The sequence below is a fragment of the Streptomyces sp. NPDC032126 genome (genome assembly GCF_055580085.1).
Window position 1 is genome coordinate 109,539 of sequence record NZ_JBVIMA010000006.1, and the last position, 57,463, is coordinate 167,001.

Below are 57,463 nucleotides of genomic sequence, written 5' to 3' on the forward strand. Positions count from 1 at the left end.
CCTGGTCTCCGTCTATCCGACGAACGACTGGCACGAGCGCGAGACCTACGACTTCTTCGGAATCGTCTTCGACGGTCACCCGGCCCTGACGCGGATCATGATGCCGGACGACTGGCAGGGCCACCCGCAGCGCAAGGACTACCCCCTCGGCGGCATCCCCGTCGAGTACAAGGGCGCCCAGATCCCGGCTCCGGACCAGCGGAGGTCGTACTCGTGAGCACGTCGCAAGCCTCTCCTCGCGAGACCACGGAAGGCACCGTATATACGGTCACCGGTGGCGACTGGGACGAGATCGTCCAGTCCGCGGCCCGCGCCGACGACGAGCGCATCGTCGTCAACATGGGTCCCCAGCACCCGTCCACCCACGGTGTGCTGCGCCTGATCCTGGAGATCGAGGGCGAGACGGTCACCGAGGCCCGCTGCGGCATCGGCTACCTCCACACCGGCATCGAGAAGAACCTCGAGTTCCGCACGTGGACGCAGGGCACCACCTTCGTCACGCGCATGGACTACCTGACGTCCTTCTTCAACGAGACCGCCTACTGCCTCGCCGTCGAGAAGCTCCTCGGCATCGAGGACCAGATCACCGAGCGCGCCAAGATCATCCGGGTGCTCCTGATGGAGCTGAACCGGCTCTCCTCCCACCTGGTGTGCATCGCCACCGGCGGCATGGAGCTCGGCGCCACCACGATCATGATCTACGGATTCCGTGATCGTGAAATGATTCTCGACATCTACGAGCTGGTCACGGGCCTACGCATGAACCACGCGTACATCCGGCCCGGCGGACTCGCCCAGGACCTGCCGCCCGGCGCGGTGGACCAGATCCGCGAGTTCGTGAAGAAGATGAAGAAGAACCTCCCGGAGTACGACAAGCTCGCCACCGGGAACCCCATCTTCAAGGCCCGCATGCAGGACGTCGGCTATCTCGACCTGGCCGGCTGCATGGCCCTCGGCGCGACCGGCCCCATCCTGCGCGCCGCCGGCCTCCCGCACGACCTGCGCAAGGCCCAGCCCTACTCGGGATACGAGACCTACGACTTCGACATCCCGACCGCCGACACCTGCGACTCCTACGGCCGCTTCCTCATCCGCCTGGAGGAGATGCGCCAGTCGCTGCGGATCATCGAGCAGTGCCTGGACCGGCTCCAGCCCGGCCCGGTCATGGTCGCCGACAAGAAGATCGCCTGGCCCGCCCAGCTCGCCCTGGGACCGGACGGCCTCGGCAACTCCCTCGACCACATCAAGAAGATCATGGGCACCTCCATGGAGGCCCTGATCCACCACTTCAAGCTGGTCACCGAGGGCTTCCGCGTCCCGCCGGGACAGGTGTACGCGGCCGTCGAGTCGCCCAAGGGCGAACTCGGGGTGCATGCCGTCTCCGACGGCGGCACCCGCCCCTACCGGGTCCACTTCCGGGACCCGTCCTTCACCAACCTTCAGGCCATGGCGGCGATGTGCGAGGGCGGCCAGGTCGCCGACGTCATCGTCGCCGTCGCGTCCATCGACCCCGTGATGGGAGGCGTCGACCGGTGACCACCTCTTCTTCGGACCGCGGCGTCAGCCTGGGCATGCCCGAGCTGCCCGCGCCCGCGTATCCGGACGACGTCCGGGCCCGGCTGGAGGGGGACGCGCGCGAGATCGTCGCCCGCTACCCCGACTCCCGCTCCGCGCTCCTGCCGTTGCTGCATCTCGTGCAGTCGGAGGAGGGCCACGTCACGCGCACCGGGATGCAGTTCTGCGCGGACGTGCTCGGCCTGACCACCGCCGAGGTCACCGCGGTCGCCACCTTCTACACCATGTACCGGCGCCGGCCGTCCGGCGACTACCAGGTCGGCGTGTGCACCAACACGCTCTGCGCGGTCATGGGCGGCGACGCGATCTTCGAGGAGCTCCAGGAGTACCTGGGCGTCGGCAACGGCGGGACCACCGACGACGGCAAGATCACGCTGGAGCACATCGAGTGCAACGCGGCCTGCGACTTCGCACCGGTCGTGATGGTCAACTGGGAGTTCTTCGACAACCAGACCGTGCAGAGCGCGAAGCGCCTGGTGGACGACCTGCGCATCGGGCGGACGGTGTCGCCCACGCGCGGCGCGCCGCTGTGCACCTTCAAGGAGACCGCGCGGATCCTGGCCGGCTTCCCCGACGAGCGGGACGGGGCCGTCGAGGCGGGCGGCAGCGCGGGACCGGCGTCACTGGTGGGCCTCCGCCTGGCCAAGGGCGAGAACGCGCCCGCGCGCGTGGTCCATCCGCGCGAGGAGTCCGAGGACGCGCGGACCAAGGGCGAGGCCACCGAGGAGGGGGAGTGATGACCTTGGCACCCGAGCTGAAAGACACCAGCCCCGAGAAGCTGCTCGCGCCCGTGCTGTCGGCCTTCTGGGACGAGGACAGGTCCTGGAGTCTGGACGTCTACCGACGGCACGACGGATACGAGGGACTTCGCAAGGCGCTCGCCATGTCGCCGGACGACGTGATCGCGTACGTCAAGGACTCCGGTCTGCGCGGACGCGGCGGCGCGGGATTCCCGACGGGAATGAAATGGCAGTTCATTCCCCAGGGTGATGGAAAGCCGCACTATCTAGTTGTCAACGCCGACGAGTCGGAGCCCGGAACGTGCAAGGACATTCCGCTCCTCTTCGCGAACCCGCACAGCCTCATCGAGGGCATTGTCATCGCGTGTTACGCCATCAGGTCTTCGCATGCCTTCATCTATCTGCGTGGTGAAGTCGTCCCTGTTCTGCGGCGGTTGCACGAGGCCGTGCGCGAGGCCTACGCGGCGGGCTACCTCGGGGAGAACATCCTGGGCAGCGGGCTCGATCTGACCCTCACCGTGCACGCCGGCGCCGGCGCGTACATCTGCGGTGAGGAGACAGCGCTGCTGGACTCCCTCGAAGGCCGCCGTGGTCAACCGCGGCTGCGTCCCCCCTTTCCTGCGGTGGCGGGCCTCTATGCGTGCCCGACTGTTGTGAACAACGTCGAGTCGATCGCGTCGGTTCCCGCGATTCTGCATCGGGGCAAAGAATGGTTCCGGTCGATGGGAAGCGAGAAGTCGCCGGGCTTCACGCTCTATTCGCTCAGCGGCCATGTCGCCAGCCCCGGGCAGTACGAGGCACCTCTCGGTATCACCCTCCGCCAGCTCCTGGAGATGAGCGGGGGCATGCGCCCCGGACACCGCCTGAAGTTCTGGACGCCGGGCGGCTCCTCGACCCCGATGTTCACCGACGAGCACCTCGACGTCCCTCTTGATTACGAAGGAGTGGGTGCCGCGGGTTCCATGCTCGGCACGAAAGCACTCCAGTGCTTCGACGAGACGACCTGCGTGGTGCGGGCGGTGACCCGCTGGACCGAGTTCTACGCCCACGAGTCCTGCGGCAAGTGCACACCCTGCCGTGAAGGCACCTACTGGCTGGTCCAGTTGCTGCGGGACATCGAGGCCGGCAAGGGACAGATGTCCGACCTCGACAAGCTCGCCGACATCGCCGACAACATCAACGGCAAGTCCTTCTGCGCCCTCGGCGACGGCGCCGCCTCGCCGATCTTCTCCTCGCTCAAGTACTTCCGCGAGGAGTACGAGCAGCACATCACGGGCCGCGGCTGCCCCTTCGACCCGGCCAAGTCGACGGCCTGGGCCGACCAGCACCTGGAGGTGAACGCATGACGGTGACCACCAGCGCTCCCTCCGGGGGCGGCGAGGCGGCGGTCCCGCCGGAAGATCTCGTGACGCTGACGATCGACGGCGCGGAGATCAGCGTGCCCAAGGGCACCCTGGTCATCCGGGCCGCCGAGCAGCTCGGCATCGAGATCCCCCGCTTCTGCGACCACCCGCTCCTCGACCCGGCCGGCGCCTGCCGCCAGTGCATCGTCGAGGTCGAGGGCCAGCGCAAGCCCATGGCGTCCTGCACGATCACCTGTACGGACGGCATGGTGGTGAAGACTCACCTCACCTCGCCGATCGCCGAGAAGGCCCAGCACGGAGTGATGGAGCTGCTGCTCATCAACCACCCGCTGGACTGCCCGGTCTGCGACAAGGGCGGCGAGTGCCCGCTGCAGAACCAGGCGATGTCGCACGGCCAGGCCGAGTCCCGCTTCGAGGGCCGCAAGCGGACCTACGAGAAGCCGGTCCCGATCTCCACCCAGGTGCTGCTCGACCGCGAGCGGTGCGTGCTGTGCGCCCGCTGCACCCGGTTCTCCAACCAGATCGCGGGCGACCCCATGATCGAACTGATCGAGCGGGGCGCCCTGCAGCAGGTCGGCACCGGTGAGGGCGACCCGTTCGAGTCGTACTTCTCCGGCAACACCATCCAGATCTGCCCGGTCGGCGCGCTCACCTCGGCGGCCTACCGGTTCCGCTCCCGCCCCTTCGACCTCGTCTCCTCGCACTCGGTGTGCGAGCACTGCTCCGGCGGCTGCGCGACGCGCACCGACCACCGGCGCGGCAAGGTCATGCGGCGCCTCGCGTCCCCGGACCCCGAGGTGAACGAGGAGTGGATCTGCGACAAGGGACGCTTCGCGTTCCGGTACGCGCAGCAGCGGGACCGCCTTCAGACGCCGCTCGTGCGCAACGCCGAGGGCGAACTGGAGCCGGCCTCCTGGCCCGACGCGCTGCAGATCGCCGCCCAGGGGCTGCTGGCCTCACGCGGGCGGACCGGCGTGCTGACGGGCGGCCGGCTCACCGTCGAGGACGCCTACGCGTACAGCAAGTTCGCGCGCGTGGCGCTCGACACCAACGACATCGACTTCCGCGCGCGCGTGCACAGCAGCGAGGAGGCCGACTTCCTCGCCGCCCGGGTCGCCGGACGCGGCCGTGACCTCGACGGCGCGGGTGTCACGTACACCTCCCTGGAGAAGGCGCCCGCGGTCCTGCTGGTCGGGTTCGAGTCGGAGGAGGAGGCGCCCGGCGTCTTCCTGCGGCTGCGCAAGGCGTGGCGCAAGCACGGCCTGACGGTGTTCTCCCTGGCCACCCACGCCACGCGGGGCCTGGAGAAGGCGGGCGGCACGCTGCTGCCGGCCGCTCCCGGCACCGAGACCAAGTGGCTGGACGCGCTGGCCGCCGGCACCGGCCTGGAGGAGCCGGGCGCGCGGGCCGCCGAGGCCCTGCGCGCCGAAGGCGCCGTCATCGTCGTGGGGGAGCGGCTCGCGGCGGTCGCCGGCGGGCTCACCGCCGCCGTGCGGGCCGCGACCGCGACCGGCGCGGAGCTGGTGTGGATTCCGCGCCGGGCCGGGGAGCGCGGCGCGATCGAGGCCGGGGCGCTGCCCTCGCTGCTGCCGGGCGGGCGTCCGGCGACCGATCCCCGCGCGCGTGAGGAGGTCGCCGCCGCCTGGGGCGTCGCCGAACTCCCGCACCGCTACGGCCGTGACACCGGCCAGATCGTCGAGGCCGCCGCGGGCGGGGAACTCCAGGCGCTGGTCGTGGCCGGCGTCGAGATCGCCGACCTGCCCGATCCGGCACGCGCGCGTACGGCACTGGACGAGGTGGGTTTCCTGGTCTCGCTGGAGCTGCGGCCCAGTGAGGTCACCCGGCACGCAGACGTGGTCCTGCCCGTGGCCGCCGTCGCCGAGAAGGCCGGCGCCTTCCTCAACTGGGAGGGCAGGGTGCGTTTCTTCGACGCCGCCCTCAAGCCCGACCAGATGACCCGGACGCTCGCGCCGAGCGACGCGCGCGTGCTGCAGATGCTGGCCGACGCCATGGACGTGCACCTCGGTCTGCCCGATCTGCGCACCACGCGCGCGGAGCTCGACCGGCTCGGCGGCTGGGACGGCCCGCGCGCCACCGACCCCTTCGAGACCGCCGCGACGTTGCCGCGGCCCGCCGTCGGGGAGGCCGTGCTCGCCGGGCACCGGCTGCTGCTCGACCAGGGTGTTCTGCAGGAGGGCGACGAGGCGCTCGCCGGGACGCGGCACGCGGCACGCGCACGCGTGTCGGCCGCCACGGCCGCCGAGGCCGGCGTCAAGGACGGCGATGTGCTCGCCGTGACCGGCCCCTCCGGGGCGGTCGAACTGCCGCTCCAGGTCACCGAGATGCCCGACCGGGTCGTCTGGCTCCCGCTGAACTCCGCCGGCGGGGGCGTCCCCTCCGACACCGGCGCGCGGCCGGGGTCCCTCGTCCGCATCGGCCCGGCCACCCCGGCCGCCGAAGCCCCCCAGGAGGTGGAGGCATGAGCCCGTACCTCGCCGCTGAAGACCTCTCCATGTTCGGCCACGACCCGTGGTGGCTGGTGGTCGTCAAGGCGGTCTTCTGCTTCGCCTTCCTGATGCTGACCGTGCTGTTCTCCATCGTGTGGGAGCGCAAGGTCGTCGCCTGGATGCAGTTGCGCATCGGCCCCAACCGGCACGGCCCCTGGGGCATGCTCCAGTCGCTCGCCGACGGCGTGAAGCTGATGCTCAAGGAAGACGTCATCGTCAAGCGCGCGGACAAGGTGGTGTACATCCTCGCGCCGATCGTCGCGGCCATCCCGGCGTTCATGGCGATCGCGGTGATCCCCTTCGGCCCGGCCGACAACCAGATCTCGATCTTCGGCCACCGCACCACGATGCAGCTCACCGACCTGCCGATCGCGATGCTCTACATCCTCGCGGTCGCCTCGGTCGGCATCTACGGCATCGTGCTCGCGGGCTGGAGCTCCGGATCCACGTACCCGCTGCTCGGCGGCCTGCGCTCCTGCGCACAGATGATCTCGTACGAGATCGCCATGGGCGCCGCGTTCGCCTCGGTGTTCCTCTACTCCGGGTCGATGTCGACGTCGACGATCGTCGAACAGCAGCAGGACCGCTGGTACATCCTCCTGCTGCCGGTCTCCTTCATCCTGTACATCGTCACGATGGTCGGCGAGACCAACCGCGCCCCCTTCGACATGCCGGAGTCCGAGGGCGACCTGGTCGGCGGCTTCAACACCGAGTACTCGTCGATCAAGTTCGCGCTGTTCATGCTCGCCGAGTACGTCAACATGGTGACCGTCTCGGCCGTGTCGACCACGCTGTTCCTCGGCGGCTGGCGGGCCCCGTGGCCGATCAGCTCCTTCTGGGAGGGCGCGAACCACGGCTGGTGGCCGATGCTCTGGTTCACCGTCAAGGTGCAGCTGCTGCTGTTCTTCTTCATCTGGCTGCGCGGCACCCTGCCCCGCGTCCGCTACGACCAGCTGATGAAGCTCGGCTGGAAGGTCCTCATCCCGGTGTCGGTGACCTGGCTGATGCTCGTCGCGACCGTGCGGACCCTGCGCAACGAGGACTACGACTTCGCCGACATCGCCCTCTACGTCGGCGGCGGCGTCCTCGCCCTCCTGCTGCTCTCCTTCGCCGCCGACATGTTCCGCGACAAGGGGCAGCAGCCCGAGCAGGTCGCCGAACAGCCCGTCGGATTCGACCCGTTGGCGGGCGGATTCCCCGTGCCGCCGCTGCCCGGACAGGAGCTGCCGCCGGTGCCCAGGCGCCGCCCGCGCCGGGAGCGGGAGCTCATTGTCAGTGGTGGGCCCGATACTCAGAGTGACGGATCGCTGGATGGAAAGGAGGCGTCCGATGGCTGAGGAGCCCAAGGAGACCAAGCCTGGTTTCATGAACCCGGTGGCCGGCTTCGGCGTGACCTTCAAGGCCATGTTCAAGAAGCGGCTGACCGAGCAGTACCCGGAGCAGAAGAAGACCACGGCTCCGCGGTTCCACGGACGGCACCAGCTCAACCGGCACCCGGACGGCCTGGAGAAGTGCGTCGGCTGCGAGCTGTGCGCCTGGGCCTGCCCCGCCGACGCCATCTACGTCGAGGGCGCGGACAACACGGACGAGGAGCGCTACTCCCCGGGCGAGCGGTACGGGCGGGTGTACCAGATCAACTACGCCCGCTGCATCCTGTGCGGCCTGTGCATCGAGGCGTGCCCCACGCGCGCGCTGACGATGACCAACGAGTTCGAACTGGCCGACTCCAGCCGCGCCAACCTCATCTACACCAAGGAGCAGCTGCTCGCCGGGCTCGACGAGGGCATGGTCGACACGCCCCACGCGATCTACCCGGGCATGGACGAGCAGGACTACTACCGGGGTCTGGTGACGGAGGCCGCGCCCGGCACCGAGCGCCAGGTCGCCGTCTCCAAGGGCGAACAGCCCTCCGCGGAGGAGCCGTCCGCAGAGGAGGTGGAGGCATGAGCGCGCAGCTCGCCGCCTACTCCACCTCCACCGGCGAGGCGTTCCAGTTCTGGGTGCTCGGCACGGTCGCGGTGATCGGCGCCCTGGCCACCGTCTTCATGAAGAAGGCCGTGCACAGCGCGCTCAGCCTGGCCGGCACCATGATCGTCCTGGCGGTGTTCTACCTCGCCAACGGCGCCTACTTCCTGGGCATCGTGCAGATCGTCGTCTACACCGGCGCGATCATGATGCTGTTCCTGTTCGTGGTGATGCTGGTCGGCGTGACCGCGGCGGACTCGCTGAAGGAGACCATCAAGGGCCAGCGCTGGCTGGCCCTCCTGTGCGGGCTCGGCTTCGGCATCCTGCTGTTCGCGGGCATCGGCAACGCCTCGCTGACGGAGTTCGACGGCCTCGGCCAGGCCAACTCCGGCGGCAACGTGGAGGGCCTCGCCCGCCTCATCTTCACCAAGTACGTGTTCGCCTTCGAAATCACCGGCGCCCTGCTGATCACGGCCGCCGTCGGCGCCATGGTGCTCACCCACCGGGAGCGCACCGAGCGCGCCAAGACCCAGCGCGAGCTGTCCGAGCAGCGCGTGCGCGAGGGCAAGCACGTCCCGCCGCTCCCGGCCCCGGGCGTGTACGCGCGGCACAACGCCGTCGACATCGCCGGCCTGCTGCCCGACGGCACCCCGTCGGAGCTCACGGTCAGCAAGACGCTGCGCGACCGCGGCCAGATCCGGGACGTGTCCGCCGAGGCCCTCGGCGACCTCAAGGCGCTGCAACAGCGCGCCGAGGAGCGCCTGGAGCGGGCCGAGATCGAGCCGCCGACCTTCAAGCGGACCGAGGAGGCGTCGAAGTGAACCCGGTCAACTACCTGTATCTCGCCGCCCTGTTGTTCACCATCGGCGCGACCGGCGTCCTGATCCGGCGCAACGCGATCGTCGTGTTCATGTGCGTCGAGCTCATGCTCAACGCGTGCAACCTCGCGTTCGTCGCCTTCTCCCGGATGCACGGCAATCTCGACGGCCAGGTCATCGCCTTCTTCACGATGGTCGTCGCCGCCGCGGAGGTCGTGGTCGGACTCGCGATCATCGTGTCGGTGTTCCGCGCCCGCCACTCGGCCTCGGTCGACGACGCCAGCCTGATGAAGCTGTAAGGGGTCGGAAGAATCGTGGAGAACCTCATCGCGCTGCTCATCGCGGCGCCCCTGCTCGGAGCGGCCGTCCTTCTGGTCGGCGGCCGTCGGCTCGACGCCGTCGGCCACTGGATCGGCACGCTCCTGTCGGCCGTCTCCTTCGTGTTCGGCCTGATCCTCTTCGCCGACCTGCTCGGCAAGAACAGCGATGACCGCACGCTCACCCAGCACCTGTTCAGCTGGGTCCCGGTCGAGGGCTTCCAGGCGGACGTCGCCTTCCGCCTCGACCAGCTGTCGATGACGTTCGTGCTGCTGATCACGGGCGTCGGCTCGCTGATCCATCTGTACTCGGTCGGGTACATGGAGCACGACGAGCGGCGCCGCCGCTTCTTCGGCTATCTGAACCTGTTCCTCGCGGCGATGCTGATCCTCGTCCTCGCCGACAACTACCTGCTGCTGTACGTCGGCTGGGAGGGCGTCGGTCTCGCCTCCTACCTGCTGATCGGCTTCTGGCAGCACAAGCCCAGCGCGGCCACCGCGGCGAAGAAGGCCTTCCTGGTCAACCGCGTCGGCGACATGGGCCTGTCGATCGCGATCATGCTGATGTTCACGACGTTCGGGACGTTCGCCTTCGGCCCGCTGCTCGGCTCCCACGAGGACGCGGGCCTCGCGGGCGACGCGAGCGAGGGCAAGCTGACCGCGATCGCCCTGATGCTGCTGCTCGCCGCCTGCGGCAAGTCCGCCCAGGTGCCGCTGCAGTCCTGGCTCGGGGACGCCATGGAGGGCCCGACCCCGGTCTCGGCCCTCATCCACGCGGCGACCATGGTGACCGCGGGCGTGTATCTGATCGTCCGCTCCGGCGCGATCTTCAACGCGGCTCCGGACGCGCAGCTGGTCGTCACCGTCGTCGGAGCGGTCACGCTCCTGTTCGGTGCGATCGTCGGTTGCGCGAAGGACGACATCAAGAAGGCGCTGGCCGGCTCGACCATGTCGCAGATCGGCTACATGGTGCTGGCGGCGGGCCTCGGCCCCATCGGCTACGTCTTCGCGATCATGCACCTGGTGACGCACGGCTTCTTCAAGGCCGGCCTGTTCCTCGGCGCCGGTTCGGTCATGCACGGCATGAACGACGAGGTCGACATGAGGAAGTACGGCGGCCTCAGGAGGTACATGCCGGTCACCTTCGTCACCTTCGGCCTCGGCTACCTCGCGATCATCGGCTTCCCGGGCCTGTCCGGCTTCTTCTCCAAGGACAAGATCATCGAGGCGGCCTTCGCCAAGGGCGGCACCGAGGGCTGGATCCTCGGCGGGTGCGCCCTGCTGGGCGCGGCGATCACCGCGTACTACATGACGCGCGTGATGCTGATGACGTTCTTCGGCGAGGAGCGCTGGCGGCACCAGCCGACCGCCTCCCCGGCCGAGCCCGGCGTGGAGCCCGCCGCCGAGACCCGGGGTGCCCACGCGGAGCCCCACCCGCACGAGTCGCCCAAGGTCATGACGATCCCGATGATCGCCCTCGCCTTCGGATCGGTGTTCGCCGGCGGCTTCTTCAGCATCGGCGACCGCTTCCTGAACTGGCTGGAGCCCGTGACCGGCCACGCGGAGGGCGACTCGCCGGTCAGCGCCCTCACGGTCACCCTCGCCACCATGGCGGTCCTGGTCGTCGGCGTGGCGATCGCGTACGCGCAGTACGGCCGCCGCCCGGTCCCGGTCGTCGCCCCGCGCGGTTCGCTGCTCACCCGCGCCGCCCGGCGCGACCTGCTCCAGGACGACTTCAACCACATCGTCCTGGTGCGCGGCGGCGAGCACCTCACGCGCTCCCTGGTCTACGTCGACCACACCCTGGTCGACGGTGTCGTCAACGGCACGGCGGCCTCGGTCGGCGGCCTGTCCGGACGGATGCGCAGGCTGCAGAACGGCTTCGCGCGCTCGTACGCGGTCTCGATGTTCGGCGGTGCGGCGCTCCTGATCGCCGCGACCCTGCTGATGAGGGCGGTCTGATACCGATGTCCTTTCCTCTGTTGACAGCGACAGCGGCGCTCCCGGCCGTCGGGGCGATCGCCACGGCCGCCGTGCCAGCGCAGCGGCGCAACGCCGCCAAGGCGCTCGCGCTGCTCTTCTCGCTCGGCACACTCGCCCTGGCGATCGCGGTCCTGGTCCGCTTCGACCCGGACGGCGCGCGCTACCAGCTCACCGAATCCCACTCCTGGATCAAGGAGTTCGGCGTCAGGTACGAGCTGGGGGTGGACGGCATCGCGGTGGCGCTGGTCGCGCTCACCGCCGTCCTGATCCCGTTCATCATCCTGGCGGGCTGGCACGACGCCGACCCGCTGGAGACCGGCAGCAAGCGGTGGCGGCCCACCCAGGGCTTCTTCGCGCTGATCCTGGGCGTCGAGGCGATGGTGATCCTCTCCTTCGAGGCCACCGACGTCTTCCTCTTCTACATCTTCTTCGAAGCCATGCTCATCCCGATGTACTTCCTCATCGGTGGCTTCGGGGACCGCGCCCACGAGCACGGCGAAAAGGCGGCGTCCACGCAACGGTCGTACGCCGCCGTGAAGTTCCTGCTCTACAACCTGGTCGGCGGTCTGATCATGCTGGCCGCGGTGATCGGCCTGTACGTGGTCGCGGGCAACTTCAGCCTCCAGGAGATCGCCGAGGCGCGGGCCAACGGCTCGCTCCACATGGCGACCAGCACCGAACGCTGGCTGTTCCTCGGCTTCTTCTTCGCCTTCGCGGTGAAGGCGCCGCTGTGGCCGCTGCACACCTGGCTGCCCAACGCGATGCAGGAGGCCACCGCCCCGGTCGCCGTCCTGATCACCGCGGTCGTCGACAAGGTGGGCACCTTCGCGATGCTCCGCTTCTGCCTCCAGCTGTTCCCGGAGGCGTCGAAGTGGGCGACGCCGGTCATCCTCGTCCTCGCCCTGATCAGCATCGTCTACGGCGCGCTGCTCGCGGTCGGCCAGCGCGACATCAAGCGGCTGGTGGCGTACGCGTCGATCTCGCACTTCGGCTTCATCATCCTGGGCATCTTCGCGATGACCAGCCAGGGCCAGTCGGGCGCGACGCTGTACATGGTCAACCACGGGATCTCGACGGCCGCGCTGATGCTCGTCGCCGGCTTCCTGATCTCGCGGCGCGGCTCGCGGCTCATCGCGGACTACGGCGGGGTGCAGAAGGTCGCCCCGGTGCTCGCCGGCACCTTCCTGATCGGCGGTCTGGCGACCCTGTCGCTGCCGGGCCTCGCGCCCTTCGTCAGTGAGTTCCTGGTCCTGGTCGGCACCTTCTCGCGCTATCCGGCGGTCGGGATCATCGCGACCTTCGGCATCGTGCTCGCCGCGCTCTACACCCTCGTCCTCTACCAGCGGACGATGACGGGCCCGGTGAAACCGGAGGTGTCCGCGATGCCCGACCTCAGGGCGCGGGAACTCCTGGTCGTCGCCCCGCTGGTCGTACTGCTGATCTTCCTGGGCGTCTACCCGAAGCCCGTCACGGACATCGTCAACCCGGCGGTCAAACAGACCCTGTCCGACGTACAGAAGAAGGACCCCCGGCCCGAGGTGGAGGCGGCCAAGTGAGCGCAACAGCCGTCCACAGCCTGTGGACAACAGCGGCGACCGCCGCCGATCCGGTCGCGAAGATCGACGCGCCGAAGATCGAATACGGACAATTGTCGCCCACCCTGATCGTCGTGGGCGCGGCGGTCGTCGGCGTACTGATCGAGGCGTTCGTGCCGCGCAAGCACCGCTACCACGCCCAGGTGTTCGTGTCCGTCGTCGCGCTGGTGGCCGCGTTCGCCGCGGTCGTCGCCCTCGCGGCCGACGGATACGGCACCACCAAGGCACGCATCGCTGCGATGGGCGCCATCGCGGTCGACGGGCCGGCGCTCTTCCTTCAGGGCACGATCCTCCTGGCCGCGCTGGTCGGCCTGTTCACCTTCGCCGAGCGGCGCCTCGACCCCGTGGCGCACGGCAACCGCGTCGACTCCTTCGCCGCGCAGGCCGCGTCCGTGCCCGGCAGCGACAGCGAGAAGGCCGCCGTCAAGGCGGGCTTCACCACCACCGAGGTCTTCCCGCTGCTGCTGTTCGCGGTCGCGGGCATGCTGGTCTTCCCCTCGGCGAACGACCTGCTGACGCTGTTCATCGCCCTGGAGGTCTTCTCACTGCCGCTGTACCTGCTGTGCGCGCTGGCCCGCCGCAAGCGGCTGATGTCGCAGGAAGCCGCGGTCAAGTACTTCCTGCTCGGCGCGTTCGCCTCGGCGTTCACCCTGTTCGGCATCGCCCTGCTGTACGGCTACGCGGGCTCGGTGTCGTACGCGACGATCTCCCAGGTCGTCGACGGCACGATCACCACCGTCGACCCGGCGCTCGCCGACACCATGGGCAACGACGCGCTGCTGCTGATCGGCGCCGCGATGCTCGGCATGGGCCTGCTGTTCAAGGTGGGCGCGGTGCCCTTCCACATGTGGACACCGGACGTCTACCAGGGCGCGCCGACCCCGGTCACCGGCTTCATGGCCGCCGCGACCAAGGTGGCCGCCTTCGGCGCGCTGCTGCGCGTGCTGTACGTCGTCCTGCCCGGCCTGCGCTGGGACTGGCGGCCGGTCATGTGGGGCGTCGCCATCGTCACCATGCTGGGCGGTGCGATCGTCGCCATCACGCAGACCGACATCAAGCGGCTGCTGGCGTACTCGTCGATCGCGCACGCGGGCTTCATCCTCGCGGGTGTCATCGCGACCACGCCCGACGGCATCTCCTCCGTGCTGTTCTACCTGGCCGCGTACTCGTTCGTGACGATCGGGGCGTTCGCGGTGGTCACGCTCGTCCGCGACGCGGGCGGTGAGGCGACGCACCTGTCGAAGTGGGCCGGCCTCGGCCGGCGCTCCCCGCTGGTGGCGGCCGTGTTCGCGGTGTTCCTGCTGGCCTTCGCCGGCATTCCGCTGACGTCCGGCTTCACCGGGAAGTTCGCCGTGTTCAAGGCGGCCGCGGACGGCGGCGCCGCGCCGCTGGTCGTGGTCGGTGTGATCTCGTCGGCGATCGCCGCGTTCTTCTACATCCGCGTCATCGTGCTGATGTTCTTCAGCGAGCCGACGCCCGAGGGGCCCACCGTCGCCGTGCCGTCGCCGATGACGATGATGGCGATCGGGGTCGGCGTCGCGGTCACGCTGGTGCTGGGTGTGGCGCCGCAGTACTTCCTCGACCTGGCTGATCAGGCGGGGGTGTTCGTGCGCTGAGCGCTTGAGCGCGGCGAGCGGGTGCGCTGGGCCCCGGTTCCCTGATGGGAGCCGGGGCCCTTCGCGTGCGGTCAGCCGATCGAGTCGAACAGGTCGTCGTCGGCCGGGGGTGTCGTTCCCGGGCACGTCACGGTGGGGTTCCAGGGCTTGAACGGGCCGGCGGGGTTGTCCTGGTAGATCCACGCGTGCAGGTCGTAGTGGACCCCCGACGGCCATCGGCTCGTACTGGTACCTGCCCGTCGCCGTGTACGTCTTGACGAGCTGCGCCCGGATGAGGGCGCCATGCGCCGCGGTCCATCGGACCGACCGCCGTCAAGCCGGCTCCGCCGAGTCACCCCATCGGGTCTGTGGATAACTCCGGCGGTGTCACCGCTGAGCCCTATCGTGGAGGCAGTGGTCGAGGGACGACGTCGGGGGCGAGGCGATGGGTGGGATGGGCGGGATCGGCGAGATGGCAAGGGTGACCGAGGCGGAAGCGACGGCCGGCAGCGAGGCGGCGGCCGCGCTGCACCGGGTCTTCGGGTACGAGACCTTCCGTGGCGAGCAGGAAGCGATCATCGAGCATGTGGTGGCCGGCGGGGACGCGGTCGTCCTCATGCCGACCGGCGGCGGCAAGTCGCTGTGCTACCAGATCCCGGCCCTGGTCAGACCCGGCACGGGCGTCGTGGTCTCCCCGCTGATCGCTCTGATGCAGGACCAGGTGGACGCGCTGAGGGCGCTCGGCGTGCGCGCCGGTTTCGTCAACTCCACCCAGGACTTCGACGAGCGGCGCACGGTCGAGGCCGAGTTCCTGGCCGGCGAGCTGGACCTGCTCTATCTCGCTCCGGAGCGCCTGCGCCTGGACTCCACCCTGGACCTGCTCTCCCGGGGCAAGATCTCCGTCTTCGCGATCGACGAGGCGCACTGTGTCTCCCAGTGGGGTCACGACTTCCGCCCGGACTACCTCGCGCTCTCCCTGCTCGGCGAGCGCTGGCCGGACGTCCCGCGCATCGCGCTCACGGCGACGGCCACGCGTGCGACGCACGAGGAGATCACCCAGCGGCTCCACATGCCGGCCGCCCGGCACTTCGTCGCCAGCTTCGACCGGCCGAACATCCAGTACCGGATCGTGCCGAAGGCCGACCCCAAGAAGCAGCTGCTGAGCTTCCTGCGCGAGGAGCACGCGGGCGACGCGGGCATCGTCTACTGCCTGTCGCGCAAGTCCGTCGAGGCCACGGCCGAGTTCCTCACCCGCAACGGCATCGAGGCGGTGCCCTACCACGCCGGCCTGGACGCGGGCACGCGCGCGGCGCACCAGTCCCGGTTCCTGCGGGAGGAGGGCCTGGTCGTGGTGGCGACCATCGCCTTCGGGATGGGCATCGACAAGCCGGACGTGCGCTTCGTCGCCCACCTCGACCTGCCCAAGTCGGTCGAGGGCTACTACCAGGAGACGGGCCGCGCCGGCCGCGACGGACTGGCCTCCACGGCCTGGATGGCGTACGGCCTCAACGACGTCATACAGCAGCGCAAGCTGATCCAGTCCGGCGAGGGCGACGAGGCGTTCCGCCGCCGGGCCCAGGCCCACCTGGACGCGATGCTGGCGCTGTGCGAGACGGCCCGCTGCCGCCGGGGCCAGCTCCTCGTCTACTTCGGTCAGGATGCCGATCCGGTGGGCTGCGGCAACTGCGACACCTGCCTGACACCGCCGGAGACCTGGGACGGCACGATCGCGGCGCAGAAGGTGCTGTCCACGGTGGTGCGGCTCCAGCGGGAGCGCGGGCAGAAGTTCGGCGCCGTGCAGATCATCGACATCCTGCTGGGCAAGCGCACCGGCAAGGTCATCCAGTTCGACCACGATCAGCTGTCCGTGTTCGGCATCGGCCAGGAGCTGACCGAGGGCGAATGGCGCGGTGTCGTACGGCAGTTGCTCGCCCAGGGGCTGCTCGCGGTCGAGGGGGAGTACGGCACGCTGGTGCTGACCGAGGCCAGTGGGACGGTGCTGCGGCGGGAGCGGGAGGTGCCGCTGCGCAAGGAGCCGAAGAAGGCGGCGACCTCGCGGTCGGCGTCGGGTTCGGCGGGGTCCTCGGGCTCCGGGCGGGGCAAGGCCAAGGCCGTGGCGGCCGAGCTGCCGGAGGCGTTGGTGCCCGCGTTCGAGGCGCTGCGGGCGTGGCGGGCCGAACGGGCCCGGGAGCAGGGCGTTCCGGCGTACGTCATCTTCCACGACGCCACCCTCCGGGAGATCGTCACCGCGTGGCCGACGTCCGTGAGACAGCTGGGCGGCATCAGCGGCGTCGGCGAGAAGAAGCTGGCGACGTACGGCGAGGGCGTCATCGCGGCCCTGGCCGAACTGGGCGACGCGCCGGGCTCGGCCTCGGGGGGTGTCGACGGGCCCCCTTCCGGTTCGGGTTCCGGTGGCGGGGCGGACGACGACTGGCCGGAGATGGACAGGGAGCCCGAGCCGGACGACTGGATATAGGCGCCGGGAGCGGCCGTGGTGCCGCGTGCGCCCTGAGCGCCGTCCCCAGGGCGAGGTGTCGCTAGGACAGCGCCGTCAGTCCCGGGGCGAACGTGATCAGCAGGGGGAGCAGCGGGACCAGGGCGGCCACCGCTGTGGTCAGCGCGCGGTGTCTGCGGGGCAGGCGGGGCGGGGGCTGGAGGAGGCGGTCCACGCGTTCGCCCAGGAGGCGGTGGCTGGAGGCGCAGGACAGGACGCCTCGGTGTTGGTTCAGTTCGATCAGGGCCAGGGCCGTCGTGAGGTGACCGCAGCGGCGGGAGGCCGTGTCGTCGGCGGCGAGTTCGACCAGGCGGTGGGTCTGATCGCAGAAGTGGGCGAAGAGCGGGACACGCGGGAAGCCCGTCGCCAGGGCGGTCGACAGATGCAGCAGCCAGTCGTGGCGGGCGCGGGCGTGACCGCGCTCATGGGTCAGGACGGCGTCGAGCTGATGGGAGGTGAGGCGGTGCAGGGCACCGGTAGTGACGATGAGCTGAGGCGGGCTGCCGGGCATCCACCAGGCGTCCGGATACTCGTCCTCCAGGACGAGCAGGGGACCGCGCCCGGATCCCAGGCCGGCCGGCAGGTCGGGGGCGCGTTCCCGTAGGTGGGCGCGGGCCTGGACGCGGCGACGGCGGGCCTCGACCAGCTCGCGGGCGAGCATCGCGGTGGTCCACGCGGCCCCGCAGGCCAGCAGCACGGTGAGGGCGGCCGCCCAGACGGGGGCCGTGGACAGGTCGTACGCCTCGGCCACTCCGGGCGGCGCGGGGGCGAACACCCGGGAGCGGACGGTGTGGAAGACGGCGGCCGCACCGAGGGTCAGGGCCGTCAGACAGCACAGCAGGACCGTGGCGACCAGGCACTGCCACACCCACAGGGCGAGCACGGGGTCCCGTTCCGGCCAGGTGGCGCGGGTCAGGGCGCGTGGGGCCGGCACGGCGGCCGTCAGGGCGACGGTGCTCAGCAGGAGCAGGCAGAAGGTCATGCCGGGGGCTCCGGATCCTGTTCGGAGAGGCGGAGGTGTCGTCTGGTGCTCGGGGTGGTGCGGCGGCTTGGGGTGGTGCTCGGTGGCGCGGTCGGCTTGGGGTGGTGATCGGGCGGTGCGATCGACTCGAGGTGGTGCTCGGGTGGTGCTCGGCTGGTGCGGGGCGGCGGGCTCTGCGGGATCGTGCCCGCCGCCAGTATGACGGCGTGGGGCGTGGGCGTCAGCCTGCGGTGACGCGGCCGGTGACCTCGCCCAGGCCGACGCGCCGTCCGTCCGGGCCCGGCGCCCAGGCGGAGAGGGTCACCACGTCGCCGTCCTCCAGGAACGTCCGCTTGCCGTCGGGGAGTTCGAGGGGGTCGCGGCCGTTCCAGGTCAGCTCCAGCAGGGAGCCGCGCTCGCGCTCGGCGGGGCCGCTCACCGTGCCGGAGCCGTAGAGGTCGCCGGTGCGCAGGGACGCGCCGTTGACCGTCATGTGGGCGAGTTGCTGGGCGGCGGTCCAGTACATGGTGGAGAACGGGGGCTCGGAGATCACATGACCGTTGATCGAGATCGAGATGCGCAGGTCGTAGCCGGCGGGTTCGGTGCCCGCGTCGTCCAAGTAGGGCAGCAGGGGGTGCGTGCGCTGCGGCGGTGCGGTGCGGGCCTCCTCCAGCGCCTCCAGCGGGGTGATCCAGGCGGACACCGAGGTGGCGAAGGACTTGCCGAGGAAGGGGCCGAGGGGGACGTACTCCCAGGCCTGGATGTCGCGGGCGGACCAGTCGTTGAGCAGGCAGAGGCCGAAGACGTGGTCGCGGTAGCCGTCGAGGCCCACGGGGCTGCCCATGGGGGAGGGCACGCCGACGACGAAGCCGACCTCGGCCTCGATGTCGAGCCGGACCGAGGGGCCGAAGACCGGGGCGGGGTCCGTGGGGGCCTTGCGCTGCCCGGCGGGACGGACGACATCGGTCCCCGAGACCACGACCGTGCCGGAGCGGCCGTGGTAACCGATCGGCAGATGCTTCCAGTTGGGCGTCAGGGAGTCGGCCGCGTCGGGGCGGAACATCTGGCCGACGTTCCGGGCGTGGTTCTCGGAGGCGTAGAAGTCGACGTAGTCGGCGACCTCGAAGGGCAGGTGCAGGGTCACCGAGGACAGGGGGCGCAGCAGCGGGGTGACCGCCTCGCGGTGCGCCGGGTCCGTGACCGCCTCGGTGAGGGTGCGCCGTACCTCCGACCAGGTGGTGCGGCCCGCCGCGAGCAGCGGGTTGAGGGTGGGGCGGGCGAGCAGGGGGGCGTGGGGCGAGCCGAGCGCGCGTGCGGCGGCGCCCGCGTCGAGGACGTGGTCGCCGAGCCGTACGCCGACGGTGCGCTCCTCGGGGGCGTCCGGGAGCGAGTAGACGCCGTACGGAAGGTTGTGCGGGCCGAAGGGGTCGCCCTCGGGGAGGTCGAACGGGGGCATCGGGTGCTGCCTCGCTTTCATGTTCGCCATGTGGTGCTCGCGGGTGCTCCGCGGGTGCGGAGAGCCGGGCCACACGTTACGGCCGAGGGTGCGCGGGAGGCACGAGGTGGGAGGGGTGAGCCCGCCGACATCGCACCTCGCACGGCGTCCCGGGCCTCGTCCTGGATCCCGCCCGGCCCACAGCTCTCCGCGACCACGCGGGTACGGGAAGTTATCCACAGGCCGGTGCGCAATCTTGACGGAGCGGTGCGAACGGGGAGACTCTGGGCGGGTGCCGGAGGGTCTCGGGGAGGGGGCTCTCGCACGGCACGTCTTGGGGGGCGGATGGCCATTGGGGAGGCCGGCCTCGGGTCCGCGCGGCGTGGCGCACAGCTGAACCGGCTGGAAGCGACCATGCGCGGCAGACTCGGCCGGGAATGCGTGTACGTGCCGTCGTGCCGGTTCGGGCTGTTCGTGGCCCTGCGCCACTGGTGCCCGCCCGGCGGACGGGTGCTGATGTCGCCGGTCAACGACGACGTGATCTTCTTCGTGGTGCTCGCGGCGGGCCTCAGGCCCGTGCAGGCGCCGCTCGACCCGCTGGACGCGTCCATCGACATCGATGCCGTGCCCGACGAGGTGTGGGGTTCGCTGTCGGCGGTCCTGACGGCGAACCTCTACGGCAACCCGGACGACGCGTCGCGGCTGCGGGAGCGGTGCGACGCGCTGGGCATCCCGCTGTTCGAGGACGCGGCGCACGCCGTCGGCAGCCGGAGCGGCGGCCGGCCGGTCGGGGCCTGGGGGGACGCCTCCGTCTTCAGCCTGTCCAAGCATGTCGGGGCGAAGGCCGGGGGATTCCTGTCCTGCGCCGATCCGGGACTGCGCGAGGCCCTGGAGAAGACCTGCGCGGATCTGCTGCTGCCGGGCCGGCTCACCGCTGAACTCGCCTACGCCGTCCGGCCGTACGCCGAGGCGGCGGTGCGGGGGCTGGGGCTGCGGCGGGCGGCCTGGGCGACGCTGAGGCTGCTCGGCCGGATGGAGCGCGAGGGGATCCGGATGCCGCTGCGCCCCGGGGAGCTGGCCCGCGCGGTCGACGCGGCGCCGGATCTCACGGCACACGACGCGTGGGTGCGGGTCGACATGCACGACTACCGGCTGCGGTCCGGAGGGCTGCGACTGGGCCGGGTCCAGCGCCGACTCGACCGGCTCGACGAGGTGCTGGCCGCCTGCCGGGAGGGCACCGAGCTGCTGTTGTCGACGCGGTGGGCGCGGCCCGCCCGGGAGGGGGGCCAACCGCTCTTCCGGGTGCCGCTGTTCGTCGCGGACCGGGACGCGGCGAGGGCGGCGCTGGCCCGGCGGGGCATCGTCGTCGGGTATCTGTACGACCCGCCGCTGGACGACTACGCGGGCGCGAGGTTCACCGATGTGTCGCCCCGTCCCGAGGGGGCGCGCTGGTTCGCACGGCACGCGCTGCCCGTGGATCCGCTGCGCGCCCGTGAGGTGGTGCGGGTGCTGGAGGAGTCCGGGGCGCGGCCGGCCGAGGCACCGGGAGGGCTGGAGCCGCCCCGTGGCTGACACCAGGGCCGGGACATCGGCCGAGATCGAGGTGCCGGAGCCCATGGGGCCCGGCGGGCCGGCCGGGGGCCGGGAGGGGACGGGGTCCGGCGCGGGGGCGCCGGCCGCCGACTCGCTGTTCAGGAACGCGTACTTCCTGATGCTCAGCACCGCTGTCTCCGCCGTGCTCGGCCTGGGCTTCTGGCTCGTGGCCGCCCGCTACTACTCGGAGGAGGCCGTCGGACAGGGCTCGGCCGCGATCGCCGCGATGAGGCTGCTGGCCAGCATCACGGCGACCACGATGATCGGCGCCGTCGTCCGGTTCGTGCCGCGCGCGGGACGGGCGACGGGGTCGCTGGTGTGGCGGGCGTACGCGGCGAGTTCGGTGGTCGTGACCGTCGCGGCCGTGGTCTTCCTGCTCACGCTCGGCCTGTGGGGCGACTCGTACGCGCCACTGGGGACGCCGGCGGCGGGGGCGGCGTTCGTCGCGGCATGCGTGGCGTGGGCGCTGCTCACCCTCCAGGACGGGGTGCTGACCGGGCTGCGCAGATCCGGGTGGGTGCCGCTGGGCAACGCGGTGTTCTCGATCGGCAAGCTGATCCTGCTGGTGGTCTTCGCGACGGCGCTGCCGGTGCTCGGGATCTTCGTGTCCTGGGCGGTCGCGATCGCCTTCTCGACGGTGCCGCTGGGCTGGCTGATCTTCCGGCGGCTCATTCCCCGCCAGGAGGCCGCCGACCGGCACCTGGAGCCGCCCCGTCTGCGGGAGATGGGCCGCTTCCTCGCCGGGGACTCCCTGGGCGCGCTGTTCAGCCTGGCGATGATCAACCTGCTGCCGGTGATGGTCGCGGTGCGCTTCAGCGCGGCCGAGAACGGCTACTTCTACGTGGCGTACACCGTCGGCGGCACGATGGAGTTCATGGCCATCAACATGGCCTCCTCGCTCACCGCGCACGCCTCGCACGATCCGCGCCATCTCGTCGACGGGGTGCGCGGGGCGCTGCGGCGGATGACGCTGCTGCTGGTGCCGGTGGTCGCGGTGCTGGTGCTGTTCGCGCCGCGGATCCTCATGCCGTTCGACGAGAACTACGCCGAACACGGCACCACCGTGCTGCGGCTGCTCGCCGCCGGGGCGCTGCCGAGGGTCGTGGTCGAGCTGTACATCGGCGTGTTGCGCGTACAGGGGCGCACGGGGGTGCTCGCGGCGCTCCAGGGCGCGATGTGCGCCCTCGTCCTGGGCAGCGCGGCCGCGCTGTTCGCCCCGGCCGGGATCGCGGGCGCGGGCTGGGCGGTGCTGCTCAGCATGACGCTGATCGCGGCCGTGTCGGTGGTGGGGCTGCGGCGCGCGTTGCGTCCGGAGGACGCCCGGCCCGGAAGCACCGGCAGGAGGCCGCCTCGCGTCGGGTCCTCGGTAGCCGCCGAGGCGGGCCCCACGCCAACGTCCAGGTCCGCGCCACCGTCCCCGTCCACGGACATGGACACCGGCACGGCCGCCGGGGCCGCCCCCACTCCCGGCTACGGCACCCGGTGGGCACGGCTGAACGCCACCGCCGGGTATGGCACCACGTGGGCCGGGCGGGCGGCGCACGATCAGGGGGAGTTCGACGAGGACACCGTCGCGCTGTTCATCGGGCGCCCGGGATACGAGCGGGAGGCGCTGGAGGCCGACACGCTCGCGATGATCGTACGGCGGCAACGGCCGGCGTCCGACGGGCCGTTGGACAGGCGCGGATCAGGGGGCGGCTTCGGGGGCGGAACGAGCGAACCGGAGCCGGAGTACGCGGCGCGCGGGCTGTGGTCCGAGGCGGGGCAGCGCCGGCTGCGCGGGGGACTGTGGTGGCTGCTCGCCGCCTCGGTCGCCGTGTTCGCGGTGACGACGCGCCATCTGCCCTGGCTCGGGGACGGGCCCGCGATCGGCGCGGGCGGGCTGCTCGGCGGGCGCGAGATGCTCGACGCGCTGCCCGTCGGGGCGCTGGGCGCGGTGGTCGTGCTGCTCGTGCTGTACGCCGCGTCGGTGACGCTGTGTCTGCGCCAGGAGCCGTGGCTGCCCGGGACCGCGCTGGGGGCCGCCGTGCTCGCCCTGTACGCGATACCGGTCGCGCTCGGGCGGGAACCGGATCCGGTGGGTGGGACGTTCTATAGGGAAACGGCCCGTTTCCTCGCGCAGGCGGCGGGCATCGACGGGCCCGGGCCGCTGCTGCGTTGGGCGCCGCCGGTCTTCCAGTTGCTGTTGCTTGTCGTGCTGTGGCAGTTGCTCGGGCTCAGGGGCGGGCGGTTGCCGTGGGCGGCGCGCTGGGGGCTCGTGTATCTCGCCGCGGTGGGGGGCTGGGCGTGGCGGGAGGCGCTCGCGCCGGTCGCGTTGCCCGCGCTCGCGCTGCTGTTCATGACCGTTCTGCTGCTGTCGCTGCGCCGCGCCGAGCCGACCGTGCGTGACCTGGACGAAAAGGGCCGATCGAGCGCCTGATCAAGCTTTCGAGAACCGAAACGTCGGGGGGAACCGTCGTGCGTCCACCAACCACACCGAGGGGCAGACCAGAACCGGAACGAGGACCTGTCCCCGGGGTGAGCGAAGGGGAGCCGGAGCCGGAGCGGCGGCAGCACAAGCCGACGCCGGGGGTGGCCGAGTCGACGGTGGTCGGCGAGGAGCCCGAGGACGCCGTGCCCGTGCCGGTGCACCGGGCGCCGGTGCTCGGGGTGCCGCCGCCGGTCACCGGGTCGCCCGCCGAACGGCGGTCGGGGGACGCGACGTTGGAGCTGTCCAAGGGGGCAGGGTCGGGGAATCCGGCGGAAGCGGGGCCCGGGGCCGCCGCTCCCGTCGGAGCGCGGGGGGCCGCTCTCGCCGCCGCGCCCTCCGCCCAGCCCTCCCCCACACCCTCCGCTACACCCGCCCCCACGCCCTCTCACGCACCCATCACCACCCCCTCCGAGGCCTCCGCCGCTGTCTCGGGGCCCTCCCTCGCCGAGTCGGTGTCGCCGGGGCGGGCCGGGGTCGACATGGGCGACCTCGCCGATCTGCCCGTCGTGCGGCCCTGGTGGGGGATCGGGGCGTGGCCGGGGTCCGCGCTGGTCGCGGCGCTCGCACTGTGGGGCGTCGCCGTCACGCACACCGACATCGACGGGCTGGGCGACTTCGGGTTGGTCGGGGCGCTGCACCCGGCCTTCTGGGCGGGGCTCGTCCTGCTCACGGCGGGGTTCTGGTTCACCGTCAGCAACCCCCGGCGGCACGCGGCGTGGGCGCCGGCGTATGTGCTCGGGCTGCTCGTCATGGAGCGCGCCACCCAGGCGGTGCTCTATCCGGAGCCGCTGTACGCGTGGGCGTGGAAGCACGACGCCGTCATCGACCACCTGCTGACGGCCGGCCACCTCCAGAGCGAGGACGTCCTCGGGGACATGGCCGTCTACGACCAGTGGCCCGGGTTCTTCGCCGCCCAGGCCGCCCTGGTGAAGCTGTTCGGCGTGGACTCCGCCGACCGGTTCATGGCCTGGTGGCCGCTCGTCTCCAGCCTGATGCTGCTGCTCCCGCTGCTGCTGATCTACCGCACCTTCACCGAGGACCGGCGGCTCGTCTGGACCGCCGTCTGGATCTTCTACATCGCCAACTGGGTCGGCCAGGACTACTTCTCACCGCAGTCCGTCGCCTTCGCCCTGCACCTCGGTGTGCTCGCGGTCGTGCTGCGGCGCTACCGGACCGGTGGAGCGGGCGGCGCTCCGCAGCGGCAGGCCGTGTGGACCGTGCTGCTCACCCTGATGGTCGTGGCGATCGTGGTCTCGCACCAGCTCACGCCCGCCATGCTGCTCGTCTCCCTCGCCGCGCTCTTCCTCACCCGCCGCTACCGCGACAAGGTCCCGCTGATCACCACCGCCGTGATCTTCGTCGCGTGGTGTGCGACCGCCGCCCTGCCGTTCCTGTCGGCGACCATGCCGGACATGCTGCGCTCGGTCGGCGACATCGGCGGCAACGTCGCCACCGGGTACGACGCCACGCCGACCGGCACCGGCGCGGTGACGACGTCCTGGGTGGCGCGGCTGCTGTCGGCCTCCGCCCTGCTCCTCGCCGTCGTCGGTGCCCTGCGCCAGCCGGTGCTGCGGCACCGCGCGACGCCGCTGCTCCTGCTCGCGGCCGCACCGCTGCCGATGTTCGCCGCCAGCAGCTACGGCAGCGAGATGATCTTCCGGGTGCTGATGTTCATGCTGCCGGGGGCCTGCTTCTTCGCCGCCGCCGCGCTCCTGCCGCAGGTGCGCACCTTGGCCGCGTTGGAGGCGGACGCGGAGGCCGCCGGCGTACGCACGACTCCGGCGGGTGCGGCGGCGCTGTCCCGTCGCTTCACGTGGCTGCCGCTGCTCGCCCTTGTCGCCGGCACGCTCGCCTTCGTGCCGAGCTACTCCGGCAAGGACCGCATCAGCTACTTCCCGCCCGCCGAGGTCGATCTGGTCCAGGGGGTGTTCGACCGGGCGCCCGACGGCTCGCTGGTCGTGGCGGCCGACCGGAACTACCCGCTGGCGTTCGCCGACTACTGGCGGGTGGACCACTACTGGTTCCTCGACGACTCCCGCGCCCACGTCGACCTCATCCTCAAGGACCCCGCGCGCACCCTCGCGTCGGACATGTCCGCCGTCGAGTCGCCGGGCCGGGCCTATCTCGTGCTGACGCAGGGGCAGTACGCCAACGCGGAGATGAACGGGCTGCTCACCAAGGCGCAGCTCGACCGCGTCCAGCGGTCGGTCGCCGGGTCACCGCTGTTCGAGGTCGTGGCGCGCAACGGCGCCGGTACGGCCTATGCGCTCAAGGAGCGGAAGGAGGCGGGCCGGTGACCCCCATGACGCCGCAGGAGCTCGTGATCCGCATGCTGCCCCCGGTCGGTGGCTGGCTGGCCCTCGCCTCGGTCGCGCTGCCGGACGGCTCCCCGCTGCGCGGCACCGCGGTCGCGCTCTTCCTGGCGGCCGGGCCGGGCGCGGCCCTGATCAGAATCTGCGGGCCCGCGCTCGGCGCGCGGCCCGCGGAGGGACCCGTCGAACGCCGGGATCCCGGCTTCGAACACCGCTCCGACCTGCTGGAGCGGCTGATGCTGATGATCTTCCTGAGCGTGGCCGTCGTCCTCGTCGTCTCGACGGCGTACATCGCCACGCATGCCTTCAGCGCGCAGCGCGTCCTGCTGACACTCACGCTGCTGACCACCGTCGCGGCGTTCTGCCCGCGGCTGCGCGCCTCTCCGCCCAGGACAGCGAAGGGTACTGCCCCGTGAGGTCGTTCCACCGTGTGTTCTACCGGTTGTTCCACCCTTTACCACCCCTGCTCAGGCGCCGGCGGACGCTGGTCGTCGGTGCCCTGGCCGTGTGCGCGGTGCTGACGGCCGTACTGCTCCTGCGTGACTCCGCGACGGACGATTCCGCTGACGGGCCCGGGCGGACGTCCGGTTCGCGGTTCGCGCCGCAGGGCGGGCGGTGTGCGCCGACGGCGCTGCTGGAACCGCCCTGCGGGGCCTGGTTCGGCGCCTTCGTCCCGCACACGAAGGGAGATCTGCGCCAGAAGGTCCGCGCCTACGAGAAGCACGTGGGCCGCACGCTCGACATCGTGTACACGTACCACGACATGTCCCTCGGCCAAGGTGGGCGTCAGGAAGGGCAGTTGCTCACCGAGGAGGAACAGCGCGTGGGCGAGGACCATCTGCTGCTGCTGTCCTGGGAGAGCAAGTGGTGGGGCGGCACGGCGACCCAGCAGCCCACCTGGAGGCAGATAGCGGCCGGCCGGCTCGACACGTCCGTCATCGATGTGCAGGCCCGGCGCGTCAAGGAGTACGGGCAGCGCACCGGCCGGAAGGTCTTCCTCTCCTTTGACCTGGAGATGGACACCCGGACACCGGCCAACGGCAGCCCCCAGGACTACGTCGGCGCCTATCGGCACATCCACGACCGGTTCCGGCGGCTCGGCGTCGACAACGTCGTCTGGACCTGGATCACCACCGGTTATCTGGGCCACGGCGAGCTGATCGAGCAGCTGTACCCGGGCGACGCCTACGTCGACTGGATCGGCTACAACCAGTACAACTACTTCCAGTGCCACGGCACCGGCTGGTTGTCCTTCGCGCAGACGCAGACCGCCACGCACGACTGGATCCGGCGGCACATATCCGATGACAAGCCGCTGATGCTGTCCGAGTTCGGGACGGCGAACGATCCGTCGCGGCCGGGGCGGCAGGCGCAGTGGTACGCGCAGGTGCCGGCGGTGCTCAAGGGGCTCGACGGGGTCAAGGCCGCTCTTCAGTGGAACTACCGGGATCCCGGGCCGCATTGTGATCTGGCCGTCGCCAACGATCAGGCGTGGGACAGCTTGCGCAAGGCGGTCGAGGATCCGTATCTCAATCAGCCGCTCGGGTGAGGGACCGGCTCGCGTGCGCGGGTCGTCCGTGGCTGGTCGCGCAGGTCCCCGCGCCCCTTGCGGGGCGCGTCCGCTCAGCCCGCGAACACGGGCCCCCTCGCCGCCGCGCGGGCCTTGCGGTACCAGCGCCAGGCCGTCGTTCTCGCGCTGTCGCGGTACGGGGCGATCCGGGCGCCCCGGCCCGACAGCCATTCCTCGACCTCGGTGACGGTGTGGCTCCGGCGGACGATGAGGCGGGCTATGCGGTGGCGCTCGTCCCGGTCGGAGCTGAGGGCGTGGCGTACGGCGGTGGCCGTCTCGTATCCGGCCGCGGCGGCCATACGGCGCACCCGGCCGTCGTTGTAGCCGTGCGGGTAGGCGAGATGGCGGACGTGGTGGCCGAGGGCGTCCTCCAGCACCGCACGGGACGTACGCAGCTCATGGGCCAGCCGCTTGGGGGCGAGCGTGTCGAGCTGGGCGTGGGTGACGGTGTGGCTGCCGATCTCCATGCCGGATCGTTCCAGCTCGGCGGCCCGGTCCAGGGTCATCATCGGCGCGGGCGGCAGCAGACTGTGCCCGCCGGGAGTGATGGCCCCGGTGGTGAGATACGCGGTGGCGGTCAGGTTCCGTGCCGCCAGCGCCTCGGCGGTCGGGCCGGGCAGGTCGGCGAAGCCGTCGTCGAAGGTGAGCAGCACGGGCCGGGCCGGCAGCGGCGCCCGTCCGGCCAGGTGGTCGGCGAGCGCGCTGATGGTGACGGGCGTACGGCCGCTGTCGACGACGGCGTCGAGATGCGCGGCGAACTGTTTCGGCGTGACGGTGAACTCGGCGATCCAGTCCGGTGGTTCGTTCATCACGGCGTGGTAGAGGAACACCGGGATGCTCGACGGACCCGCCGTACCTTCAGCACGCGCGGTTCCCCTCGCCCCGGACCCGGCGTCCGACTCCACCCGGCTCATCGTCCCGCCTCCCGCAGTGCCGCCCGCAGGGCCCGCCGGGCGCGCAGGTAGCCGATCGGGCCGTAGGCCATGCCGCGCCGCTGAAGGCGGGACAGGCGGCGCGGCCACGGGTGATGGCGCTCGGCGTGGTCACCCGGAGTGGTGGTCTCGGTCTCGCGGGTCGCCGTCAGGGTGCGGGCGTAGGCGAGGCCTCGGGGCAGGCGGGCCAGGAACGCGGGGAGCAGGCCGGGGCTGTTGACCAGGATCGCGGTGAGGTAGGCGGTGAGCCCGGCGCCGTACCCGTACGCCTGGGTCTCCAGATCGCGCCAGGTCTCCCGGTGGTGGTGCCAGACGAGGGCGTACGGCGTGTAGTGCAGCCGGTGGCCCTGCGCGAGGACGCGGACGAAGCCGTAGAGGTCGTCGCCGCCCCGGGCGGGCGTGCCCGCGCCGGTCGCCGGGTCGAAGCCGCCGACCGCGCGCAGCACGCTCGTACGGAACGCCATGTTGGCGCCGGACCCGAAGCGGCCCGCGGTGAACGGGAACAGCGGCTCCCCGGCGGGCGGGCGGGCGGGGTCGTACGTCCGGGGCGCGAAGCCCTTCGCGAAGCCGCCGTGGCTCTCCAGCAGGACCTGGGCGGGGGTGCGCAGCCGGGCCGGCAGGATCAGGCCCGTGGCGCAGCCGAGGCGGGCGTCGGCGGCGAAGGGCGCGGTCAGCTCGCTGAGCCAGCGCGGGTCGGCGACCACGTCGTCGTCGGTGAAGGCGATCACCTCGCCGCGCGCTTCCCCGATGCCCTTGTTGTGGGCGATGGCGAGGCCCGGGACCGGCTCGCGGACGTAGCGCACACGCTCGGCGTACTTGCGTTCGATCAGGTCCCGGGTGGCGTCCGTGACGGGCGCGTTGTCGACGACGACGATGTCGAAGTCGGGGTGGTCCTGGGCGAGCATCGAGTCGAGCGCGTGCGCGAGCCGGGCGGCGCGCTCGCGCGTGGCGATCACGACGGTCGCCGACGGCGGCGGGACGACCTGCGGGGCGACGACCCGCGGGACGGCTGCCCCGGAGTGCGTCACGGAGCCCGCGAGGCTCGTGAGCACGGTCCTCGGGTCGGCGCCCTCCGGTACCCGCCCCAGCAGCGTGCCGACCGGCTGCCCGCCCCTCCTGACCAGCACGAACACCTCGCCGTGGGTGATCGGCGGGCTGCCCGGGCCGGGTCTGAGCGTGGCGTCGGTGTCGTCCGGGCCGAGGTCGAGTTCGGCGATCTGGACGGGACTGACGGCGAGGAACCGCCGTATCTCCTGATCGGTGTCTGTCGCGCGGGACATCCACCCTCCCCCCTGGCGTGTCATGCCCGGCGCAGCCGGCCCGCGCCCTTCAGCGCGCGTGCGGCCGCCGCGGCGAGCCTCGGTCGGTTGCGCACGAAGTGGTGTGCCCGGCGCGCGGGTTCACGGCTGAGCCAGTGCAGCGCGGCGCCCACCCCCGGACGCGTCCACGCCCCCTCGTACACCGGGATCTCCCCGGTCTTCAGCGCGTCCTTGTACTCGGCCGCGCCGCGCCCCAGGTCGAGCAGGCCGATGCCCTCGGCGGCGGCCGCCTCGGCCATGCGCAGATGCAGCACCAGACCGGGCGAGTACTTCGCCAGCTCGATGTCGTACGACGGGAACCAGCAGGCCAGGACCGTCGACGAGCGCAGCCCGAAGTGGGCGGCGACCGGCCGGTCACCGGCGTAGAGGACGGACAGCGTGCCCGTGCACTCCGGGGCGCGGGTGGCGGCGAGCGTGTCCACGAGCCGGCTGATCCACTCCTGGGCGAAGCGGTCGCGGCGGCCGGTCCTGCGGTACTGCGCGGATTTCCACGCCATGAGCGTGCGCAGGGCGGCCGGGTCGCGTTCGTCGAAGACGAATCGGGGCTCGCCGACCTGGCGGCCGAGCCGGCGCTCCTTGGCGAGCGTCGTCTTCAGGAACTTCGGGGACTGCTCGCGCAGGACGGACTCGTAGGTGTCGTAGCCCTTCTCCACGTCGATGACGTACGCGGCGTACTCGGCGGCCGCGTGCGGGACGAACAGGCCCTGTTCCGCCTCCAGGTTGTCGAAGGCGAACGTGGACAGCGAGCAGGCCCGCATGAGTTCGGCCGGGTCGAGCCCGAGTCCCGGTCCCAGTACGGCCCCTTGCGCGTCGGAGACGCCGTAGGCGAGCGCCTGGCCCACGCCGAACGGGCCGCGCTCATGGGGCAGGAAGCCGACCGGCTCGCGCCCCTCGTACACCACCGCCACCCGCGACCGCGGTCGTACGCGGCCCACGGCGTCGGTGAACTCCGGTTCCATGAACGGATTGCGCGGAGCGGCCGACAGCGCGCGCAGCGCCCGCCACCGCTCCTTCTCCCCCTCGCCGAGCTCGCCCGGCGGCAGCACACGGATGCGCCCACTGTTCAACCTGACCCCCCGATCAAGTCCCCCCTGGACATCTGGACGGTACCGCTCAAGCCGCGTCCCGCGGTAGGTAGCGGAGCATCTTGTTGCCAACCGGTGCAGAGGCCTTTAACCGCCCTGTACCCGGCGATGCGCGAAAAAGCCGACGCCCGTGAACTGGGGTGAAACGGGCGTGAGTCGGTGGGCTCGTGGGATCCGTATTCTCTGATCATGGCCGCACCCACCGCATCCGCCGACCGCCCCGACCGCCCCGCTTTCTCGCTCGTCGCCACCGATCTGGACGGAACGCTGCTGCGCGGCGACGACACCTTCTCCGACCGGTCGCTGCACGCGCTCGCGCGCGTCACGGACGCCGGCGCCCGGCACCTGGTGGTGACCGGCCGCCCCGCGCCGCGGGTACGGCCGCTGCTGGACATCCTGCGCGGCAGGGGGCTCGCGGTGTGCGGACAGGGCGCGCAGTTGTACGACGCCGGCGCCGACCGTCTGCTGTGGTCGGTCACCCTGGACCGGGAGCTGGCGGAGACCGCGCTCGGCAAGATCGAGGCCGAGGTCGGCCAGGTGTACGCGGCCGTCGACCAGGACGGCGTCGACGGGCTGACCCTGATCGAGCCGGGCTACCGGATGCCGCACCCCACCCTGCCCGCGCTGCGGGTCGGGCGGCGCGAGGATCTGTGGTGCGCGCCGATCAGCAAGGTGCTGCTGCGCCATCCGGAGCTGTCCGACGACGAGTTGGCGTCGACGGCGCGTTCGGCGGTCGGCTCGCTCGCGACGGTCACCATGTCCGGGCCGGGCACCGTGGAGCTCCAGCCGTGCGGGATCACCAAGGCGACAGGGCTGGCGCTGGCGGCCGAGCACCTCGGCGTCGCGCCGCGGGACACCATCGCCTTCGGGGACATGCCGAACGACATCCCGATGTTCGACTGGGCGGGGTACGGCGTGGCGATGGCCAACGGCCACCCGGAGCTCAAGGCGGTGGCCGACGAGGTGACCCTGTCGAACGAGGACGACGGCGTGGCCGTCGTCCTCGAACGGTTGTTTGCCTGAGGGCAGGGCTCAGTAGGCGCCGAAGACGTTGTCGATCGAGCCGTAGCGGGCGGCCGCGTAGTTGCAGGCCGCGGTGATGTTCGCGACCGGGTCGTACGGGTCGTACGAGGTGCCGGACACGTGGTACGCGAGGAAGGTCGGGTCGATGACCTGGAGCAGGCCCTTGGACGGGGTGCCGGCGGCCGCGTTGGAGTCCCAGTCGTTGATGGCGGCCGGGTTGCCGGAGGACTCCCGCATGACGTTGCGGTAGATGCCGTCGTACGACCCGGGGATGCCGTGCTGCGCCATGACCTGGAGGGATGCGCGGATCCAGCCGTCGAGGTTGTCGGCGTAGCCGAGCGAGGTGGCGGTGACCGCGGTCTGCGGGGCCGCGGACGCGCTGGTCGCGCCGATGAGGGGGAGGGCGAGTACGGCGGCGCCGGTGCCGAGGACGGCGAGCTTGCGGGCGAGCCGGCCGGGGCGGCGGCGCCGCGCTTCGGCGGAGGCGGGCGCGGCGGAAGTGGGCAGGGCGGAAGCGGGCATGGTGCGGATTTCCTCTCCGTCGCCTGCGAGGTGAGCTGTCGGGTTCGGGCGGGAGCTGCCCGGCCGGGCCGCCGTACGGCGACACGACTTCACCCCGAGCCGTGCCGCGCCGTCCGTGGACGTGCTGTCCATGGACGTGCGGTCCGGCGGCTTACCTGGGTCCCCCGCTCCTGCCGCTGGTCTCTCGTCGGGTGTGCGGGCGGCGGCAGGATTCGGCGTCCGCCCGGCTCGGCGGGAACGTATGCGAGAGCACATGTCGGGAACAAGAGCCGGAATCATGGAATGGGGCTGTTGACCTTGGTGTGGGGTGTTTGGGGTGCTTGATCCTTTGCTAGTGCCAAGCCTCAACTCGCGTGCGGGGGCTGGGGGGTGGGGGAGGTGGGGGTGCGTGTGGCCCATGTGGGTGAAGTGAGTCATGTCACCGGCAGGGGCAAGTGGGGGTGAATCGGGCAAGTGGTTCAAGGGTCTCTTTTCGACTGGCCTAACCGTGGGGGCTGGCGGTGATCGAAAGGTGACCGGATACGCTGACTTGAGTGATGGCAGCGACCTATCGACAAACCGTGTAATCGCCGGTAGACGCCAGCAGACAGGAGATCCCTCGTGACCGTCGTCGGGCCGTTCGGGCTGAGCGTGCGGGACCAGGCTCTCGAAGCCGATGTCCAGGCTGGATTGGCGGCTGTCGAGGAGGGCCTGCTCGACGCCACCAAGAGTGAGGTCCCGTTCATCACGGAGGCCGCGCAGCACCTCGTACGAGCGGGGGGGAAGCGGTTCCGGCCACTGCTCGTGTTGCTCGCGGCGCAGTTCGGGGACCCCTACGCGCCCGGAATCGTGCCGTCCGCCGTTGTGGTGGAGCTCACCCACCTCGCCACGCTCTACCACGACGACGTCATGGACGAGGCCGACGTGCGGCGCGGGGTCGACAGCGCGAACACCCGCTGGGGCAACTCCGTGGCCGTCCTCACGGGTGACTTCCTCTTCGCGCGCGCGTCGCAGATCCTCGCCGACCTCGGGCCGGAGGCGGTCCGCGTACAGGCCCTGGCGTTCGAGCGGCTGGTCACCGGCCAGATCCTGGAGACCGCCGGGCCCACCGACGGGCGGGACCCCGTGGACCACTACCTCGACGTGCTCGCGGGCAAGACCGGGTCGCTCGTGGCGGTGTCCTGCCGGTTCGGGGCGATGATGTCCGGCGCCGACGAGACGGTCGTGGACGTGCTGACCCAGTACGGGGAGCGGCTGGGGGTCGCCTTCCAGCTCGCCGACGACGTGCTGGACATCGCGTCCGACTCGCACGAGTCCGGGAAGACCCCGGGGACCGACCTGCGCGAGGGGATCCCCACGCTGCCCGTGCTGCGGCTGCGGGAGCGGGCGGCGCGGCTGGGGCTGGCGGAGGACATCGCGCTGTGCGAGCTGCTGGACTCCGACCTGAGCGATGACGCGCGGCACGCGGAGGCACTGCGGGCCCTGCGGGAGCATCCGGCGCTGGAGCAGGCTCGGCGGGACACGGTGCGGTTCGCCGAGGAGGCGCGGGCGGCGTTGGCGCCGTTGCGGGAGTGCGAGGCGAAGGCGGCGTTGGTGGAGCTGTGCGATGCGGTGGTGCACCGGGCGGGTTGAGAGGAGCTTCCCCACCCACCCGACTCGGTGGGTGGAGGGGTCGCCCCCCGGCGGGGCTTCGCCCCTGCGCCCCTCCTGCTGACGCCGTCCTTGCCTTCTCCCCACCCCCGACCCCTACGGGTCACCCCACCCCCCAACTCCCTCGTGTCATACCGCAGTCGTACGTGGAGTTGAGTCCGAGGGGTGACGTTCGAGGGCGGGGGATTTGGTCAGATGGGAGTGCGGATATCACCACTGCTCACCGATTCGGGTGAGAATGGCGGCTCAGCCGCCGCCGACAACGGAGGTAAGGCACACATGGCACCGTACTCATCCGAGGACACCCCGGGCTCCGGGCGGCGCAAGCTGGTCCGGTACGCCGTTCCGGTCACCGTCGTGGGTGTCGCGGCCGCGACCATCGGCCTCGTACCCGCCCTCGCCGACTCCGGCGACCCCGACCTCCCCGAGATCAGCGCACAGCAGCTCATCGAGAAGATCGCCGCCTCGGACGTAGAACAGTTCTCCGGCACCGTGAAGGTCAGCACCGACCTCGGCCTGCCCGACCTCGGCGGTCTCGCGGGCGGCCTCGCCTCCGCCGCCGGCGGCGCGGGCGACGGCTCCTCCGCCGACCCCTCGGCCCACCTCACCGAACTCGCCACCGGCACGCACACCCTGCGCGTCGCCGCCGACGGACCGGACCGGCAGAAGGTCTCCCTGCTGGAGCACGCCGCCGAGTACTCCCTGATCCACAACGGCAAGGACCTGTGGGGGTACGACAGTTCCTCCAACTCCGTCTACCACTCCACCGCCCCCGCCCAGGACGCCAAGGGCGAGAAGAAGGACCCCACCGGCTCCCTGACCCCCGGTCAGCTCGCCGACCAGGCGCTCAAGGCGGTCGACTCCACCACGTCCGTCTCCGTCGACGGCACCGTGCATGTCGCCGGGCGGGACGCCTACAAGCTGGTCATCAAGCCCAAGGACGCCGACTCCACCGTCGGTGCCATCAGCATCGCCGTGGACTCCGGCACCGGCGTGCCCCTGAAGTTCACCCTCACCCCGGCCGCCGGCGGCGCCGCCGTGGTGGACGCCGGCTTCACCCAGGTCAGCTTCGCCAAGCCCGCCGCCTCCACCTTCGACTTCACCCCGCCCAAGGGCGCCGAGGTCACCGAGGAGGAGAAGGGCCACAAGGAGCCGAAGGGGCTGCGGGACGGGGACTTCGAGCACTTCGCCCCCGGCGCCGGTGACCTCGGCGGGCTCAACGTCCTCGGCGACGGCTGGGACTCGGTCGCCACCTTCGACACCGGCGGCCAGGGCATCCCCTCCGCGCCCGCCTCCGGCGGTGACGACCTCGGCGGGTTCGGGAAATTCCTCGGCTCCTTCGGCGACAAGGTCTCCGGCAAGTTCGGCTCCGGCACGGTCTTCTCCACCCGTCTCGTCAACGCCCTCGTCACCGACGACGGCAAGGTCTACGTCGGCGCCGTCACCAAGGACGCCCTCGTCAAGGCCGCCAACCAGGGCTGACCGAGGAAAGAGGGGGTTCGTGCAGGTCCACGACGACGGCGCCGTCATCCTCACCCGTGCGCTCAGCAAGCGGTACCGCGGCGGGCACCTGGCCGTCGACTCCCTCGATCTGACCGTCCCTCGGGGCAGCGTCTTCGGCTTCCTCGGGCCCAACGGCTCCGGCAAGACCACCACCATCCGCATGCTGATGGGGCTGATCGAGCCGACCTCCGGTGCGGCACGGGTGCTCGGGCAGCCCATGCCCCGGGCGGCGCGCACCGTCCTGCCGCAGGTCGGGGCCCTCATCGAGGGGCCCGCCCTGTACGGGCACCTGTCCGGCCGGGACAACCTCCAGCGCTACGACGCCGCCGACCCGACCGCCGACCCGCGCACCCGGCGGGCCCGGGTCGGGGCCGCGCTGGAGCGGGTCGGACTCACGGCCGCCGCCGGGAAGAAGGCTCGCGCCTACTCGCTCGGCATGAAACAGCGGCTCGGCCTGGCCGCCGCCCTGCTCCAGCCGCGCCGGCTCCTCGTCCTCGACGAGCCGACCAACGGTCTCGACCCGCAGGGCATGCGGGAAATCCGGTCGCTGGTCAGGGAGTTGGCGTCCGACGGCACCACCGTCTTCCTCTCCTCCCACCTCCTCGACGAGATCGAGCAGGTGTGCACGCACGCCGCCGTCATGGCCCGCGGACGGCTCCTCGCCCAGGGCGAGGTCGCCGAGCTCGCAGCCCGGGCGCGCGGACGGCTCGTCGTCACCACCCCGGACACGGGGGACGCGGCACGGGTGCTGAAGGAACAGGGGGTCGGCGACATCGTCGTGGAGGAGGAGCGGGACCGGGTCACGGGGGAGCCGCCCGAGCGGGAGCCCGCCGAGCTGAACGCGGCGCTGGTGGCCGCGGGCGTGCGCGTCCGCGGCTTCGGCGTGCAGCGGGCCTCCTTGGAGGACGCGTTCGTGGAGCTCACGGGGGAGGGGTTCGATGTCGACGGCTGAGGTCACCGGTACGGGGGCCGTGCGGGTGCGGGCGTTCTGGACGCTCGGGCTCTTCGTCAGCGAGTTCCTCGTCACCCTGCGGCGCTGGCGGACCCTCGCGCTGCTCGGGGTGCTGGCCGCCGTGCCCGTGCTCATCGGCATCGCCGTGAAGATCGAGTCGGACGGCGGCTCGGGGCAGGGACCCGGCGGCGGGGGCGGCGAGGCGGGCCCGGCCTTCATGGCGCAGGTCACCAACAACGGCCTGTTCCTGGTCTTCACCGCGCTCGCCGCCACGCTCCCCTTCTTCCTGCCCATGGCGGTCGGGGTCGTCGCGGGGGACGCCATCGCCGGCGAGGCGAGCGCGGGCACCCTGCGCTATCTGCTCGTCGCCCCGGCCGGCCGTACCCGGCTGCTGTTCGCCAAGTACGTGACCACGCTCGCCTTCTGTCTGGTCGCCACCCTCGTGGTCGCCGTGTCGGCGCTGGCGGTCGGGGCGCTGCTCTTCCCGCTCGGGGACCTCACCACCATCTCCGGTACCCGTATCGGCTTCGGTGAGGGTCTCGGCAGGGCGCTGCTGATCGCACTGGTGGTCGCCGCCTCCCTGGTCGGAGTCTCGGCGCTGGGACTGTTCGTCTCCACCCTCACCGGCAGCGGCATCGCGGCGATGGCCACCACCGTCGGGCTGCTGATCACCGTGCAGATCGTCGACCAGATCCCCCAGCTGCACGCGGTCCAGCCCTACCTCTTCCCGCACTACTGGCTGTCGTTCGCCGACCTGATGCGCGACCCCGTCTACTGGGACGACCTGCAGAAGAACCTGGGACTCCAGGCCCTCTACGCCGCCGTCTTCGGCTCGGCGGCCTGGGCGCGGTTCACCACGAAGGACATCACCACCTGAGCCTCAGCCTCAGCCTCAGCCTGAGCCCTCGCCCGCGAAGAAGGTCTTGGCCCGCGTCAGCGCCCGCTCGTCCTTCAGTACGTCACCGGGCGCGCTGCCGTTGCCGAGCAGCACCCCGCCGAAGCGCATCCGCAGGTACGCGGCGGAGTTGCGCAGGGTGCCCACCAGCGGGTCGGCGACCGACGGCTCGTCGTCCGCGAGCGCGGTCACGCCCCACAGGGTGCGGCCGGCCATCGTCGCCTTGAAGTCGACGCCGGGCGTGCGCAGCCAGCCCGACCAGTGGTCCAGGTAGCGCTTGGTGTGGGCGGAGACCGAGTACCAGTACAGCGGCGAGGCGATGACGATGTCCGTCGCGGCGAGCGTGGCGTCGAGGAGGAGCGCCGTGGCGCCCTCGACGGGGCGCACGTGGTCGCTGTCGTGGCGCCGGTCGGTGAAGTCGGGCAGCGGATGGTCGGCCAGGCTGATCCACTCCTGCTCGACGTCGGAGGGGAGCTGCTCGGCGGCCCGGCGGGCGAGCAGCTCGGTGTTGCCGTCGCCGCGGCTGCTGCCGAGCACGAACAGGAATCGACGGGTCGGTGCGGTCATCTCGCTTGCTCTCCCTGACCTCGGCTGATCGGCGGACCTCGATCGCTCGGCGAACCTCGCTTGCTCGGCGCACGCCTGTAATTGCTCACGCATTATATGCGTGCGCATGTAAGTCGCGCCAGTGCCTCCGTACCGCGCGGTGGCGGACCCGTCAGGTCGCCCAGACGCCATGCCTCGTGCCACGGCACCCGGTACACGTCGATGACCGACTCGATCAGCCCCACGCGGTGCGCCAGCGGGCGCGGCAGCCGGCCCGGGGCGTCCGCGACCAGGACCACCGCGTCCAGGTCCAGGCCGTAGGGGGCCTCGCCGCGCCGGAAGAGTTCCAGCGTGCGCAGCGCCGACTCCAGGCCGGTGACGTGGGTGCGGGCCACCAGCAGGACCGACGCCGGAGCGCCCGGCCCCGGCCAGTCGCGGCCGCAGTCGTGTCCGCCGTACACCGCGGCCAGCGTGGTCGCGCCCGCTCCGCCGTGCGTGGCCAGCCACGAGAAGCGGCGCGGGGAGGGGGCGTGGGCGGCCGCCGGATCGTACGGCCGCTCCTCGGGCGGTACGGTGACCGGGCCGCGGATCCAGATCTCCGGCCCGCGCTGACCGCCGTCCGTCGTACGCATCCGCCCCGCCCCTCCTCGTGTCGCCGACCCCGACCCCGGCCCCGCGCCCCGGTGGATTCCTGGAACGAGGCTGTGACGTCGTGGTGACGCGCCCGCCGGGGGTGAGCGGAGAGACTCAACAGTACGTGTACGACCGGATCGTGACGCTGGGGAGCGTGAGCCGTACGGCTTCCCCACGCATCCGAGTGTGAGGGAACCGATGTCTCGACTGAGCCGCGAGAAGAAGCGGGAAGACCGGCGCGGCGCCGGACCGGCCGCCGCCGTGGTGGTGCCGCTCGACGTGCGTGTCCCCGGTGCGGGGGCGGCCGGGGCGACGATCGGCGGAGTGCCGGTCATCGCGACCGGCGAGGAGGAGATCCAGCACGCGGTCCTGCGCCACCTCCACCGCATCGCCCTCGCGACCGGCCACCCGGTCCTCGCCACGGTCCACGACACCCGCATCGGCTACGTCGTCCCGCTGCGCGTCGAGACGGACGGTTCCAGCCACTTCTCGGGGGAGCCGGTACGGATGGGGGTGCTGGGGGAGGCGGCCAGGCAAGGGGGCGCGGCGGCGGTCACTGAGCCTCGGGTGCCGGGGGTGCCGGTCGGTGGGGCCGAGCCCGGCGCCGCCGTCGAACCCGTTGATCGCGTCGACCCCGTCGATCCCGAGCGGTCGGCCGTCGTCGACTCCGCGCCCACATTCCGGCTGCGGGCGGTCGAGGCGCCGGTGGAGCGGGAGACGCCGTCGGCACCGGGCGTCCAGGCCACGCCGGACACTCCGCCCGCGCCGGGTACCGTCCTCGCCCCGACCGGGGTCTTCGGACCGCCGCCCACGATGGACGCGAGCCCAGCCCCCTCTGTCACCCCCAACCCCTCTGCCACCCCCGATCCCGACCCCGACCCCAAGCCCACCCCCGCCCGGGGATTCGACGCCGTTGCCGAAGCCGTGCTCGGGGAGGATCCGCGTACGCTCTCCGGCAAGGACGGGGTGCCCGTGCTGCTCGGGGAGCCGGTGGCGCGGATCAACGCGGCCGTGCGGGCCGGGCGGATAGACGCGGCGGCCCAGATGGCCGAGCGGACCGTCGTCGAGGCGTCGGGCACGCTCGGACCCGAGCACCCCGAGGTGCTCAGGTTGCGCGAACTCACCGCGTACATCGCCTACTTGGCCGGTGACCCGCTCCGCGCCTTCCATGTCTCCGTCGACCTGGCCGGGATCCACCGCCGCGCCGGGGACGCCGAGGCCGCCTACGGCAACGTACAGAGCGCGGCGTCCGCCTGGCGGGCCGTGCGCGACCCGTTCCAGGGGCTGAACCTGGGGACCGAACTCCTCGGCCTGTGGACCGAGTTGGCGGCCGAGGAGGGCAGCCCCGCGGCAGAGGACGCCGAACAGCTGGAGTCGGCCCGCGCCCGGATGCTCCGCCTGGCGGACCGGGCACGGGCCAAGGGCGACTAGGCCCGACTAGGCCCCTCCTTCAGACCTTGGGCGTTACGACGACAGGGCCCACACCGCGTAGGCGATCGCGTCCGCGTTGTGGTCCAGGGCCGTGTCGTTGATGTTGGCCGAGGTGTCGCAGGAGGAGTGGTAGCAGCGGTCGAACTCCTGGCCCGCCGTACCGCCCCACTTGGCCGCCTGGGCCGACGTCTTCACGTAGTCGGCCCCGGAGAACAGGCCGCCCACAGGGACCCCGGCGTTCTTGAAGTACGCGTGGTCGGAGCGGCCGTCGCCCTCGGTCTCGATCTCGGTGGGGATGCCGAGGCCGGCGTAGTAGTTCTTGAAGGTCTGCTCGATGGCCGGGTCGTCGTCGTAGACGAAGTAGCCGGGGTTCGGCGACCCGATCATGTCGAAGTTCAGATAGCCCTTGATGCGTGAACGGTTCGTCGAGGACAGGTTGTTGACGTAGTACCGGGATCCGATCATGCCGAGTTCCTCGGCGCCCCACCACGCGAACCGCAGATGCTTGGTGGGGTGGTAGCCGGCGCGGGACACGGCGAGGGCGGTCTCCAGGACGGCGGCGGAGCCGGATCCGTTGTCATTGATGCCGGGACCCGCCGTCACGCTGTCGAGGTGCGAGCCGGACATGATGACCTGCGTGGTGTCACCGCCGGGCCAGTCGGCGACGAGGTTGTAGCCGGTACGGCCGGAGGACGTGAACTGCTGGACGGTGGTGGTGAATCCGGCCGCGTCCAGCTTGGCCTTCACATAGTCGAGGGACGCCTTGTAACCGGCGCGGCCGTGCGCCCGGTTGCCGCCGTTGGCGGTGGCGATGGACTGGAGCTGGGCCAGATGCGCCTTGACGTTGGCCACGGGGATGTCGGGAGCCGCGGCGACCGTCGGGGAGTCGGGCGCCGCGTCGGCTATGGACCCGGTGGCGAGGAGGGTGACGGCGGCCACGACGGCAGCGGCCGACGCCCGCCCGGAAACGGAGAGCTTCATGGTGGGGGGGCTCCGGATTCCGAGGGAGACCCCGTGGGTTCGCCACAGGGTGTCCACAGTGAATGGGGTGCCTGGATGGTGAAGCTGTGACTGACTCTCCGTCAAGAGCGCTATCTGGACAGGAAGTTCGGATACCGGGACCGATGCGGGCGGCCCCGGCCGGATCCGAAGGAAAGTCCCTAGTGCACGCAGAACTCGTTGCCCTCCGGGTCCGCCATCACCACCCACTCCCCGGAGGGCTCCTCGACCTCCCGCAGCACGCTCGCGCCGAGCGCCCGCAGCCGTTCGACCTCCGCCGCGCGGCGCCCCTCGCCGGGATGCAGATCGAGATGGAGCCGGTTCTTCACGGTCTTGGCCTCGGGCACCCGCTGGAACAGCAGCCGCCGGCCCAGTCCGGTGCCGCTCTGCTCGTCATAGGGGTCGTCGGGGTGTCGTACGGCCATCAGGTCACGGAACGCCGGCCGCCCGTGGTACTCGACGGTGGCCGCGCCCGGCAGCGCGCCGAGCTCCAGCAGCCGCTCGACGAGGGCGCTGTTGTCCTCGGCCGTGTAGTGCAGCGCGCCGGCCCAGAAGTCGGCCTGCGCGTGCGGGTCGGCGCAGTCGATGACGAGTTTCCAGTGCGTGGGGGCGGGGGTGGCCGCGGCTTCTTCCGTCATGCAGCCCTTTATAGGGCCGGGCGAACGCCCCCGGGCCGCCCGTCGGAAACTCCGGAGTGTCGTACCGGGCCGGACACTGCGGATCGGGCGGCCGGGGGTCAAGCCGTCCGGCGGGGGTCAGTGGGCCGTCGGGTGCGGGGTCGCCAGGAGGTCCTGCCAGTGGTCGCGGAGGGTGGCGCCGAGAGCGTCGTGGAAGAGGCGGTAGACGGTGGTGCCGTCGGCGGTGTCCGCGGTGAGGTAGCCGCCCAGCGGTGAGCCGAGCAGGTCGGCGATGTCGGTGTCGCCGTAGGAGCGGTCGGGGTCGTCGGCGACGGCGTTGGCGAAGGCGGGCCAGATGCGGCGCCACGGGATGCCGCGGCCGCGGGCGAAGGCGACCGCCCGCAGCAGATGGACCGCCTTGAGCCGGTCCTCGGGATCCTGCCGGTGCGTGTGCAGGTCGGCGCGGAACACCCCGAGCACACCGTCGTCGACGGCCGTGAGCCAGGAGCGGTCGCCCGGGTCGACGACGGCGGGGCGACGGGCGAGGTTGGCTGCGGCGATCCGGGTGATCAGGAACGAGGTGCCGGCCCGCGCCGCCAGCGCCTCCGCGACGGCACGGGCCAGTTCGGGCGCCGCCGGGACGTAGGGGCTGCCCGGCGTGCCCGTCAGGATCCGGACGGCGTACTCGCCGAGGTCGCGCCGGTCCCACCAGGGTGCCTCGTCGACGCGGATCCGGTGGGCCGCGAGGGTCCGTTCCGCCTGGTCCGCGAGGGGGATGCCCCGGGCGGGCCGCCCGGCGGGCGACGTGCCGTCGTCGCCGCCGGGGGAGCGCACGCCCACCAGCAGCCGCACCCGGTCCCGGCCGGGATCGAGCCGGGCCAGCACTGTGGTCAGCACGGTGGCGGGGCGGTCGGCCTCGTCGAGCGCGTCCACCACGACGGTGACGGGCGTGTCGCGGGTGGCGAGCCAGCGCTGCCAGGCGTCGATCCACTCCGCCGCCGAGGAGGCGGCTCCCGACGTCGCGGGTGCCGGCACACCGAGCGCGGCGGCGAGCTGCGCGATGATGTCGGCGGCGGTCTTGCCCGTGGCCAGCACCGCGGCGTCCACCGCTCCCTCGGCGGGCCGCAGCTCCGGGGCGACGGCGGCGAGCTTGTCGTGGTGGCGGGCGCGGAACACCGGGTCGCTGAAGGTCACCAGCCAGGCCAGCGCGGCCGACTTGCCGCTGCCCGCGCCACCGGTGACCACGGTGGCCGCCGCCGGACCGGCCGACGCGGCGATCAGGTCCCGCAGCAGCCGCTCACGGCCGGTGAACAGCCACCCGGCGTCCTCCACGCGGCCCACCCCCCGGGACCGCGGCTCCCAGTGTGTCTCCAGGTCCTGCCGGGGCAGCGCAAGATCACTGCGCCGGGCCTCGACGGGGGCGGTGTCCGACGGACGGTAGTGCGGGTTGGGCAGGCACGGGTGGGGACCGGAGACCCGGCCCCCGGGCAGCGGGATCAGCCGCCGTCCGGGACCGAGTCTGGCGGCCACGCCCTCCAGGAACACCCGTACGTCCAGCAGCGGGGCGCGACGCCCCGCGTACTGCTCGCCCTCCCGTGAGCGCAGCTCCGCGAGGAACTCCGTCACCGCGCCGGTCAACGCGCCCTCCACGGCCTCCTGGTCCCGGGTGGCGCTGGGCAGCACCAGCCAGGTGTCCGGCAGATCCTTCTCGAAGGCGGCCACCTCGCGCAGGGTCGCCCCGGCGAAGCACTGGTCCAGGATCATCAGCAGATGGCGGATCCGGGTGTCCTTCAGCCATCCGATCAGGTCGACCGTGCGCAGCGCGGTCGCGGCCAGCCGGTCCGACTCGCTGGCCCGCAACACGGTCCAGTGAGCGCCGTCCCGGGTGACGCCGTGCCCGGTGACGAAGACGACCGCGGCGTCCGCCTCGCGCCAGCGGCGTCGCGGCGGGGGATCCTCCAGGGCGTCGCGCACCTGCTGTTTGGTCGGGTTCGCGGCCAGCTCGGGATGGGCGTGGACGAAGGGCGGCGTCCCCAGGTCCGGCGCGCACAGCCAGTCGGCCAGCGCCCGCACCTCGGCGTCGACGGCGAGAGGCTTGAACTCGGGGTCGTCGTACTCGCCGGTGGCGATGGCGACGAAGTGCCGCCGCCGGATCTCCTCGCTCACCGGGCCAGCTCCGGCAGCGCGGCGAGCAGCGCGTCGCCGGTCTGCCGCTTGCCGAGATAGCGGGGGGCCGCGTGGGCGTCGCCCCCGTTGTCGACGGGCTCGTCCTTCACCCCGGGCCAGTACCGTGCCAGATCGCCCGCGAAGGTCACCGGGTCGTGCGGATCCCGTACGTTCACCCAGGCGCCGACGTTCGCCGGCAGCCCCGCCGAGCCATGGGCGGGGTCGGGCAGCATGGCCCGTACGAACCGCGCCCCGAGCGGTGAGCCCAGCGTCAGCAGCAGATCCAGCCGGTGCGCGGGATGGCGCCGTACGCACTCGAAGGCGACCACCGAGCCGAGGGAGTGCCCGATCAGGACCCGGGTGCCGGAGGTCAGCGCGGCGTCGACGACGCCGTCCACGGCCGCCTTGAGCCGGCGGTCGCGCAGATAGCGGCGGACCTGGCGGAAGGAGCCGACGAACAGCAGGGCGGCGCCGGGGCCGAACCGCCAGTCCAGCGCGCGGCAGACATGCTGGAGTGCCCTCGGGACGCGGGTGTAGCCCTTGACCCCGGCCCGCTCCGCCGCCCGCAGGGCGTCGTCGCCGGCCGCCTCGGCGGCGGCGTCCACGAGGCCGGCCAGCTCGTCCTCGGCCAGATCGGAGAGATCGGCGAGATCGGACAGATCCTTGCTGCGAAGGCCCTTGGTGGGGCGTGCGGGGGTGTCGGCGCCGTGGGCGTCTTCGAGGAACAGCCGCCCATAGTAGGCGAGCCCGAACGGCAGCTCCCCGACCGGAGTCTCGGCGGCCGCCTCCACTCCGTCCTCCAGCGCGGGACCCCAGCTCGCGAGCAACTGCTTGCGGCCGAGCTGATGCTGGGCGATTCCGTGGATGCCCAGGATGAGTGTCATCGATACCCCCGAGGTGTCGGGACCAACCGGTCGATCAGATATCAAGGCGCAGGGAGGCCATCAGCAGACCGCGGCCCCCGATGAACAACGTCAGTTCCGTGCCCGTCACGATCGGGGCCACGTCGCCCACCGGCCCCGGCACCCGCAGGACGCCGGACACGGGGCGACGGGTGGCCAGGTCCCACACCCGTACGTCGCCCGCGAAGCTTCCGGTGACGATGAGGACACGGCCGTCGGGCGCCTGTGCCACGGCGGTCGCGGTCACGAAGCTCGTGTGGCCGATCAGCGGATCTCCGACCAGGTCGCCCGTCGCGGGGTCCCACACCACGGCGTTCAGGTCCCGGCCGGTGATGGCCACGCCGCGGCCGTCCGGCAGCATGGCCGCGGCCAGCGGCGTGATGACATCTACGGTCCGGGACGGGGCAGTGCCGACGCGGCGGCCCGTCGCCAGATCCCAGGTCACGATCGTCCTGTCGTCGCTGGCGAGGACGAGGACGCGCCCGTCGGACGAGGGCACCGCGGACACCGTGCTGACGTTGCCCACGGGGCCGGTCAGCGGCCCCCCGACCGGGTCGCCCGTCATGAGGTCCCACACGCCGACGGTGCCCCCGGCGTCGCCGGCGACGGCGAGGGCCCGGCCGTCGGGGAGCACCAGGGCGTGCACCGCGTTGACGGTTCTGGAGGTGTGGCCCACCAAGCGGGTGCCTTCACCGGTGCGCACATCCCACACCGGGACGGTCGAGTCCCTGCTGTCGTGGAGGAGGACGCCCCTGCCGTCGGGGAGCACGACAGCGGAGAGCGAGACGGCTCGGTGGGCTTCGGCGGGCAGAACCCCGTCGACGACCCGGAACGTCGCGAGGTCCGTCACCCGCACCGTGTCTTCGTCGTCGGTGCTGGAGAAGCCCAGGATGCGACCGTCGGGCAGGGCGAGAGCGGTGACAGCGTTGACGAAGTCGCTGACGTCGACCTGCGGTTCTGCGACGGGGCTGCCCGTCGCCAGGTCCCACACCCGTACGTCGAACCCGCCGGTGACGGCGAGGGCGCGCCCGTTCGGCAGCACCAAGGCGGTCGCCGACGCCACCATGGCGAGGCGGGCCAGGAGGCGGTCGGTGGGCTGATGCGCGGCCACGTCCCACAGCCGCAACGCACCGCTGTCCTCGCCGACGACGACGAGGGCCCGGCCGTCCGATGTCGTCATACCGGCCAGGGCTGTGATCTGCGTGTCATGGACGAGGGGCCCCTCGCCGACGGCCCGGCCGGACGGCAGGCTCCACAGCCGCACCGTCCTGTCCTCGCTGCCGGTGACGGCCACCGTGCGTCCGTCGGGCAGCGTCAAGGTGTCGATGGTGCCGACCGGCCCGCTGTGGCCGGTCGGTGCGGCGAGGAGTCGGCCCGAGGGCAGGTCCCAGATCCGGACCGTACCGTCGGTGCCGCCGGTGACGGCGAGGGCCTGGCCGCCGGGCAGCAAGGTCGCGGACGCCACGAGCACCTCGCGGTCGTGTCCGGTCAGGGGCGTTCCGACGGGCTCACCCGCGAGAAGGTCCCACAGGCGGACCGTGCCGTCGGTGCCGCCCGTGACGGCGAGGGCCCGCCCGTCGGGAAGGACCAGGGCGGCGACGGCGGCGATGCCGTCGGCATGGCCGGTCATGTACTCACCGATGGGCTGACCGGTGGCCAGGTCCCACGCCCTGACCACGTTGTCGTCGCCGCCGGTGACAGCGAGGACGCGGCCGTCGCGGAGCGTGAGGGCGGCGATCTTGTAGCTGGTGGAGGGGATCGGAACGGGTTCTCCCGACGCCAGCCCCGTGGCCAGGTCCCACACGCACAGCGCGGTGCTGTCGGCGGCGACGTCGACGGTGACGACGAGCGCGTTTCCGTCGGGCAGCACCAGCCCGGTGGCCACGCTCATCTGCCGGGTGACCGGCTCCCCCTCCTCCAGCGGCCAGTCCGCCCAGAGCATGCGCCAGTCGCCGCGGGGCTCCGGCTCGCCCGGCATCCCCGCGGACCGTGCGTACGCCCACAGCGTCGTCGCGTTGTCGCGCGGCGCGTCCCAGTCCCACGCGTGCGCCGCGAGCCGCCACACCCTGAGCAGATCCCGCGCCGGCTTCCGCAGCGACGCCGCGTCGAACGTTCCGGCGGCGGACACCGCCCGTAACCGCCCCGCGTCCACGTACGGCAGGAACTCCCACGACAGGAACCGCTCGTCCAGCACGCCGCCCGCCGCCGCGTGCTCCACCGCGTGCCGTCGTACGTACGCCGGTGGCGCGCCGCCCGCGTCGCCCGGGCCGGTCATCCGGGCCAGCGCTGTGGCGATCCGCGCCTCCACGGCCCGGCGCTCCGCCGCGGCATCCCCCGCCATGCGACCACTCCCGCCACAGTGGATCGTCCTGCTCGAGGCCCACTGTAGGAGGTGTGCCCGGCGGGGCTGGGGGAGTTCGCCGAATCCCGCGTGGCGCGGGCTACGCCTGTACGTCCACCCCGTCCGTCGCCGAAGCCGAAGCCGAAGCCGCAGTCGGTGTCTGGCGCGGTTGCGTCAGCGCTGCCACTGCCTTCGTGCCCTCCGCCTCCGCCAGCGTCAGCCTCGTCCGGCGGGATGTCCTCAGGGCGTCCGCCGTGAGGAGGACCAGGGCCAGCCACACCAGGGCGAAGCCGGCCCAGCGTTCCGCCGGCATCTCCTCGCCGAAGTACACGACGCCCAGCAGGAACTGGAAGACCGGCGCGAGGTACTGGAGCAGGCCCAGCGTGGAGAGCGGCACGCGGATCGCGGCGGCGCCGAAGCAGACCAGCGGGAGGGCCGTCACGAGGCCGGTCGCCGCCAGCAGTGCCGAGTGGCCCGCGCCCTGCGTGGTGAAGGTGGAGTGGCCCTGGGCGGTGAGCCACAGGAGGTAGCCGAGCGCGGGCAGGAACTGGATCGCGGTCTCGGCGGTGAGGGACTCGACGCCCCCGAGGTTGACCTTCTTCTTGACCAGCCCGTAGGTCGCGAAGGAGAAGGCGAGGATCAGGGAGATCCACGGCGGGCGGCCGTAGCCGATGGTCAGGACGAGGACCGCGGCGAGGCCGACGCCGACCGCCGCCCACTGCGCGGGCCGCAGCCGCTCCTTGAGGATCAGCACGCCCATCGCGATGGTGACGAGCGGGTTGATGAAGTAGCCGAGGGACGCCTCGACGACCCGGCCGTTGTTCACGGCCCAGATGTAGACGCCCCAGTTGACGGAGATGACGGCCGCGGCGACCGCGACGAGCGCCAGTCGGCGGGGCTGTCGCAGCAGCTCACCGGCCCAGGCCCAGCGCCGCAGGAAGACCAGCGCGAGGGCGACGACGACGAGGGACCACACCATCCGGTGGGCCAGCACCTCGAACGGCCCGGCGGGCTTGAGGAGGGGGAAGAAGAGGGGGAACAGCCCCCACATGCCGTAGGCGGCGAAGCCGTTCAGCAGACCTATCCGTGCCTCGCCCTTGGTCGTCCCGCCCACCGGTTCCTCCTTCTCGCGGCCCACGCGCACACGCGTGGCTCGAAGGTAACGCCGGGCACCCCCGGCTGTCATGTCCGTATCGCCATACGGTCATGACAGTCGGGGGTGGGGGCGCTCAGGGCCCGGACGGGGGAGTTCAGCCCTTGAGCGCGGCGGTGATCGCCTCGGAGATCGGGGACGTCGGGCGGCCCGCCAGGCGGGAGAGGTCACCGGAGGTCACGACCAGCTCGCCCTTCTCGATGGACGCGTCGACGCCGGCGAGGATCGCGGCGAAGGGCTCGGGCAGGCCGGCGCCGGTCAGGATGCCCTTCAGGGTGTCGCCGTCGACCGGGTTGTAGGCGATCTCCTTGCCGGTCTGCGCGCTCAGCTCGGCCGCGTACTCGGCGAAGCTCCACGCCGCGTCGCCGCCCAGCTCGTACGTCTGGTTCTCGTGGCCCTCACCGGTCAGTACGGCGACCGCGGCGGCCGCGTAGTCGGCGCGGGAGGCGGAGGAGACGCGGCCCTCGCCCGCGGCGGCGACGACCGCGTTGTGCTCCAGCACCGGGGCGAGGTTCTCGGTGTAGTTCTCGTGGTACCAGCCGTTGCGCAGCAGCGTGTAGGGCAGGCCGGAGGCGAGCAGCGCGCGCTCGGTGGCCCGGTGGTCGTCGGCCAGCGCGGCGGTCAGCGAGCCCGGGGCGCTGGTGTACGCCAGCAGCGCCACGCCGGCCGCCTTCGCCGCGTCGATGACCACCTGGTGCTGGCCCGGGCGGCCCTTGTCGAACTCGTTGCCGGAGATGAGCAGCACCTTGTCGCCCGCGGCGAAGACGCCGTCGAAGGTCTCGGGGGTGTTGTAGTCGGCGATCGCGAGCTTCACGCCGCGCGCCGCGAAGTCCGCCGCCTTCGCCTGGTCGCGCACGACGGCCGTGATCTGCTCCGCGGGGACCTTCTCCAGCAGCTGCTCCACGACGTGGCGGCCGAGGTGTCCGGTGGCTCCGGTGACGACGATGCTCATGATTCAGAACTCCCTGTGGGGCGCGTAGGCACTAACCATGCGTATGGACTAACCGTGCGTATGCGCTAACCATAGGAGAGGCACTAACTGAGCGAAAGTACCCACTTTGAAGTAAGGTACTGGCATGGCCGTAAGTAAGCAGCAGTATCAGGGCTCCGCGCCCGGCGAGGCCGAGGCCCTGTGCCCCTACCGCCTCGTCCTGGAGCACCTCACCAGCCGCTGGGGCGTCCTCGTCCTGATCGCGCTTCTCGACCGCTCCTACCGCTTCAGCGAGCTGCGGCGGGCGGTCAGCGGCTTCGGCCGGGGCGTCAGCGAGAAGATGCTCACCCAGACCCTTCAGACCCTGGAGCGCGACGGGCTCGTCCACCGCGACGCCAAGCCCGTCATCCCGCCCCGCGTGGACTACTCCCTCACCGACCTCGGCCGCGAGGCGGCCCAGCAGGTGCGGGCCCTCGCGGCATGGACCGAGCAGCGCATGTCGGACGTGGAGAAGGCCCGCCTCGCCTACGACGAGGCCCGGGAAATCCAGTCCCGGGCCTCGTGACCGACGAGCGGCCGCCGGTTCAGCCGACCACCGTCCACGTGTCGCCGCCCGCCAGCAGTGCCGCCAGGTCGCCCTTGCCGTGCTGTTCGATGGCCGTGTCGAGCTGGTCGGCCATGAGCGTGTCGTAGACCGGCCGCTCGACGCTGCGGAAGACGCCGATCGGGGTGTGGTGCAGCGTGTCCGGGTCGGCCAGCCGCGACAGCGCGAACGCGGTGGTCGGCGACGCCGCGTGCGCGTCGTGGACCAGGATCTCCGCCTCGTTCTCCGCCGTCACGTCGACCACCTTCAGATCCCCGGTCACCCGGTCCCGTACGACCCCCCGCGCGTCGTCGGCACCGAAGCGGATCGGCTGCCCGTGCTCCAGCCGGATCACCGCCTCCTGAGCCGAATCCCGGTCCTTGAGCACCTCGAACGCGCCGTCGTTGAAGATGTTGCAGTTCTGGTAGATCTCGACCAGCGCCGTGCCCGGGTGGGCCGCCGCCTGGCGCAGCACCTCGGTGAGATGCTTGCGGTCGGAGTCGATCGTGCGGGCCACGAAGGACGCCTCCGCGCCGACCGCCAGCGACACCGGGTTGAACGGGGCGTCCAGAGAGCCCATCGGCGTCGACTTCGTGATCTTGCCGACCTCGGACGTCGGCGAGTACTGGCCCTTCGTCAGACCGTAGATCCGGTTGTTGAACAGCAGGATCTTGAGGTTGACGTTGCGGCGCAGGGCGTGGATGAGGTGGTTGCCGCCGATCGACAGCGCGTCACCGTCACCGGTCACCACCCAGACGCTCAGATCGCGCCGCGAGGTGGCCAGGCCCGTCGCGATCGCCGGCGCCCGGCCGTGGATGGAGTGCATGCCGTACGTGTTCATGTAGTACGGGAAGCGGGACGAGCAGCCGATGCCCGAGACGAAGACGACGTTCTCGCGGGCCAGCCCCAGCTCGGGCATGAAGCCCTGGACGGCGGCGAGGATCGCGTAGTCCCCGCAGCCGGGGCACCAGCGCACTTCCTGATCGGACTTGAAGTCCTTCATGGACTGCCTGGCCTCGGCCTTGGGGACGAGCGAGAGCGCCTCGATCGTGCCCGTGCCTTCCCTGGACGTGTCAGCCATCGATGGCCTCCTTCAGCGCCGCGGCGAGCTGTTCCGCCTTGAACGGCATGCCGTTGACCTGGTTGTACGAGTGGGCGTCGACCAGGTACCTCGCCCGGATCAGTGTGGCGAGCTGACCGAGGTTCATCTCGGGGATCACCACACGGTCGTACCCTCGCAGCACCGCGCCGAGATTGCGCGGGAAGGGATTGAGGTGGCGCAGATGCGCCTGCGCGATGGGGGTGCCGGCCCGCCGCAGCCGCCGTACCGCCGCCGTGATCGGCCCGTACGTCGACCCCCAGCCCAGGACCAGGGTCTTCGCGCCGTGCGGGTCGTCGACCTCCAGGTCGGGCACCTCGATGCCGTCGATCTTGGCCTGGCGGGTGCGGACCATGAAGTCGTGGTTGGCCGGGTCGTAGGAGATGTTGCCCGTGCCGTCCTGCTTCTCGATGCCGCCGATGCGGTGCTCCAGACCCGGCGTGCCCGGGATCGCCCAGGGCCGGGCCAGGGTCTGCGGGTCGCGCTTGTACGGCCAGAAGACCTCGGTGCCGTCCTCCAGCGTGTGGTTCGGACCCTGCGCGAACTGCGTCGTCAGATCCGGCAGCTCGTCCACCTCGGGGATCCGCCAGGGCTCCGAGCCGTTCGCCAGATAGCCGTCGCTCAGCAGCATCACCGGCGTGCGGTACGTCAGCGCGATCCGGGCCGCCTCCAGCGCCGCGTCGAAACAGTCCGCCGGGGTCTTCGGGGCGATCACCGGGACCGGCGCCTCGCCGTTGCGGCCGTACATCGCCTGGAGCAGGTCGGCCTGCTCGGTCTTGGTCGGCAGACCCGTCGACGGACCGCCGCGCTGGATGTCGACCACCAGCAGCGGCAGCTCCAGCGAGACCGCGAGGCCGATCGTCTCCGACTTCAGCGCCACACCCGGGCCGGACGTCGTGGTCACCGCGAGCGAGCCGCCGAACGCCGCGCCCAGCGCCGCGCCGATGCCCGCGATCTCGTCCTCGGCCTGGAACGTGCGCACACCGAAGTTCTTGTGCTTGCTCAGCTCGTGCAGGATGTCCGAGGCCGGGGTGATCGGGTACGAGCCGAGGAACAGCGGCAGATCGGCCTGCCGGGAGGCGGTGATCAGGCCGTACGCCAGGGCGAGGTTCCCGGAGATGTTCCGGTACGTGCCCACGGCGAAGGCGCCCGCGCCCGCCGGGGCGACCTCGTAGGACACCGCGAAGTCCTCGGTCGTCTCGCCGAAGTTCCAGCCCGCGCGGAACGCGGCGATGTTGGCCGCCGCGATGTCCGGCTTCTTCGCGAACTTCGACGTCAGGAACTTCTCCGTGCCCTCCGTCGGCCGGTGGTACATCCACGACAAGAGGCCGAGCGCGAACATGTTCTTGCTGCGCTCGGCCTCCTTGCGGGTGAGGTCGAAGTCCTTCAGGGCCTCCACCGTCAGGGTGGTCAGCGGCACCGGGTGGAGCTGGTAGCCGTCGAGCGAGCCGTCCTCCAGCGGCGACGCCTCGTACCCCACCTTCTGCATCGCCCGCTTGGTGAACTCGTCCGTGTTGACGATGATCTCCGCGCCGCGCGGCAGATCGCCGATGTTGGCCTTCAGCGCCGCCGGATTCATCGCCACCAGGACGTTCGGCGCGTCGCCCGGCGTGAGGATGTCGTGGTCGGCGAAGTGCAGCTGGAACGAGGAGACGCCCGGAAGGGTGCCCGCGGGGGCACGGATCTCGGCCGGGAAGTTGGGCAGCGTCGACAGGTCGTTGCCGAACGACGCCGTCTCCGAGGTGAACCGGTCACCGGTGAGCTGCATACCGTCACCCGAGTCACCGGCGAACCTGATGATCACCCGGTCGAGACGCCGTACGTCCTTCGTCCCGCCCGGTTTGCGCTGCTCTCCTACGACGGCTCCGTCGGTTCCGTCGGCCTGCTCCGCTGGGCTGCTGACCTGACTGGTCACTGAACTGGACCTCCCTCGAGGCGGCTGTCGGGGAGCGGTCCGGTCACGAACCCTCCCAAAATCAACCCTACGTCGGTAAGAGTCTTCGTCATGATTTCGTTCACGAGTTCAGGTAGGTCAGCACGGCCAGCACCCTTCGGTGATCTCCCTCGCTGGGGGACAGGCCCAGTTTGAGGAAGATGTTGCTGACGTGCTTCTCGACCGCGCCGTCGCTCACCACCAGCTGCTTGGCGATCGCCGAGTTGGTCCGGCCCTCCGCCATCAGCCCCAGCACCTCCCGCTCCCGCGGGGTGAGCCCCGCGAGCACGTCCTGCTTGCGGCTGCGGCCGAGCAGCTGGGCGACGACCTCCGGGTCCAGGGCCGTACCGCCCTCGGCCACCCGCACGACCGCGTCCACGAACTCCCGCACCTCGGCCACCCGGTCCTTGAGCAGGTAGCCCACGCCGCGGCTGGAGCCGGCGAGCAGCTCGGTGGCGTAGCGCTCCTCCACGTACTGCGACAGAACGAGTACCCCGAGACCGGGATGCGCCCTGCGCAGCTGGACGGCGGCGCGCACGCCCTCGTCCGTGTGCGTCGGCGGCATGCGTACGTCCGCCACGACCACGTCGGGCAGGGCGCCCTCCGCGTGCAGCTCGGTGATGGTCTTGACGAGGGCCTCGGCGTCGCCGACCCCGGCGACCACCTCGTGCCCGCGGTCGGTCAGCAACCGGGTCAGGCCCTCCCGCAGCAGCACCGAATCCTCGGCGATGACCACCCGCACCCTGTCCTCCACGATCCCTTGGCTCCCCGACCCCGACTCTCGGTATGTCCAGCATTCCAGCATTGAGCAGCAAGGTGGGCCGGGACAACGGGATTAGGGAGTACCTAGGGGTCGCCCCCAGCGTTTCTCACAGGCGTGATGGGAACTTCGCAGGGTGGGGGCTTGCAGGGCGGCTTCAGCGGGAGTTCAGCGGGGATGCAGGGGGGCTTCAGCGGGGGTGCAGGGGGGCTTTGGCGGGGGGTTGGTGAGGGGTGCGGGGCGGCTTCAGCGAGGGTTGGGTGAGGGGTGCGGGGCGGCTTTGGTGAGGGGTTGGCGCGCCGCCCTGTCATGCCCCTCATGCCCCGCCGCGTTTGCGTCTCACGCCCCCGTCGCGCGCCACGGCAGTTCCGCCGTGATCCGGGTCGGGCCGCCCGTGGGGGAGTCGACCAGCAGGATGCCGTCGACCGCCTGGAGGCGGCTCGCGAGGCCCGCGAGGCCCGAACCGGCCGAGGCGTCCGCGCCGCCCACCCCGTCGTCGACGACCTGGAGCATCAGCCGGTCCCCACCCTCGCCGGAGTTCCCGGCGGGCCCGTCCCCCTCGACGCGCCACACGTCCACCGACGCGGACCGGGCCCCGCTGTGCTTGCTGATGTTCTGCAGCAGCTCGGACACCGTGAAGTAGGCGATGCCCTCGATCGCCGGCGCCGGCCGCTCCCCGAGGTCCACCTCCACCCGCACCGGCACCGTGCAGCGCGAGGCGACCGCCGAGAGCGCCGCGTCCAGACCCCGGTCGGTCAGCACCGCCGGATGGATCCCGCGGGCGAGATCCCGCAGCTCCTGCAACGCCGTCTTCACCTCACCGTGCGCCTCCTCCACCATCACCGCCGCCGCCCGCGGATCCTCCCGCACCTTCTCCTTCGCCAGCCCCAGATCCATCGCCAGCGCCACCAGCCGCGCCTGCGCCCCGTCGTGCAGGTCCCGCTCGATGCGCCGCAGATCGGCCGCCGCCGCGTCCACCACGACGCCCCGGTCCGACTCCAGCTCCACCACCCGCGACGCCAGCCGCGACGGCCCGAGCAGCCCATGCACCAGGACCCGGTCCACCGTGGTGAGCGCCCGCACGATCCACGGCGTGGCCAGCGTGAACAGCAGCCCCACCAGCGCGGTCACGGTGATCTCGAAGGGGTTGTCCAGATACACGCTGTGCTGCTCGTCGCCGTACAGCTGGAGGCCGCCCTGGCCGCCGTACATGGGGAAGAGCCAGAACCACAGCGGATACGTCAGCAGCGACCAGCCGGTCGCCCAGAAGGTCACCGCCACGCTGAACGAGAACACCGCCCACGGCAGCTGGAGCACCGCGTACAGCAGATGCCGCCACGACGCCCCGCTCCTGAGCACCGCGCCCATCCACGCCATCGGACCGTTCCCGCGCGCCCGCAGCGGCTCCGGCGCGTCCACCTCAAGGCCCAGCAGCCCGCGCGCCCGCGCCCGCTCCAGCGCCCCGAAGCCCCGGCAGCCGGCCAGTCCGGCCGCCAGCACCGGGATCCCGAGGAATGTCACCAGCAGACCGGCGCCCAGCGCCACCATCGTCACCGCGTAGCTGAACAGCACCACACCGATCGGCAGGCTCAGCAGCACAAAGGTCAGCTCCCGCCAGGCCCGCGCCTCGAACGGCGCCCGCAGCCCGGTGGGCACACGGTGCCGGCGCTCACCGGCGGACTCATACACCGGCCGGTGATGCTGGTGTCCGTACTCCGTCGTCATCGCCGTCGTCCGTTTCTGCTCGTGGTCCGGCTCCTGTCGTACCTCCAGCCTCCCGGGGGCGGCCCCTACGGGCCATGGAGTCCGTCGGCGTCTTGGACCGGGGGATATCCCCACCCCCCACCCGTACGGCTCCGGGCTACGGCTCCGCCCGGTCCCGCCACGGAAGCTCCGCCGTCACCGTCGTGGGACCACCGGGAGGCGAGTCCACGACGAACAAGCCGTCGACGGCGCCGAGACGGTCCGCGAGACCACGCATGCCGCTGCCCCCGTCGAGGCGCGCCCCGCCGCGGCCGTCGTCCCACACCTGGATGAGCAGCCGGTCCTCCGACCGCCACACGTCCACGGACGCCGACCGCGCCCCGCTGTGCTTGCTGATGTTCTGCAGCAGCTCGGACACGGTGAAGTAGGCGATGCCCTCGATGGCGGCGGCCGGCCTCGACACCAGGTCGGTCGTCACCTTCACCGGCACCGTGCAGCGCGAGGCGACCGACGACAGCGCCGCGTCCAGGCCGCGGTCCGTGAGCACGGCCGGGTGGATCCCGCGGGCGAGATCGCGCAGCTCCTGCAGCGCGAGCTTCACCTCGCCGTGCGCCTCCTCCACCATCACCGCCGCCGAGTCGGGATCCTCCAGCAGCTTCTCCTTCGCCAGACCCAGCCCCATGGCCAGATTGACCAGCCGCGCCTGCGCCCCGTCGTGCAGATCGCGCTCGATGCGCCGCAGATCGGCGGCCGCCGTGTCGACCACGACCCCCCGGTCGGACTCCAGTTCGGCGATACGGCGCTCCAGCTCGTCCGACGGGGACAGCAGCCCGCGCACCATCGCCCGGTCCGCGTTGGCCAGACCCCGGGCCAGGAACGGCAGCACCGGCCAGAGCACGAACAGCGAGGTCAGCGTGACCGTGAAGGTGAGGATGCCCCAGGGCAGCCGCACGAAGTCGTAGAGGATCGTCCGCCAGCCCACCGAGTCCTTCAGCATCAGCCACAGCCACTGCAACCCGCTCGCCCTGCGCAACGGCAACGGGCTCGGCTCGTCGATCCGCAGCCCCAGCAGCGCCCGCGCCCGCGCCCGCTCCAACTGGCCCAACAGCCGCGCGCCCATCAGCCCCAACGCGAGCAACGGCAGGCCGATCACCGTCAGGGAGAGCGTGGCGCCGGTGAACATCACCGTCATCACATAGGTGAAGCCGATCAGCGCCATCGGCAGATTCGCCAGGAGGTGCACGATCTCCAGCCACGTCCGCGTGTCGTAGGCGAAACGGGGCGGAGGCAGCGGGTCGTCGTCCCCCGCGGGGCTGCGGCGCGGGGCGAGCTGGGATGCGGTCATATGCGCTAGCGTGCCGCGCGGCGCGCCGCGGCGCCATGAGGTTGCTGCCCACCTGTCACGGGGGAAAACCCCACCCCCGCATCTCAAGCCGTGACGGGCTGCTTACGCTCCCTTTAGCAGGCCCTAGACTCGCGTGCGTACAGATCGTCGAACACTGTCGTCGTCGTCATCAGTGTCGAGGCCAGGGAGCGAGGGACAGGCGTTGTCGCAGACGCTGCGCGAAGTGGTGAGCGACCCGACGGTCGTCGTCGCTGCGGACTACTTCCAGTCGTACTCCGTCGTCGGGCTGCTCGCACTCGTCGGCGTGCTCTTCGTCGCCGTCGCCTTCGGCGCGGGCCGCCTGCTCCGCCCCGTCGTCCCCACCCCCGAGAAACTCCTGACGTACGAGTGCGGCGTCGACCCGGTCGGCGAGGGCTGGGCCCACACCCAGGTCCGCTACTACGTCTACGCGTTCCTCTACGTGATCTTCGCGGTCGACTCGATCTTCCTGTTCCCCTGGGCCACGGTCTTCGCCGCCCCCGGCTACGGCGCGACCACCCTCGTCGAGATGTTCATCTTCCTCGGCTTCCTGGCCGTGGGACTGCTCTACGCATACAAGAAGGGCGTTCTGGCATGGAGGTGAACCCGTCTGCCCCGGAGCCCGTCCTGCTTCCCGAACCGAAGCGGTTGGGCGCCCTCGCCCGGCTCGCCCCCGAGCCGATGAAGGTCGTGCTGAACTGGGGCCGCCGCTACTCCCTCTGGGTCTTCAACTTCGGCCTCGCCTGCTGCGCCATCGAATTCATCGCCGCGTCCATGGCCCGCCACGACTTCATCCGCCTCGGCGTCATCCCCTTCGCCCCGGGCCCCCGCCAGGCGGACCTGATGGTGGTCTCGGGCACGGTCACGGACAAGATGGCGCCGGCCGTGAAGCGCCTGTACGAGCAGATGCCCGAGCCCAAGTACGTCATCTCCTTCGGCGCGTGCAGCAACTGCGGCGGCCCCTACTGGGACTCCTACTCGGTCACCAAGGGCGTCGACCAGATCATCCCGGTCGACGTCTACGTCCCCGGCTGCCCGCCGCGCCCCGAGGCCCTCCTCCAGGGCATCCTGAAACTCCAGGAGAAGATCGCCCGCGAATCCCTCGGCGACCGCTACGCCAACGGCTCCACCCCGGGCCGCCCCTCACC

At 71.7% G+C, this 57,463-nt stretch carries 47 protein-coding genes (2 of these 47 only partly in view); 27 read left to right on the forward strand and 20 right to left on the reverse strand.

Annotated features, from left to right (window positions below):
- The 13 genes from ACZ5NW_RS22905 to recQ all read left to right on the forward strand — a co-directional run.
- Positions 1-217, forward strand: partial view of an NADH-quinone oxidoreductase subunit C gene (locus ACZ5NW_RS22905; RefSeq protein WP_468745748.1) — the 3' end only. It extends 545 nt beyond the left edge of the window; the window shows 217 of its 762 coding nt (coding positions 546-762); its start codon lies beyond the left edge, outside the window; the stop codon is at positions 215-217.
- Entirely contained in the window at positions 214-1,536 is a 1,323-nt protein-coding gene (locus ACZ5NW_RS22910) for an NADH-quinone oxidoreductase subunit D (RefSeq protein WP_468745749.1), read from the forward strand. Before ACZ5NW_RS22905 ends, ACZ5NW_RS22910 begins: the two co-directional genes overlap by 4 nt.
- Complete coding sequence (gene nuoE / locus ACZ5NW_RS22915; protein WP_468745750.1) at positions 1,533-2,312, forward strand: NADH-quinone oxidoreductase subunit NuoE; 780 nt, start codon at positions 1,533-1,535, stop codon at positions 2,310-2,312. Before ACZ5NW_RS22910 ends, nuoE begins: the two co-directional genes overlap by 4 nt.
- Positions 2,312-3,661: an NADH-quinone oxidoreductase subunit NuoF gene (nuoF, locus tag ACZ5NW_RS22920; protein WP_468745751.1), complete on the forward strand. Its 1,350-nt coding sequence runs from the start codon at positions 2,312-2,314 to the stop codon at positions 3,659-3,661. The genes nuoE and nuoF overlap by 1 nt, the downstream gene beginning before the upstream one ends.
- Complete coding sequence (locus tag ACZ5NW_RS22925; protein WP_468745752.1) at positions 3,658-6,162, forward strand: NADH-quinone oxidoreductase subunit G; 2,505 nt, start codon at positions 3,658-3,660, stop codon at positions 6,160-6,162. Before nuoF ends, ACZ5NW_RS22925 begins: the two co-directional genes overlap by 4 nt.
- On the forward strand, positions 6,159-7,523 hold the full coding sequence (gene nuoH, locus ACZ5NW_RS22930; RefSeq protein ID WP_468745753.1) for an NADH-quinone oxidoreductase subunit NuoH: 1,365 nt from the start codon (positions 6,159-6,161) through the stop codon (positions 7,521-7,523). The genes ACZ5NW_RS22925 and nuoH overlap by 4 nt, the downstream gene beginning before the upstream one ends.
- Positions 7,516-8,133 (forward strand): NADH-quinone oxidoreductase subunit NuoI, encoded by a 618-nt coding sequence (gene nuoI, locus ACZ5NW_RS22935; protein WP_468745754.1) that lies wholly within the window; start codon positions 7,516-7,518, stop codon positions 8,131-8,133. Before nuoH ends, nuoI begins: the two co-directional genes overlap by 8 nt.
- On the forward strand, positions 8,130-8,972 hold the full coding sequence (locus ACZ5NW_RS22940; RefSeq protein ID WP_468745755.1) for an NADH-quinone oxidoreductase subunit J: 843 nt from the start codon (positions 8,130-8,132) through the stop codon (positions 8,970-8,972). Before nuoI ends, ACZ5NW_RS22940 begins: the two co-directional genes overlap by 4 nt.
- The gene (gene nuoK, locus ACZ5NW_RS22945) at positions 8,969-9,268 is read left to right on the forward strand and encodes an NADH-quinone oxidoreductase subunit NuoK (protein ID WP_468745756.1); all 300 of its coding nucleotides are present in this window, start codon (positions 8,969-8,971) and stop codon (positions 9,266-9,268) included. The genes ACZ5NW_RS22940 and nuoK overlap by 4 nt, the downstream gene beginning before the upstream one ends.
- 15 nt (positions 9,269-9,283) lie before the next feature.
- Positions 9,284-11,248 (forward strand): NADH-quinone oxidoreductase subunit L, encoded by a 1,965-nt coding sequence (gene nuoL / locus ACZ5NW_RS22950; RefSeq protein WP_468745757.1) that lies wholly within the window; start codon positions 9,284-9,286, stop codon positions 11,246-11,248.
- Positions 11,249-11,253: 5 nt separating this feature from the next.
- Entirely contained in the window at positions 11,254-12,825 is a 1,572-nt protein-coding gene (locus ACZ5NW_RS22955) for an NADH-quinone oxidoreductase subunit M (protein ID WP_468745758.1), read from the forward strand.
- Positions 12,822-14,480 (forward strand): NADH-quinone oxidoreductase subunit NuoN, encoded by a 1,659-nt coding sequence (gene nuoN / locus ACZ5NW_RS22960; RefSeq protein WP_468745759.1) that lies wholly within the window; start codon positions 12,822-12,824, stop codon positions 14,478-14,480. Before ACZ5NW_RS22955 ends, nuoN begins: the two co-directional genes overlap by 4 nt.
- Positions 14,481-14,904: 424 nt before the next feature.
- Complete coding sequence (recQ, locus tag ACZ5NW_RS22965) at positions 14,905-16,935, forward strand: DNA helicase RecQ (protein ID WP_468745760.1); 2,031 nt, start codon at positions 14,905-14,907, stop codon at positions 16,933-16,935.
- 61 nt (positions 16,936-16,996) lie between these two features.
- On the opposite strand, the gene ACZ5NW_RS22970 is transcribed toward recQ, so the two are convergent.
- Together ACZ5NW_RS22970 and fahA are read right to left on the reverse strand one after the other, a co-directional pair.
- Positions 16,997-17,935, reverse strand: a complete 939-nt coding sequence (locus tag ACZ5NW_RS22970; protein ID WP_468745761.1) for a M56 family metallopeptidase — start codon at positions 17,933-17,935, stop codon at positions 16,997-16,999.
- Positions 17,936-18,155: 220 nt separating this feature from the next.
- Complete coding sequence (fahA, locus tag ACZ5NW_RS22975; RefSeq protein WP_468745762.1) at positions 18,156-19,370, reverse strand: fumarylacetoacetase; 1,215 nt, start codon at positions 19,368-19,370, stop codon at positions 18,156-18,158.
- A 324-nt stretch (positions 19,371-19,694) separates the two neighbouring features.
- On the opposite strand from fahA, the gene ACZ5NW_RS22980 reads away from it, so the two are divergent.
- From ACZ5NW_RS22980 to ACZ5NW_RS23000, 5 genes are all read left to right on the forward strand, one after another.
- A complete protein-coding gene (locus ACZ5NW_RS22980) occupies positions 19,695-20,921 on the forward strand; it encodes a DegT/DnrJ/EryC1/StrS family aminotransferase (RefSeq protein ID WP_468745763.1) in 1,227 nt (408 codons plus the stop codon).
- Between the two features lie 43 nt (positions 20,922-20,964).
- Positions 20,965-23,361 carry a lipopolysaccharide biosynthesis protein gene (locus ACZ5NW_RS22985; RefSeq protein WP_468746160.1) on the forward strand — a complete coding sequence of 799 codons (2,397 nt, stop codon included), beginning with the start codon at positions 20,965-20,967 and terminating at the stop codon, positions 23,359-23,361.
- Positions 23,362-23,459: 98 nt separating this feature from the next.
- A complete protein-coding gene (locus ACZ5NW_RS22990) occupies positions 23,460-25,709 on the forward strand; it encodes a glycosyltransferase (RefSeq protein ID WP_468745764.1) in 2,250 nt (749 codons plus the stop codon).
- A gap of 5 nt (positions 25,710-25,714) precedes the next feature.
- Positions 25,715-26,140, forward strand: coding sequence for a hypothetical protein (locus ACZ5NW_RS22995; RefSeq protein WP_468746161.1), 426 nt, complete (start codon positions 25,715-25,717; stop codon positions 26,138-26,140).
- Positions 26,137-27,273: a glycosyl hydrolase gene (locus tag ACZ5NW_RS23000; RefSeq protein ID WP_468745765.1), complete on the forward strand. Its 1,137-nt coding sequence runs from the start codon at positions 26,137-26,139 to the stop codon at positions 27,271-27,273. Before ACZ5NW_RS22995 ends, ACZ5NW_RS23000 begins: the two co-directional genes overlap by 4 nt.
- Before the next feature lie 74 nt (positions 27,274-27,347).
- Here ACZ5NW_RS23000 and ACZ5NW_RS23005 read toward each other — a convergent pair whose 3' ends face one another.
- The 3 genes from ACZ5NW_RS23005 to ACZ5NW_RS23015 form a co-directional block, all read right to left on the reverse strand.
- Positions 27,348-28,103 carry a polysaccharide deacetylase family protein gene (locus tag ACZ5NW_RS23005; protein WP_468745766.1) on the reverse strand — a complete coding sequence of 252 codons (756 nt, stop codon included), beginning with the start codon at positions 28,101-28,103 and terminating at the stop codon, positions 27,348-27,350.
- Positions 28,104-28,204: 101 nt separating this feature from the next.
- The gene (locus tag ACZ5NW_RS23010) at positions 28,205-29,506 is read right to left on the reverse strand and encodes a glycosyltransferase family 2 protein (protein ID WP_468745767.1); all 1,302 of its coding nucleotides are present in this window, start codon (positions 29,504-29,506) and stop codon (positions 28,205-28,207) included.
- A 20-nt stretch (positions 29,507-29,526) separates the two neighbouring features.
- Positions 29,527-30,612 (reverse strand): GNAT family N-acetyltransferase, encoded by a 1,086-nt coding sequence (locus ACZ5NW_RS23015; RefSeq protein WP_468745768.1) that lies wholly within the window; start codon positions 30,610-30,612, stop codon positions 29,527-29,529.
- Positions 30,613-30,819: 207 nt separating this feature from the next.
- Here ACZ5NW_RS23015 and ACZ5NW_RS23020 point away from each other — a divergent pair, with 207 nt between their 5' ends.
- A complete protein-coding gene (locus ACZ5NW_RS23020; protein ID WP_468745769.1) occupies positions 30,820-31,653 on the forward strand; it encodes an HAD family hydrolase in 834 nt (277 codons plus the stop codon).
- A 9-nt stretch (positions 31,654-31,662) separates the two neighbouring features.
- Here ACZ5NW_RS23020 and ACZ5NW_RS23025 read toward each other — a convergent pair whose 3' ends face one another.
- Positions 31,663-32,175: a transglycosylase SLT domain-containing protein gene (locus ACZ5NW_RS23025; protein WP_468745770.1), complete on the reverse strand. Its 513-nt coding sequence runs from the start codon at positions 32,173-32,175 to the stop codon at positions 31,663-31,665.
- A gap of 600 nt (positions 32,176-32,775) precedes the next feature.
- On the opposite strand from ACZ5NW_RS23025, the gene ACZ5NW_RS23030 reads away from it, so the two are divergent.
- From ACZ5NW_RS23030 to ACZ5NW_RS23045, 4 genes are all read left to right on the forward strand, one after another.
- Positions 32,776-33,786, forward strand: a complete 1,011-nt coding sequence (locus ACZ5NW_RS23030; protein WP_468745771.1) for a polyprenyl synthetase family protein — start codon at positions 32,776-32,778, stop codon at positions 33,784-33,786.
- A 297-nt stretch (positions 33,787-34,083) separates the two neighbouring features.
- Positions 34,084-35,286 carry a LolA family protein gene (locus ACZ5NW_RS23035; RefSeq protein ID WP_468745772.1) on the forward strand — a complete coding sequence of 401 codons (1,203 nt, stop codon included), beginning with the start codon at positions 34,084-34,086 and terminating at the stop codon, positions 35,284-35,286.
- A 19-nt stretch (positions 35,287-35,305) separates the two neighbouring features.
- Entirely contained in the window at positions 35,306-36,259 is a 954-nt protein-coding gene (locus tag ACZ5NW_RS23040; RefSeq protein ID WP_468745773.1) for an ABC transporter ATP-binding protein, read from the forward strand.
- On the forward strand, positions 36,246-37,136 hold the full coding sequence (locus ACZ5NW_RS23045) for an ABC transporter permease (protein ID WP_468745774.1): 891 nt from the start codon (positions 36,246-36,248) through the stop codon (positions 37,134-37,136). The genes ACZ5NW_RS23040 and ACZ5NW_RS23045 overlap by 14 nt, the downstream gene beginning before the upstream one ends.
- Before the next feature lie 15 nt (positions 37,137-37,151).
- Here the strand turns inward: ACZ5NW_RS23045 and ACZ5NW_RS23050 are convergent, their stop codons facing one another.
- On the reverse strand, positions 37,152-37,721 hold the full coding sequence (locus ACZ5NW_RS23050; protein WP_468745775.1) for a flavodoxin family protein: 570 nt from the start codon (positions 37,719-37,721) through the stop codon (positions 37,152-37,154).
- Between the two features lie 92 nt (positions 37,722-37,813).
- Positions 37,814-38,332: a DUF6668 family protein gene (locus ACZ5NW_RS23055; RefSeq protein ID WP_468745776.1), complete on the reverse strand. Its 519-nt coding sequence runs from the start codon at positions 38,330-38,332 to the stop codon at positions 37,814-37,816.
- Positions 38,333-38,531: 199 nt separating this feature from the next.
- Here ACZ5NW_RS23055 and ACZ5NW_RS23060 point away from each other — a divergent pair, with 199 nt between their 5' ends.
- Positions 38,532-39,764 carry a tetratricopeptide repeat protein gene (locus ACZ5NW_RS23060; protein WP_468745777.1) on the forward strand — a complete coding sequence of 411 codons (1,233 nt, stop codon included), beginning with the start codon at positions 38,532-38,534 and terminating at the stop codon, positions 39,762-39,764.
- 33 nt (positions 39,765-39,797) lie between these two features.
- Here ACZ5NW_RS23060 and ACZ5NW_RS23065 read toward each other — a convergent pair whose 3' ends face one another.
- From ACZ5NW_RS23065 to ACZ5NW_RS23095, 7 genes are all read right to left on the reverse strand, one after another.
- On the reverse strand, positions 39,798-40,745 hold the full coding sequence (locus tag ACZ5NW_RS23065; RefSeq protein ID WP_468745778.1) for a M28 family metallopeptidase: 948 nt from the start codon (positions 40,743-40,745) through the stop codon (positions 39,798-39,800).
- Positions 40,746-40,924: 179 nt separating this feature from the next.
- Positions 40,925-41,401, reverse strand: coding sequence for a VOC family protein (locus ACZ5NW_RS23070; RefSeq protein WP_468745779.1), 477 nt, complete (start codon positions 41,399-41,401; stop codon positions 40,925-40,927).
- A 117-nt stretch (positions 41,402-41,518) separates the two neighbouring features.
- Complete coding sequence (locus ACZ5NW_RS23075; RefSeq protein ID WP_468745780.1) at positions 41,519-43,546, reverse strand: AAA family ATPase; 2,028 nt, start codon at positions 43,544-43,546, stop codon at positions 41,519-41,521.
- Positions 43,543-44,430, reverse strand: a complete 888-nt coding sequence (locus tag ACZ5NW_RS23080) for a hypothetical protein (RefSeq protein ID WP_468745781.1) — start codon at positions 44,428-44,430, stop codon at positions 43,543-43,545. Before ACZ5NW_RS23080 ends, ACZ5NW_RS23075 begins: the two co-directional genes overlap by 4 nt.
- Before the next feature lie 34 nt (positions 44,431-44,464).
- Positions 44,465-46,789 (reverse strand): WD40 repeat domain-containing protein, encoded by a 2,325-nt coding sequence (locus tag ACZ5NW_RS23085; protein WP_468745782.1) that lies wholly within the window; start codon positions 46,787-46,789, stop codon positions 44,465-44,467.
- 100 nt (positions 46,790-46,889) lie between these two features.
- The gene (rarD, locus tag ACZ5NW_RS23090) at positions 46,890-47,840 is read right to left on the reverse strand and encodes an EamA family transporter RarD (RefSeq protein ID WP_468746162.1); all 951 of its coding nucleotides are present in this window, start codon (positions 47,838-47,840) and stop codon (positions 46,890-46,892) included.
- A gap of 199 nt (positions 47,841-48,039) precedes the next feature.
- Positions 48,040-48,894, reverse strand: a complete 855-nt coding sequence (locus tag ACZ5NW_RS23095; RefSeq protein WP_468745783.1) for an SDR family oxidoreductase — start codon at positions 48,892-48,894, stop codon at positions 48,040-48,042.
- A 124-nt stretch (positions 48,895-49,018) separates the two neighbouring features.
- Between ACZ5NW_RS23095 and ACZ5NW_RS23100 the strand changes: the two genes are divergently transcribed.
- Entirely contained in the window at positions 49,019-49,438 is a 420-nt protein-coding gene (locus tag ACZ5NW_RS23100; RefSeq protein ID WP_468745784.1) for a winged helix-turn-helix transcriptional regulator, read from the forward strand.
- Positions 49,439-49,457: 19 nt separating this feature from the next.
- Here the strand turns inward: ACZ5NW_RS23100 and ACZ5NW_RS23105 are convergent, their stop codons facing one another.
- The 5 genes from ACZ5NW_RS23105 to ACZ5NW_RS23125 all read right to left on the reverse strand — a co-directional run bounded on the left by ACZ5NW_RS23105 (position 49,458) and on the right by ACZ5NW_RS23125 (position 56,297).
- Positions 49,458-50,537, reverse strand: a complete 1,080-nt coding sequence (locus ACZ5NW_RS23105) for a 2-oxoacid:ferredoxin oxidoreductase subunit beta (RefSeq protein ID WP_468745785.1) — start codon at positions 50,535-50,537, stop codon at positions 49,458-49,460.
- Positions 50,530-52,470, reverse strand: coding sequence for a 2-oxoacid:acceptor oxidoreductase subunit alpha (locus ACZ5NW_RS23110; RefSeq protein WP_468745786.1), 1,941 nt, complete (start codon positions 52,468-52,470; stop codon positions 50,530-50,532). The genes ACZ5NW_RS23105 and ACZ5NW_RS23110 overlap by 8 nt, the downstream gene beginning before the upstream one ends.
- Before the next feature lie 100 nt (positions 52,471-52,570).
- Positions 52,571-53,242, reverse strand: a complete 672-nt coding sequence (locus ACZ5NW_RS23115; protein ID WP_468745787.1) for a LuxR C-terminal-related transcriptional regulator — start codon at positions 53,240-53,242, stop codon at positions 52,571-52,573.
- A 345-nt stretch (positions 53,243-53,587) separates the two neighbouring features.
- On the reverse strand, positions 53,588-54,973 hold the full coding sequence (locus ACZ5NW_RS23120; RefSeq protein ID WP_468745788.1) for a sensor histidine kinase: 1,386 nt from the start codon (positions 54,971-54,973) through the stop codon (positions 53,588-53,590).
- 136 nt (positions 54,974-55,109) lie between these two features.
- Entirely contained in the window at positions 55,110-56,297 is a 1,188-nt protein-coding gene (locus tag ACZ5NW_RS23125; protein ID WP_468745789.1) for a sensor histidine kinase, read from the reverse strand.
- Positions 56,298-56,499: 202 nt separating this feature from the next.
- Between ACZ5NW_RS23125 and ACZ5NW_RS23130 the strand changes: the two genes are divergently transcribed.
- Complete coding sequence (locus ACZ5NW_RS23130) at positions 56,500-56,919, forward strand: NADH-quinone oxidoreductase subunit A (protein WP_468745790.1); 420 nt, start codon at positions 56,500-56,502, stop codon at positions 56,917-56,919.
- Positions 56,910-57,463, forward strand: partial view of an NADH-quinone oxidoreductase subunit B gene (locus ACZ5NW_RS23135; protein ID WP_468745791.1) — the 5' portion only. It continues 181 nt past the right edge of the window; only the first 554 of its 735 coding nucleotides appear in the window; the start codon lies at positions 56,910-56,912; its stop codon lies beyond the right edge, outside the window. Before ACZ5NW_RS23130 ends, ACZ5NW_RS23135 begins: the two co-directional genes overlap by 10 nt.

Bases quoted from the DNA above. Each gene is read 5' to 3' on its own strand.
- ACZ5NW_RS23085 (WP_468745782.1), bottom strand. From the start codon at position 46,789: ATGGCGGGGGATGCCGCGGCGGAGCGCCGGGCCGTGGAGGCGCGGATC.
- ACZ5NW_RS23025 (WP_468745770.1), bottom strand. From the start codon at position 32,175: ATGCCCGCTTCCGCCCTGCCCACTTCCGCCGCGCCCGCCTCCGCCGAA.
- nuoI (WP_468745754.1), top strand. From the start codon at position 7,516: ATGGCTGAGGAGCCCAAGGAGACCAAGCCTGGTTTCATGAACCCGGTG.
- ACZ5NW_RS23020 (WP_468745769.1), top strand. From the start codon at position 30,820: ATGGCCGCACCCACCGCATCCGCCGACCGCCCCGACCGCCCCGCTTTC.
- ACZ5NW_RS22980 (WP_468745763.1), top strand. From the start codon at position 19,695: ATGGCCATTGGGGAGGCCGGCCTCGGGTCCGCGCGGCGTGGCGCACAG.
- ACZ5NW_RS22925 (WP_468745752.1), top strand. From the start codon at position 3,658: ATGACGGTGACCACCAGCGCTCCCTCCGGGGGCGGCGAGGCGGCGGTC.
- ACZ5NW_RS23125 (WP_468745789.1), bottom strand. From the start codon at position 56,297: ATGACCGCATCCCAGCTCGCCCCGCGCCGCAGCCCCGCGGGGGACGAC.
- ACZ5NW_RS23080 (WP_468745781.1), bottom strand. From the start codon at position 44,430: ATGACACTCATCCTGGGCATCCACGGAATCGCCCAGCATCAGCTCGGC.
- ACZ5NW_RS22955 (WP_468745758.1), top strand. From the start codon at position 11,254: ATGTCCTTTCCTCTGTTGACAGCGACAGCGGCGCTCCCGGCCGTCGGG.
- recQ (WP_468745760.1), top strand. From the start codon at position 14,905: ATGGGTGGGATGGGCGGGATCGGCGAGATGGCAAGGGTGACCGAGGCG.
- ACZ5NW_RS23105 (WP_468745785.1), bottom strand. From the start codon at position 50,537: ATGGCTGACACGTCCAGGGAAGGCACGGGCACGATCGAGGCGCTCTCG.
- fahA (WP_468745762.1), bottom strand. From the start codon at position 19,370: ATGCCCCCGTTCGACCTCCCCGAGGGCGACCCCTTCGGCCCGCACAAC.
- ACZ5NW_RS23070 (WP_468745779.1), bottom strand. From the start codon at position 41,401: ATGACGGAAGAAGCCGCGGCCACCCCCGCCCCCACGCACTGGAAACTC.
- ACZ5NW_RS23010 (WP_468745767.1), bottom strand. From the start codon at position 29,506: ATGTCCCGCGCGACAGACACCGATCAGGAGATACGGCGGTTCCTCGCC.
- ACZ5NW_RS22970 (WP_468745761.1), bottom strand. From the start codon at position 17,935: ATGACCTTCTGCCTGCTCCTGCTGAGCACCGTCGCCCTGACGGCCGCC.
- ACZ5NW_RS23045 (WP_468745774.1), top strand. From the start codon at position 36,246: ATGTCGACGGCTGAGGTCACCGGTACGGGGGCCGTGCGGGTGCGGGCG.
- ACZ5NW_RS23055 (WP_468745776.1), bottom strand. From the start codon at position 38,332: ATGCGTACGACGGACGGCGGTCAGCGCGGGCCGGAGATCTGGATCCGC.
- ACZ5NW_RS23065 (WP_468745778.1), bottom strand. From the start codon at position 40,745: ATGAAGCTCTCCGTTTCCGGGCGGGCGTCGGCCGCTGCCGTCGTGGCC.
- ACZ5NW_RS23005 (WP_468745766.1), bottom strand. From the start codon at position 28,103: ATGAACGAACCACCGGACTGGATCGCCGAGTTCACCGTCACGCCGAAA.
- ACZ5NW_RS23060 (WP_468745777.1), top strand. From the start codon at position 38,532: ATGTCTCGACTGAGCCGCGAGAAGAAGCGGGAAGACCGGCGCGGCGCC.
- ACZ5NW_RS22985 (WP_468746160.1), top strand. From the start codon at position 20,965: ATGGGGCCCGGCGGGCCGGCCGGGGGCCGGGAGGGGACGGGGTCCGGC.
- nuoF (WP_468745751.1), top strand. From the start codon at position 2,312: ATGACCTTGGCACCCGAGCTGAAAGACACCAGCCCCGAGAAGCTGCTC.
- ACZ5NW_RS23120 (WP_468745788.1), bottom strand. From the start codon at position 54,973: ATGACGACGGAGTACGGACACCAGCATCACCGGCCGGTGTATGAGTCC.
- ACZ5NW_RS23100 (WP_468745784.1), top strand. From the start codon at position 49,019: ATGGCCGTAAGTAAGCAGCAGTATCAGGGCTCCGCGCCCGGCGAGGCC.
- ACZ5NW_RS23050 (WP_468745775.1), bottom strand. From the start codon at position 37,721: ATGACCGCACCGACCCGTCGATTCCTGTTCGTGCTCGGCAGCAGCCGC.
- rarD (WP_468746162.1), bottom strand. From the start codon at position 47,840: ATGTGGGGGCTGTTCCCCCTCTTCTTCCCCCTCCTCAAGCCCGCCGGG.
- ACZ5NW_RS23095 (WP_468745783.1), bottom strand. From the start codon at position 48,894: ATGAGCATCGTCGTCACCGGAGCCACCGGACACCTCGGCCGCCACGTC.
- ACZ5NW_RS22995 (WP_468746161.1), top strand. From the start codon at position 25,715: ATGACGCCGCAGGAGCTCGTGATCCGCATGCTGCCCCCGGTCGGTGGC.
- nuoH (WP_468745753.1), top strand. From the start codon at position 6,159: ATGAGCCCGTACCTCGCCGCTGAAGACCTCTCCATGTTCGGCCACGAC.
- ACZ5NW_RS23035 (WP_468745772.1), top strand. From the start codon at position 34,084: ATGGCACCGTACTCATCCGAGGACACCCCGGGCTCCGGGCGGCGCAAG.
- ACZ5NW_RS22940 (WP_468745755.1), top strand. From the start codon at position 8,130: ATGAGCGCGCAGCTCGCCGCCTACTCCACCTCCACCGGCGAGGCGTTC.